Source organism: Corynebacterium sp. J010B-136, assembly GCF_002967075.1.
GTDB lineage: Bacteria > Actinomycetota > Actinomycetes > Mycobacteriales > Mycobacteriaceae > Corynebacterium.
In genome coordinates this window covers 115,344-156,695 of record NZ_PUGE01000007.1, presented here as the reverse complement: position 1 = coordinate 156,695, position 41,352 = coordinate 115,344, and the positions used below count along the sequence as shown (strand labels likewise).

The window sequence follows — 41,352 nt, the reverse complement described above, 5'->3', positions numbered from 1 at the left end:
GCTAAGCCTGCCCGCGCTGATGGTACTGCACCCGGGAGGGTGTGGGAGAGTAAGTTACCGCCGACATAAAACATAAAATAATTAAATACGAAGAGAGGGTTAAGACCACATTGTTGGTCTTAACCCTCTCTTTGTCGTTTTCTATGATTCTCACGATACAGAATACGCTGGTTTGAGGTGGATACAGGTTTGGTAGGCGCTCCGGATAGAACCGCGTACCCACCCGGACGCCTATCATTAACCTTGGTGGCGGCTGTTGAGGATCCAGTTATGTCCTTCTATTAGTCCTTGCCGCCAGCTTAAGTAGTTGTGGCCACCGTTGTATTCGCGTGAAGTGCTTGTTGCGCCGCTTTCCTGGGACAAGACGTTGGCGAGCTCTACATTCTCCTGTGAAAGACGAATATCGTATCTTCCATACTCATGGAATATTGCCCGATGGATTCCATCAGGCGCCTCAATATGTTCTTGCCAAGATTCCAAGAGCCAATATTGTCGGTCTGGCCACCACAAAGCAGCTGACTGCACGATGGCATTGAGAGCGATCTCAGGGTGTATGAGGACGATGCCAGCGGCTGCATAGCCGCCTAGAGAGCCACCTGCAATTATGTAGTCACTCCCGTCCACGGGCCACACCTTGCCTTTCTGCTCGGCAAGGGCCTTTGCCCATGGCAGCACGTAATTCTTAAGTGAACTAGCTATGAGTTCAATATCGCCTAGAAAGTCACCGCGAAGAGATGCTTCTTCGGGGGAAAAATAGACTATTGCAGAGTCGTGCGGCTGGTATAGGTTCAGTAGCGGAACTTCTTCCGCGTAAACCTCCCCGTCAGTTACTAATAGAACGTCTGCAATTTTTTCGTCCGGAGGCAGATAAAGCCAAGCGTTGAGCGTTAGTCCTTTGGCTACTTCCATTTGAGCTTGATGTAGCAGGGGACGAGATTCCGCGACGGAGTATCCAGCAGCTTCGTGATTGCCGGCATCGTACAACGGGTTGAATCGAGCAGTGCGGTTAGTTAGTGTTCCTTCGCGTTTGGTACCGATGCTCAGGATCTCTCCGGATGTCCATGCAGGCTCTGCTGTCTCGCGGAGTCTTCTGTAGGCTTCTCGATCCGCTCCTGGTAGTTTTCCGTTCTCAAGGCAGGTGTTTGGGATGTTAAGGATGCCCACCATGGAAGTCAGACCCTTCGGGATGTCGATAGTGACTACATGCCAGACATCGTCACCGGTGTCTCCTAGCGGGGTGTATTTTTCTAAGGCATAGTGTTCCAAATGTTCCCTATGGAAGTGGGTGAGAACGTCTATGAACAGAATCGGGGTGCTCGTGCTTTTTCTACTTGGGTAGGCGATTGTCAGTTGGACCTGCTCGCTGTCTTCTAGAAGTTCAATGCGGGGAGCTTCGCGAATGCGCAGTAGATCTTCGAGGGTAAAACCTGCGGGTGTCGGTGTTCGCTTCGGTAGTTCAGGTATTTCTAATGTGCTAAATCTGTCGGGTTTGGTCATATATGCATACTCTTTCTGCCGTGTTTCCTTCTAGCCATTCTTATGTAAGGCAAGGCTTACTATACTGGCCATGTTGTCAATTGGCGGTGAGGGTTTACTCACAAGTCGGACACAGCTCATTTGGGGGTCGTACGGCACTGCAAATACCTACAGGGTACGTATACGCATTTGCCCTGGAAGGTGTGATGCCTAGGAGAACGTGCGACCGGTCTTGTCTTTATACAGAAAGTTTGAAAAGGAATACTATGACTTTGGTTCGCAAGCGAAAGGTGATCAACGGTGTTGTCTCGGTGCTGTTGGCGGGGACACTAGCAGGTAGTCTCGCTGCGTGTAGTTCAGAAGGATACAGCACGACCTCTGATGAAGGAGCAAGCGAGAGCAAGGCTGCAACTTCTGATGACGGCGAGTGGCCACGGATAATTGATACCGACAACGGTGAACTGACCCTGGAAGCAAAGCCAGAGCGCATCGTTTCGACTTCTGTGACCTTGACTGGCTCTCTGCTGGCTGTCGATGCACCTGTCATCGCTAGTGGTGCTACCGGTGAAAACGTGGAAGACCTCAGCGATGAAAACGGCTTCTTTATCCAATGGTCTGATGAGGCTAAAGAGCAGGGCGTTGAAAAGCTGTGGGACAACACCTCACCCGATGCAGAGCGGGCAGTAGGGTACGCGCCCGATTTGATCGTAGTAGCGAAGAACTCCGGCGACTCAGCTTTTGATCAGATTGACCGACTGGAACAGATCGCACCAGTCCTCGTCGTTGACTATTCTGGAGCATCTTGGCAAGACGTCACCACAAAGATTGGTGAAGCCACCGGCCAAGAGGAAGAAGCTGAGGAAGTAATCGCTGATTTCGACAACCGCATTGAAGAGGTGCGGGATCAGATTGAGCTTCCCGATGGCACTACCTCATCCTTCATTGTCTTCGGAAATGGTGAAGGCGCAGCAGCGCTTACGCCAGAAGCTCCACAGAATCAGATCCTTTCTCGTTTGGGCTTCGACCTGACTGAGGTACCGGAGGATATCAAGGGTGATACCTCGATGGGTAAGGAACGAGGCGACATCATCAGTCTTGCACTGGAAAACGTTCAAGCAGGTTTGCCTGGTGATAACTGGATTTCGGTTTCCAATAGCAAGGATAAGGAAGAAGAGCTTCGGAGCCAGCCTGCCTTTAGTACCGCTCCTGCAGTAGTCGAGGACCGTTTGTACACCACTCCGCCATCAACCTTCCGGCTAGATTACTTCTCTGCGAATATTTTGCTGGATTCGATTCTTGAGCAGTTTGGCAAATAACTTATTCCCGGAGTTCGCCGTGTAGTCAGAAATATTGCTGGCTAATGCGATGACTCAGATTAAGTACGGAAAAATCCCGACCGTTGAGGTATAGCGAGAGTAAAATCATCTCGCAGTAACCTTTTCGGCGGGATTTTTTATTTATGTCGGCGGGCGGCGGTGTGGTGCACGAGACAGTCCTAAGATTCCAGGATGTGGAATCTGTTTTCAGCGCTTTCGCGGGTAGAATGGCCAGAGTTAATCTGCCATAAGAAGCAATGAAAGAGAATGTGAATGTCAGAGCGTTACAACGAAGGCCGCCGTGAAGAGTCGCGGGGTCGTCGCTCCGACTCGCACGGTTCTAATCGTCGAGACAACCGCCAATCTGGTCGTGGTGACCGTCGTGAGTGGAACAACGAACGCCAGGACCGTCAGGTTCGAGGTGACTGGAAGTCTCGTGGTGAAAATGATCGAGGTCGTCGCAGTGAATCCCGTCCGGGTTCCTCCCGCGGCAACTGGCGTGATGATCGTAATGACCGTGACGAACGTCGTGGTGGAGGAGACCGTCGAGAAGGCGGCCGTCGGGACTGGCAGTCCCGTGGGGAACACGGTGGGGATAACCGTGATAACCGACGTGGCGATCGCCGTGAAGGAGACCGCCGAGATGGCGACCGCCGCGGCGGCCAGCGTCGAGACGGCGAGCGTCGGTACAACGACCGTGGAGATCGCCGCAATGATGAGCGTCGTGGTGACTCCCGCGGTCGTGGACACGCAAACCGTGGAGGCCGTGCCGAGCAAGAGCGCGCTGGTCGCAACTTAGCGCCGCAGCGTTCCGGTTTCCGTGAAGAGCGTATTAATCGCCGCATGGCTGATCCTGACTTGCCTGATGATATCGATATCAATGACTTGGATCCGTTGATCCTGCAGGATCTTCGGGTGCTGTCTAAAGACAATGCCGAAGAAACTGCCAAGCACATGATCATGGCGGCTGAGTGGATGGAAGACGATCCACAGCTTGCTCTTCGTCACGCACGTGCAGCTAAGGACCGTGCTGGTCGTGTTGCAGTTGCCCGTGAGGTCAACGGTATTGCCGCGTACCACGCAGGTGAGTGGAAGGAAGCTCTTGCCGAATTGCGCGCCGCACGCCGTATTTCCGGTGGACCAGGAATGCTTGCAGTGATGGCAGACTGTGAGCGTGGATTGGGTCGCCCTGAAAAGGCTATCGAGCTGGGCCGTAGCGAAGAGGCGCAACAGGTAGACGCCGAAACAGCTATCGAGCTTGCCATCGTGGTCGCTGGTGCACGCCAGGACTTGGGCCAGAATGATTCTGCAGTCGTTACCCTTCAGCGCGCGAACCCGTCCAAGGATGCAAAGGGCATTCCTGCCATGCGTTTGAGCTACGCTTATGCCAATGCCCTGGCTGAAGCGGGCCGCAAGGAAGAAGCCAAGGAATGGTTCGAGCACACCGCAAAGCTCGACGTTGACCAATGGACTGACGCGCATGCGCGTCTAAAGGAGTTCTAAACCTCAATGAGCCTGATCAAACAACACGACGCACTGCTTTTAGACCTAGACGGAACCGTCTGGGAAGGCGGTCGCGCCATTGATGGAGCCGTAGATTTCATCAACAGTTGTGCGCTGCCGAGCATCTATGTCACCAACAATGCTTCTCGTGCGCCTGAGATCGTGGCTGAGAAGCTCTCTGCAATAGCGCTGAAAGCAACCGCAGACGATGTGCTGACTTCCGCGCAAGCTGCAGTGACTTTGGCCGGAGAACATGTTTCCCCTGGGGCGAAAATCCTCGTCATCGGCGCAGATTCATTCCGCGACTTAGTCCGCGACGGGGGCTACACCGTCGTGTCCTCCGCTGACGATCAGCCAGCGGCGGTTTTACAGGGATTCGACCCCTCAGTGGGCTGGGAACAGCTCACCGAAGGAGCGTTGGCTATTCGCCAAGGAGCCGTATACATCGCTTCGAATCTAGATACCTCCTTGCCGACCGAACGTGGATTGGCAGTGGGCAACGGATCTTTAGTTGCCGCTGTACAGACTGCGACCGAAGTGGCACCAGTTTCCGCTGGTAAGCCGGAACCAGCGATGTTCGTTCAGGCAGCACATCGGCTTGGCTCTACTAAGCCTCTTGTTGTTGGTGATCGCCTAGATACAGATATCGCGGGCGGCAACGCGGCGGCGATGACAACCTTCCATGTACTCACGGGAGTCTCTCATGAAATAGCACTGTTGGAGGCTGATGTAGAGCACCGCCCTAATTTCATTGGTGAATCGCTGGCCGATATGGCTCGCGATGGCAATGAATTACGTCCTGGACCGCAAGGCGGGTTTACCGCGCGTGTCGATGGCCTAGATCTGTTAATTGATAACGGTGATGCCGACGCTACATCCATTCAGGCGCTGCGCACAGCCTTGGAAGTCGCGTGGTCGATGGCTAAGCCACCGCGCTATATCCAGCCGGTTTCCGACAAGGCCAAAGAAGTAATCCAAGGCTGGCGCTAATGACTGGTCCAATTCCTCATGACCCGCGGGCGTTACCAATAACGCCCGAAGAGCTAAATCAGTCCATTGAAGAAGTCTTATCGCAACCCGTAGCTGATCTTGCTGCAGAAGCAGAGCAGCTTAATCAAGCTCATGAGCTGCTGCGCGCAGCACTACAGGAGAATTAATGCCACCTCAACGCCGACGACTTGATGCAGAACTCGTTCGCCGTAAAATCGCGCGCTCGCGAGAACATGCCGTTGAGCTCATCAAAGATGGCCGCGTCTTCGTTGGTGGCTTTAAAGCATCTAAGCCAGCCTCTGTAGTAGAACCAGAAGTATCAATTCGAATCGAAGGCGGCGATGATGCTAATTGGGCATCCCGCGGGGCGCATAAACTCCTTGGAGCGCTGAAAGCCTTTGACGTAGAGCTTAAGGGCAAGAAGGTGTTAGATGCTGGGGCATCGACAGGCGGCTTTACTGATGTCTGCCTGCGCGGGGGTGCTGCGGAAGTCTATGCCGTCGATGTCGGATACGGGCAGCTTTTGTGGCGCTTGCAAAATGATGACCGGGTAAAAGTTCGTGACAGAACCAATATTCGTTACTTGACGCTGGACGACACCGAAGGCCCATGCGATGTCATGGTGGGGGATTTGTCCTTCATCTCCTTGAAGTTGACCCTGCCAGCAATGGCACAGGTAATGGCTCCTGGTGCTGTCATGCTGCCGATGGTCAAGCCGCAGTTCGAAGTGGGCAAAGACCGCGTCGGTGCTTCTGGAGTGGTGCGCTCCCCAGAACTGCGCGCGGAAGTAACCCTGGAGGTTGCAGCATTCGCGAAAACTCTGGGACTCAGCTGCCACGGAGTAGTTGCCTCACCACTGCCAGGGCCGAGCGGCAACGTAGAATATTTCCTAAAGCTTGTCAATGACGGCGGTGCCACGCATCCTTCGGAAGAAGAGCTTTTATCAATGATTGAAACTGCAATAAAGGATGGTCCTCAGTGAGTGAATCAGCACAGAGTGCTTCTCCCCGCAGAATTCTTCTCGTTCCCCATACTGGCCGCGCTAGCAATATTCGCGACGCTGAACGTGCAGCAGAACTTCTTGTCGCTGCAGGCATTGAGCTGCGCGTAGTCGCGCGCGAGCCCATTGAGGCTCCATCTATCTTGTCGACATTTCCTTATATGTCGCATGACTTCAAAGCAGCAGAAGGCTGCGAATTAGTCTTAGTACTAGGCGGCGACGGCACCTTCTTGCGCGCAGCAGACCTGGCACGCAAAGTGGGGGCTCCTGTGCTGGGCATCAATCTTGGTCACGTGGGCTTTCTTGCAGAAGGCGAGCGTTCTTCGCTGGAAAACTCTATCCAGAGGGTCATCGATAAGAGCTACCGCGTCGAAGACCGGATGACCATTGACTGCACCGTTATCGATGAGCACGGCGAAGTCATCGGTGAAGACTGGGCGTTGAATGAGGCCAGTATTGAAAACTTAGATCGCTCGGGTGTTCTCGACGCGATTCTGGAAGTCGACCAACGCCCGGTGATGGCTTTTGGTTGCGACGGCGTCTTGGTCTCTACTCCTACTGGCTCAACTGCGTATGCGTTCTCCGCGGGCGGGCCTGTGCTGTGGCCAGAACTTGATGCCATCTTGGTGGTGCCCAATAACGCGCATGCGCTGTTTACCAAACCTTTGGTAGTGTCACCCGATTCCTCAGTTGCGGTGGAATCTGCGTCGTTGACTTCTCCTGCCGTCGTTATTTTGGATGGCTTCCGTGAGATCAGCATGCCTCCGGGTTCCCGTATTGAAGTAACCCGCGGCTCACGGCCTGTGCGCTGGGTGCGCCTAGACGATGAGCCTTTCACGGACCGCTTGGTCACCAAGCTGCATCTACCGATTCAAGGGTGGCGCGGCCCGCACCGCTAAAGGTACAGGTTAAATTGCTGCGACCAGAATTATTTGCCACATTGGCCGTGATTTTCCATCAAAGTGTGGTAAATTTTCGTTAGTGTGTTCTAAAAATCTAGGAGGAGATGCGCGCTGTGTTAGCAGATATCACCATTTCTGATCTTGGCGTGATCTCCTCAGCTTCTGCTGAGCTTTCATCCGGTCTCACCGTCCTTACGGGCGAAACCGGCGCAGGTAAGACGATGGTCGTAACTGGGCTGCGTCTTCTCGGCGGCGGTCGCGCAGATGCCTCCCGTGTACGTGCGGGGGCCAAGCGCGCGGTCGTGGAAGGAACTTTCATCACCGATGAGCTCAGTGCCGAGGATGCGCAGGGTATCGCGGAGATCGTAGATACCGCTGGTGGTGTCGCTGATGAAAATGGTGAGTATGTAGCTGCGCGCACGGTCATGTCGACTGGTCGCTCCAAAGCTCATCTGGGTGGGCGCACCGTCCCGGCCGCAACGTTGAATGAATTTTCGCGCTCGTTGTTAACTGTGCACGGGCAAAACGATCAGCTGCGACTCCTAGCGCCAGACCAACAATTGGCTGCCCTTGACCGATCCTCGAGTACTATTGCGCCGCTGGTGGAAAAGTACCGCTCAAGCTTTGTGCACTGGCGGAGCCTGGCGAAAGATTTAAAGCGGCGTACAGAATCGCGTCGTGAACTCGCCCAAGAAGTTGACCGTTTACAGTTCGCGGTCAATGAGATCTCCCAGTTGGATCCACAACCAGGTGAAGACGAAGAGCTGATCTCCTTGATCAAGCGCCTGCAAGATGTTGATGGCTTGCGGGAAGCTGCCCAAAGTGCGCTGGTAGCTATCGACGGCGTCGAAGGGGATTTTGAAGAATCTAAACCCGCCTCCACGCTGTTGGGCGAAGCTCATGCAGCCTTGCACAGCATCGATGACAGCCAGCTTGGAGAATTGAGCACGCAGTTAGGGGAGATGACCTCACAGCTAGCTGGCATTGCTGGCGAGCTTGGTCAGTTCCTATCAGAGCTGCCAGCTGACCCGGCGCTGTTGGAAAAGAGTTTGCAGCGCCAGCAAGAATTGCGTGGGCTCACGCGTAAATACGCCGGTGATATCGACGGGGTGCTGTCGTGGAAAGCAGATGCCGAAGCCCGGTTGCAGTCGATGGATACGTCCACAGAGGCGATCGAAAAGCTACAAGCGCAGGTGGCAGAAGCACAGACCGACATGGTGGCGAAAGCAGAAAAGCTCACCGCCGCACGTGCCAAGGCAGCCAAGCAGCTGGCCAAAGCCGTCACGGAGGAAATTCACGGTTTGGCCATGCCTAAGGCGCGGTTGGAAGTAGCGGTGCGCCAAGCTAAATATTCGCGCACGGGTGCCGATGAAGTAGAACTGCTGCTCGCAGCTAACGACGCAGCGACGCCCAAGCCATTATCAGTTGCGGCCTCCGGTGGTGAGCTCTCGCGCGTGATGCTGGCATTGGAAGTCATTCTCTCTGCTGGGACTGCTGGAACCACGTTGGTATTCGATGAAGTCGATGCCGGCGTGGGCGGGCGTGCGGCCGTGGAGATTGGCCGCAGGTTGGCGCGTTTGGCGCAGGCCAACCAGGTCATCGTCGTCACCCACTTACCGCAAGTGGCCGCATACGCCGATACCCACTTGCATGTCGCCAAAGATGTCTCTGACACCTCTGTGACTTCAGGGGTTGTCACATTGAGCAAGGAAGAACGCGTCGAGGAATTAGCGCGCATGCTGGCAGGTTTGGATGACACGGCGACAGGCCGTGCGCACGCGAGCGAGCTTCTGTCCAAGGCTCAAGAAGAAGTTGAAGGTTTCAGGGCGTAATTCCGCGCGCCTTCCACACTTTTTAGCTGGCACAGGGAACAATATCCGGCATGAGCCTGTTTTCTCGAACCCAAGAATTGCCTGGTTTGCATGGTGCCTTGCGCGATTGCACGCCTGGGGGCAATGGCATGAAGAAATTCCGCGCCGGCGACATCGCCGTGATTAATGCTGCGAATATTTCCCGCCAAGAAGCACAGGCGCTTATCGATGTCCAACCTGCCGCCGTCGTCAACGTCGCCGAATTTTCCACCGGCACGATCCCTAATTACGGCCCACACATGTTGTTGGACGCGCAGGTTGAGCTTTTAGAAAACGTCGGTGATGAATTCGTCGCTGGATTCCGTGATGGCAAGAAGGCGCGGATAACCACAGACGGTGAGATTTTTGTTGGTGACACCTTATTAGGCCAGGGCAACAAAGTTGAGCGTGCCAAAGCAGAAAAGGATTTCGCTGAAGCGCGCCGCAACTTAGTCGATCACATGGAGGCGTATTTCGGCAACTCCATTGAGTTCATTCACTCTGAGGGGCCTTTGCTTATCGATGGCCTAGGCATTCCCGAAGCCGGCGCCGAGATGCGTGAGCGCAAGGTGCTTGTAGTCTCTCCGAGCGGGGATCATCGTGGCAAGATTAAGGGTTTGAGAAACTTCATTCGGGAATACCACCCAGTGTTGGTTGGCGTGGATTCCGCTGCGGATTCTTTGGTGGAGTTGGGCTATACCCCGGATCTGATCGTCGGTAATCCGCAAGACATCGCGACAGAGACCTTGCGCGGCGGCGCGCGTGTAATCTTGCCTGCGGATCCGGATGGGACGGCAGAAGGACTCGAGCGCATCCAGGATCTTGGCATCGGTGCGATGACTTTCCCGGCTGCAACTGATAGCGCTACGGATTTGGCGCTGCTGCTGGCTGATTATCATGAGGCAGAGATGATCGTGCAGGTCGGTGACTCTTTGGACCTCGATGATATTTTCGCCGCTGAAGCCAATGCAACTCCGGCTGCGATGCTGACCCGTCTCAAAGCTGGCAGCCGTTTGGTTGACTCTTCGGCAATCATCAACTTGTACACGGTAAAGTCCGGCAGTTCTTTGACCTGGCTGTGGGCTGTCTTGGGGATTTTGGTAGCGCTTGCGGCCGTAGTGCTCATTGTCGGCCTAGGCGGTGAGGGCACGTTTACCGATAATCTCATCGATACCTGGAATAACATCGCGCTTACGGTCCAAGGGTGGCTGTAGGACATGGCATTTTCCAAGACTTCGAAAAGCGCGCTGGTTATTACGGGCCTCGGTTTTGGCATGGCTCTGGGCGTGGCGGCAGGTACTTTAGTCATCGCGCCTAACCTCGACGGCGCGCCTTCAGCTGCTGTGTCTGGCGATGACGCCCTGCGCGAAGAACACCGCGAGCTGCTGCAGAAGAATAAGGATCTCACCGCGCAATCTGATTCGGCCGATTCTTTAGTCGCGGGACTTTCTGCTGACGCTATCTCAGGGTCACTCGATGGTCGCGACGTCGCAATTATCGCTACCGGCGATGCCACCGAGCGCGATATCGCTGGGGTGCGCGAGATGCTCAACACTGCCGGCGCCGCAGATTCTGGCACTATTTCCTTGGCCAATGAATTCTTGCACCCAGATAGCGCCGATAAGTTAAAGTCCATCGTCGCTAATGTCTTGCCCGCGGGCGCAGAATTAGATGAAGACGATCTCTCCGCCGGCCGTCACACAGGCCAGGCGCTTGCTGCGGCACTGTTGCGCAATCCCGAGACCACAGAGCCTTTGGCCACTTCCGAAGACCGCGGCGCATTATTGCAGTCATTGCGCGAAGCAGGCCTTATCAACTACGAAGACGGCACTATCTTGCCCGCTCAAGCAGTAGTTGTAGTCATGGGCCGCGGCGGCGGACAGTACTACCATGACAACCTCGTGTCCTTTGCTAATTCCTTAGATGAGGCTGGCAGCTACACCGTTGTCGCGGGGCGTTTGCGAGCGGCGGGTGAAGGCGGAGTCATCGATACGCTGCGTAAAGAATCAGAGATTTCCACCGTCGATTCCATCAACCGCAAATTCGCCCAATTGGCCACGACTTTGGCCGTTGTAGAGCAGCTTGCAGGACAGTCCGGTGCCTATGGCTCAGGCGCTGGCGCCGAAGCTGCAGCACCGCCGCTGCCGCAAGGGGAGTAGAGCATGGCGCACGATTTTAAGGTCCTGTCTTCGCAGTTGCTTTTCGATGCTCCGATTATCGCCGTTCGCAAAGACGAACTCGCGATGCCCAATGAGCAGGTAGCGTACCGCGAAGTCGTGGAACACATGGGTGCAGTCGCCGTGGCTGCAGTCAATAATGCCGGCGAAATTGCGATGGTCCATCAGTACCGGCACGCGGTCAAGCGCCGCTTGTGGGAGCTTCCAGCAGGTTTATTAGACGTAAAAGATGAGTCAGAGCTGGCTGGTGCACAGCGTGAGCTGGTTGAAGAAGCCGGCTTGGAAGCCGCGCAGTGGTCAGTGCTGGCCGATATCGTCACCTCACCCGGCTTCTGCGAAGAAACCGCGCGGGTCTACCTCGCCCAAGAGCTCACTGAAGTCGAACGCCCAGAAGCCTTCGGTGATGAAGAAGCCGACATGGATTTTGCTTGGATAAAGCTCGATGACGCAGTCGCGAAGGTCCTTGCCGGCGAGATTAACAATTCGATTGCTGTGACCGGAATCTTCGCGGCTTGGCAGGTCCTAAACGGTAATGGACAAGCCCGCGACGTAACTGCACCATTTGATTTGCGCCCGACATCGATTGCAACACGTCGCAGTGGTCCAGACCTAAAGAAGATTTAGATGGCCAGCTTTGACGGGGAGAATGTATCTCCGCAGTTAGTTGATATCGCACAAGGCTGGCTCGACCACCTGGCGGTAGAAAAAGGTGCCTCGGCTAATACCGTGAGCAATTACCGGCGTGACCTTCAGCGCTATATCAAGTGGCTTAGTGCTGCTGGTGTGAGCTCCTTGAAAGAGGTCAACGCCCAGCACCTAGAGGCATATGTGGCAGATTTGCGGCGCGGTTTCGAAGGGCAAAAGGCGTTATCGAAGGCATCGACAAGCAGGGCGTTAATCGTTGCCCGAGGCCTGCATAAATTTGCCCTCTTTGAAGGCGTCATCGACGTAGATGTTGCTGCAGAAGTCGCGCCACCGACACCGGCTAAGCATTTACCTGATTCCTTAAGCATTGAGGAAGTCACGCGGCTGATTGACTCTGTGCCCACAGGTGATGTTGCAACGGCCGTGGATATCCGCGACAAAGCTTTGCTGGAAATGCTCTACGGCACGGGAGCGCGCATTTCTGAAGTGCTCGATTTAGCAGTCGATGATGTAGCCGATAGCCCAGAAATCTTAACCGTCACCGGTAAAGGTTCTAAACAACGGCTGGTGCCTCTGGGTTCTCATGCGCGCGGGGCAATTGAAGAATATTTGGTGCGTGCGCGCCCACAATTAAGCCGCGGAAAAACGCCTGCTTTATTTCTGAACACCCTCGGCAAGCCGCTGTCGCGGCAAAGCGCGTGGGCTGTCATCCAGCAGGCCGTGCAGCGTGCCAACCTGACCAAGAAAGTCTCACCGCACACCTTGCGGCATTCTTTTGCCACGCACTTGCTCCAAGGCGGGGCCGATGTGCGTACTGTGCAGGAGTTATTGGGGCACTCTTCAGTAACGACCACGCAGATCTATACACATGTTACTGCGGATTCCCTGCGAGAAGTCTGGAGAGTTGCTCACCCTCGCGCTTAAATCTGGAAATTTGCATGCCAGTTCCAGTACCGTGATTTTCGTGCCTGTGCGCGCATTCCGCGTGCACTAATATTTCTCTTCAATCCTTTGTGTGCTGAGTTTACGCGTTTCACTGTCTTGAATCGCGTGAGTACAGCACCGAATATGGGTTGAATGACGTGTTGTACGTCTTATGAAAGGACGACTGTTTACGTGAACTCTTCACGCAATCATGCCCTGAGCCACACTCTTGCTAGCCGACGCTTTGCCGCATCTATTGCTGCTGCGTGCATTCTTGGACTTGGTGCTACGACCGGCGCTGTTGTGGCCGCACCAGCGGCACACGCCCTGCCAGGTGGCATGTCAGTAGAGGACGCACGCGCGGCAATCTCTGCCCCGATTTCGGTACCAGCGGGTCAGACCACCACGGTCAGCCTGCCTGTGGCTGCAAACGCGTCCTACTCTGGAGATGGCTGGTCAGTGTCCACGTCTGGCAGCACCGTGACCATCACCGCGCCACCAGAGGGCGGACAGATTTCTGTTCCTGTCACCGCCCAAGGCCAGTCCGCGACCATCACATTGGTGGCAGAGGGCGGCGCAAGCGGCGGAAACTCCTCCGGCGGCGGAACTGCTGGTGGCGATACTCCGGTTGGCAGCCACGGCAGTGGCGGCGGCACCGGAGGTGGCGCGACTAACTCAGGTGCTGCCGGTAACGGCAGCACACCTGGTTCTAATGGCGGCGGAAACGCCGATGGTTCTGATGGCGCCGGTGGCGAGGGCACCAATGGCACCGGCGCTTCAGACGATGAGAACACCGGCACTGGTGATGTTTCCGGAAGCCAGAATGCATCCTTGCCAGCCGTCCCGGGGGAAAAGCCGGAACGTCAGGCAGCAGAACAGCTAGATGAATCTACTGCTGAGCGCATTGAATTAGAGTCCACCATTGAAGGCAACACGATTACGGCACAGCTGGGGCTGCGCCAAGCGTTGGATTTCTACAATCAGTTTGGCAACTTGGACCAAGAGCAGTTCACCCTGCGCTATGTTGACGCCGACGGCAACATTATCCAAGACATCAAGCGCGATATTGATGCGGCCAGCCGCACCTTGACCTTGACTTACCCAGAGGGCCAGGCGCCGGATAATCCATTTCACATGCAGCTAGTGCGCAACGATGGCACTGGCATTGAAGTCATTGTCAGCCTGACTGATCCGCACTACCAGCGCGCTGGTGAGGAAGCTCAAAATGCGTCAGCTACGAGCACTTCCAGCGATGATGAAGGCTCAAACCTGTTGGCCAACGGAGTCATTGGCCTGGGCATTGTGATCCTCTTGATCATCATTGGCTTCATCATCCGCAAGGTGAGCAATCGCCGTAAGCAAGATCAGTACGAGTACTAAGCAAGTGGCTAAACAGGATGTAGCAGTAATAGGTTATCGGCATCGAAACCACGCTAGATGGACGATCCGGTGGCAGATTGACACAAGTTAATCTAGCCTGAAGCGTTGACCTACGGGCGACGATGTGCCTTGTAGGATTAACGAGTAAGCTTAGTCGCAGTGTTAAATGACAACCGTGTAATTTCTTTTTATCTTGGTTACAGGTTGAGTGTTGGTAGGGAAGTAGGGAGTAAAACGTGAGCAACGAGGGACTCTTTGACGCAGATGAGCCAAATCTGGGTTTAACCGGTAGGCCGCTGCGTACTATCCCACAGCCACCCGAATTGGAGAAAAACGGTCCTGCGACCGTGATTTCCATGTGTAACCAAAAAGGTGGCGTGGGCAAAACCACCTCTACCATCAACATGGGCGCATGCTTGGCCGACTACGGCCGTAAAGTCCTCCTAGTTGACCTGGATCCGCAAGGTGCGCTGTCTGCTGGTCTGGGTCTTAACCACAATGACATCGAGGACACGATCTATGACGTGATGCTGGATAGTCAGACCTCAATTCATTCCGCCATCGTGCACACCGATGTTCCTGGGCTGGACTTGGTCCCAGCCAATATTGACCTGTCTGCGGCAGAAATTCAGATGGTCAACGAAGTTGGCCGCGAACATACTTTGGCACGTGCGCTACGCCCGGTGATGAAAGACTATGACTTCATCATCATCGACTGCCAGCCTTCCCTAGGTCTGCTGACGGTTAACGCTTTGGCGTGCTCCCACGGGGTCATCATTCCTATGGAGTGCGAGTTCTTCTCACTGCGCGGCCTAGCGCTCTTGACCGATACGGTGGAAAAAGTCGCTGAACGCATCAATTTCGACTTGGAAGTCATCGGCATTTTGGTCACCATGTTTGACCGACGCACCAAGCATGCCCGCGAAGTGATGTCGCGTGTTGTGGAGTACTTCGACGAGAAAGTCTTTGACACCGTTATTACCCGCACGGTTCGTTTCCCCGAAACCTCTGTTGCCGGTGAGCCGATTACTACCTGGGCGCCATCGTCCCAAGCGGCGAAGCAGTACCGCGACTTGGCCGCTGAGGTCATCGAACGCACCAAGGGCTAGACGCGGGCATATATGGCCGAACACGTACAGCAAGAAGCAGTGCAGCCAGAGATTCCTGGCTTTCGCATTGCCTTGGCCAATTTCGAAGGCCCCTTTGACCTGCTGCTGCAACTAATTCACAGCAAGAAGCTAGACATCACTGACGTTGCGCTGTCGGAAGTCACCGATGAATTCGTTGCCTATACGCGCAGTCTTGACCAGTCCGCTGGCCTGGATGAGGTCACAGAGTTTCTCGTCGTCGCAGCAACGCTGCTGGACCTGAAAGCCGCGCGCCTGCTTCCCCGCGGTGAAGTCGATGATCTTGATGATTTGGAACTTCTCGAGTCACGTGACCTGCTCTTTGCCCGGCTTTTGCAATACCGTGCTTACAAACAGGTTGCGGACCAATTTGCCCAGTGGCAGCGCGATGCGCGCAGGGCTTATCCGCGTGCGGTGGGCATGGAAGAGCAATTCGCTGCGCTTTTGCCGCCGGTGAAACTCGGTCACAGCCCAGCAAGTTTCGCCGAGTTGGCTGCGAGCGTATTTCGTCCCAAACCGCCAGAGGAAGTGGGCATTGGCCACATCCACCAGGTGGCAGTATCTGTGCCAGAACAAGCAGGCAAGATCATGGAAGTGCTCAAACTTCTGGGCGCGGAGCAGTGGTTAAGCTTTTCTGCGTTGACCCGGGACTGTACGCTGTCGATGCAGGTGGTCGGACGCTTTCTTGCGCTACTAGAGCTGTATAAAGCACGGGCCGTAGAAACCGAACAAGAAGACCCACTAGGCCAGCTCAATGTCTCATGGACGGGGCTCGATGTGGACCCCGCGGTGGTGGCTGCTGCGAACTGGGATTAAGGAGAAAAGACATGAGCTTGCAGGACACTCCCGCTAATGACATGCCCTTTATCAGTACTTTGCGGTCGCAAATTGAATCGATCTTGTTAGTCATCGACACTCCCGCCAGCGCCGTCGTCATAGCGCGCGCCGTCGATTCGGAGGCGGCAGAAGTTGAGCACGTACTCCGGGAGATTCAAACCGAGCTCGACATCCGCGGCTCCGGCATTGACCTGCGCGAGACTGAAGACGGCTGGCGCTATTTTACTCGCCGCGATAATGCGGATGCCGTGGAGCAATTCTTGCTCGACGGCACACAGACTAAGCTTTCCCGCGCTGCTTTAGAAACCCTCGCCGTGGTGGCTTATCGCCAACCCTGCACACGCGCGCAAGTTGCTGCGGTGCGCGGCGTAAACGTCGATGGCGTCATGCGCACCCTAGCCTTGCGCGGGCTCATCCGCGAAGTGGACGGGGAGGAGTTTGAAGGCCCCGGCATCAGATATGAGACCACGGCTTTGCTCCTGGAATTACTCGGCATTGACTCTTTAGAGCGCCTGCCTGATCTGGCGCCCCTTTTGCCGGACGTGGACATGATTGATGAAGAATTTTAGGGTTTTGCTGTAGGCTTTAGCGCAGGAGTAGACTCCATCACGCGTAATTTAAACAATTTAAGAGAAAAGGACACGACACCGTGACCCCACCCGCTCGCCGCGACGGCACACCGGAAAAGAAAAAGCGCGACAGCGAAATGCTGCTGTCGAACGCCAAGCCGGCCCGTCGCCAAAACGTCAAACGGAATAAGAAAGCTACTGCGCAGTCAGTAGCAAGCGACCTGGGAGCCGATTGGCTCTACGAGGACTCATCGTCCGCACACAATCCCAATGCTCAAGGCGAACGCCTGCAAAAAGTCCTTGCTAAGGCTGGCGTAGCATCGCGTCGTCACGCAGAGGTACTCATTGAAGCCGGCCGCGTCGAAGTCAACGGCGAAGTCATCAAGCGCCAAGGCGTGCGCGTTAACCCAAACGTGGATATCATTCGCGTCGATGGCGTGCGCGTCAACGTCAACGAAGAGCACGAGTACTTCATCTTGAATAAGCCGCGCGGCATGCAGTCCACCATGCAAGATGACATGGGCCGTCCGTGCGTTGGCGATATGGTTGCGGAGAAGACTGCATCCGGCCAGCGCCTGTTCCACGTCGGTCGCCTCGATGCTGACACCGAAGGCCTGCTGATTTTGACCAACGATGGCGAATTGGCCAACCGTTTGATGCACCCGAAGTACGAAGTATCCAAGACCTACCTGGCCACCGTGCTGGGTGAGGCCGACAAGGCACTGATCCGTACGCTCAAAGAAGGCATCGAGCTTGACGATGGCATGGCCAAGGCCGACTTCGTCCAGGTCGTGGACAAGAACCAAGGCATGTCGCTCATTCGCCTGGAGCTGCACGAAGGCCGCAAGCACATCGTTCGCCGCATGCTCAAGGCTGCTGGTTACCCAGTCCAGCGTCTGGTGCGCACCAAGATTCACACCGTGCAGCTAGGTGATATGAAGCCTGGCGGTATCCGCGCGCTCAACTCTTCTGAGCTGACCAGCTTGTACAAAGCGGTGGGGATGTAAATGATTTCAAATATGCCTGATAACGGCCTCATCCTCGCGGTCGACGGTCCTTCCGGAACCGGTAAGTCCACCACTTGCCGTGCATTGGCAAAGCAGTTGGATGCCAAGTACATCGATACCGGCGCTATGTACCGTGTTGCCACGCTTGCGGTTTTGCGCAAGGGGATTGACCCTGCAGATACGCAAGCTGTCATTGCTGCTACGGCAGATCTCCCGCTGACGGTGTCTAATGATCCTGATTCCACCGAAGTTCTCCTGGATGGCGAAGACGTCTCCAAGGAAATTCGGGAAGACGAAGTAACTCGCAATGTTTCTGCCGTTTCTGCTATCCCAGAAGTACGCACGAACTTGGTGAACCTGCAGCGCAAGCTAGCCAGTGAGTCGCATCGTGCGATCGTCGAAGGCCGCGATATCGGCACCGTCGTGCTTGTCGATGCCCCCGCGAAAGCCTTCATGACTGCCTCCGCCGAGGTGCGTGCGCAGCGCCGTTATGACCAAAATATTGCTGCTGGTATCCCAGCAGATTTCGACACGGTTTTAGCCGATGTCATTCGCCGTGATGAAGCTGATTCTTCACGCGCTACCTCGCCGCTGCGTCCAGCGCAGGATGCTGTTGTAGTGGATACCTCTGCGATGAGCCCGGAGGAAGTGCTCAACGCCCTCATTACTATTGTCAAGGAGCCTGCCAATGAGCGATAAGAATTTTGAAGCTAACGGCGACCCTGCTGATCAGGAGCAAGAAACCCAATTTCACTACCCAGCGGGAAAATTCGATGAGGAACTCGTAGAAGCTCCTCACGGCGGTTGGGCCTCCGATGATTTCAACGAGGATGAGTTCGACTACAACTTTGATGAGTCGGAATTCGGCGAAGCACACTACATCGATGACGAGATCCTTGATTCCGGCATCGGCGGTGTCGCTGGCGAAGAACTCTCCGAAGAAGAATGGGCAGAAATCGAGCGCGCCTTCGGCGTAGCTGGCCCTTCGCACACTGAAGAAGAGCTGTGCACCGTGGCTATTGTGGGCCGTCCGAATGTGGGCAAGTCCTCCTTGGTCAACCGTTTCTTAGGTCGCCGCGAAGCGGTTGTAGAAGACCACCCAGGTGTTACCCGTGACCGTATTTCTTATATCGGTGACTGGAATGGTCAGCGCTTTTTCGTCCAGGACACCGGCGGCTGGGACCCGAATGCCAAGGGTATCCACGGTGCGATTGCACGCCAGGCAGAAGTCGCCATGGAAACTGCCGATGTCATCATCTTCGTCGTGGATACCAATGTCGGTATCACAGAGACTGACTCGGTGATGGCGCGTAAGTTGCAGCGCTCCGAGGTGCCAGTGATTTTGGTGGCGAATAAGTTCGACTCGGATTCCATGTACGCCGATATGGCGGAGTTCTACGGGCTCGGCCTCGGCGAGCCATGGCCCGTCTCTGCTCTGCACGGCCGTGGCGGCGCGGACGTTCTCGACGAAGTTCTGAGCCTTTTCCCCGAAAAGCCACGCCACGCTTCCATTACCGCAGGTCCACGTCGCGTAGCTTTGGTGGGCAAGCCTAATGTTGGCAAGTCTTCATTGCTGAATAAGATCACCGGTCAAGAACGCTCTGTGGTTGATAATGTCTCCGGTACCACCGTGGACCCAGTCGACTCTTTGGTGCAGCTGGACAAGCAACTGTGGCGATTCGTTGATACCGCTGGTCTGCGCAAGAAGGTCAAGAATGCGCAGGGGCATGAATACTATGCTTCTTTGCGTACTCGCGGTGTGATTGATGCTGCGGAAGTGTGCGTCATGCTTATCGATGCCTCCCAGGAGATCTCCGAGCAAGACCAGCGCGTGCTGAACATGGTCCTCGAGGCCGGTAAAGCACTGGTGATTGCTTTTAACAAGTGGGATCTGATGGATGAGGATCGCCGCTACTTCCTTGACCGCGAAATTGATCAGCAGCTCGCGCACCTGCCGTGGGTAACGCGGATTAATATTTCTGCGGAAACCGGCCGTGCGTTGCAGCGTCTCGAGCCAGCGATGATCGAAGCGCTAGAAAGCTGGGATCAGCGCGTTTCTACCGGTCAGTTGAATAACTGGATGCGCGATGCAATTGCTGCGAACCCGCCGCCGATGAAAAACAACCGTCTGCCACGCGTGCTCTTTGCTACCCAAGCTGATACGCAGCCGCCGACCATCGTGTTGTTTACCACTGGCTTCTTGGACGCGGGCTACCGTCGTTACCTCGAGCGTAAGTTCCGCGAAAGCTTCGGCTTCCACGGCACGCCTGTGCGTATTGCAGTGCGTGTTCGCGAACGCCGTTCGCAAAAGCGATAAGGCGCTTGCACTTAAGTAAATCGGCTATGGGATTGGGATTCTCATAGCCGGCGCACTTCGTCGTTTCCCTGAAACTAAAAGGGATCGCCGAATTGGCTAACCAGCCCGGTTGGCTAGTTAGCTCTCGCTAGCTGTGGGGATCTCCCTGGTTTTAAATCAGATCCATCGCTCCCATGCTGCTCAAGTCATGCGTGTTGCCCACAAGCTTCCCGCCTGGGGTGTGCAGACGGACCTTGCCGCGGTGGCGTCGCATCCTGCCGCGAGTGGGCTTTCCTCGCTTATTTTTTCTTTTCTGTGACCCGGGATTACCCGGGTCACCGTCGTCGTTGACACCGTTGTGGTACTTACAGAGCATCGTCAGGTTCGACGGCTTTGTATGGCCACCGTGTTTGTGGGCGTCGATATGGTGGACCTGGCACCTATCAGCCGGCACGTTGCAGTCCGGCCAAGGGCAGACCAGATTCTCTGCCATCGCTAGAGTACGCAGCTTGTCGGAAGCGAACCGGGCTTCGTAAAGATTGACCGGGCCTGCGGTGGGGTGAAAGAGTCCGGCATAAAGTTTGTCGCCGAGCGCACCTTCCATCGCGGCGTTGATGAACTCGGCACCGGTCATGGTGGTGCCATCGGAAAGGCCGATGATGACTTCGTCGCCGTTGCCACAAGAGACTTTGGCAAAGTCCTCCAGTCCAATAGCAATGACCGTGCGGTATTCAGGCTTGATAAGCCCGGTGCCGCCTCCCTCGACGAGGTCCCAGAAAGGCTCCAGAAGGGCTTCGGAGCGCGGTTGGTTGTGGTTGGTAATAGTGGCGTCGAGAGTTTTCTCGAGGTCGGTAATTTTTCGTTGGGTATCGGTAATACTAATAGTTCGTAAGCCGTCTACAACGCGACCTAGGCGTACACCGCGCTGTTTGGGTGTGTCGCGGCCTTCTTCCATAACGCGCTTTTTGGCGTAGGCTTCGACTTCTTCGAAGGTGCCCTCAAACGCAATAAGTTCAGCACGCAAGCGCCAGGCGGCACCGCGCTTCTTCAACTTCTTGGCGTGCTTTTCCACCATCTCTAAATACTCAAGGCTTAACCCTCGCTCTTCGGCAAGAGCTACCGATTCGCGTTGCAGCCGCGGTGAATCGGTGGGGCCGAAAAGAACATCGGCAAGCGAGGTGAAACTCTTCGCAGTCTTGCGAGCCATGCCATCGCTTGCCATGTCATACGGCGAGCGTTTAGACATGTCTCTTAAGATGCCTATTGCTTGGCTGGTGAGAGCCATAAATTCTTCGTATTTATCCATGCCTTCGACACTAAAACGCAAACGCAGGCCCGCGCTAGTGCAAGGCCAAAAACCTGTAGATAACTACGTTGACACGTCACGTAACGGTCGAAGTTATCCACAGGCGAGTTGCTTTTCGCAACACCAGCACCAAAGAAGCCGATTATTCCCAGAGGTGTTCGCGGCCCAGTTCGTGCGCGAGGGCTTTATCAATGGTGGAGTAGCGGAAGTGATGCTCGTGGTTGTTGAGCACTTCGGGGATAACGCGCTGATTGGCAAGCGCTAGTTCGCGTGCGCCTTCTTTGCCTAGGAGTAGAGCTGGGCCGAAAGTTGGAATTGGGATGACCGAGGGGCGTTTCATCTCCGTGCCGATAGCGTGCGCAAGTCCCCGGTTAAGCACCGGGTTAGGGCTCACGCCGTTGACCGCGCCGGCGTAGGTTTCATCGAAAATGGCGTGGGTGTAGATATCAGTGAGGTCATCGGCTGCAATCCAGGAGAGCCAAAATTCGCCATCGCCGAACGAACCACCCAGTCCGGTGGAAAAAAGCGCCTTAAATAGCGGCAGGATACCGGAATTTCCAGAGATCACCACGCCAGTGCGGATATTGACCACACGCTTGCCCGCATCTGAGGCTGGGGCAGTGGCTTGTTCCCACTCCACGCAGACATCGGCTAAGAAGCCATCGCCAGGCTCTGAGCCCTCAGTTAGAATCTCTTCGCCGCGATCATTGCCGTAATAGCCAATGGCAGAGGCAGAAACCATGGTGGTCACAGTGTTAGAAGCGGCGACTAATTCTGCGAGCTTGCGGGTCGGGCCGACTCGGGAATCGCGGATATCATTTTTATGCGACTCATTGAACCGGCCAAAGATAGGCTCGCCCGCCAGGTGCACCAGCACGTCGACGCCTTCTAAGAGATCTGGGTCTGGTGCCTGCGGGTTCCATAGTCGCTGGCCAGGCTTGACCTTGCCGCGCACTAGTTGAATAACCTCATGGCCTGCTAGTGAAAGCTGCGCAGATAATGCGCGTCCAACGGCCCCGCGGGAGCCGGTTATCGCGATAGTGAACCTGCGTTGCGCGCCATAAATAGAAGAGCTATCAGCTAAACCGTCAACGTGCCCAATTTCCTTGAGACGATTGATCAAAGCGGTATCTTCAATCAACTGCTGCTGGCGGTAGGCAAACATGGAGTCCAAAACTGCCTTTGGCACACGGGTATCAACCACGTCGGTGACCAAAGTGCCCTCGGGGTGATCTTCAAAGCGATGGTCATGGCGCCAGTTGGCCAACACGCGCATGGGGGCGTTCGTGCACACATCAGTAAATGCATAACCTTTGCGATACCGCGAAAGGTCATGGCGCGAGGTCCACCGCAAGCCGGCAGGAAGTCCCAGGATCGTGGTGCCATCGGAAAGCCTGTCTGCCTGCTGCAGCGGAGTCATTGGCACAAAAGGAGGAAGCAATCGCGACAGTGAACCCACCCGTGTGTGCCATTCCCACACCTGTTCCCGGGATGCTGGAACTACGTGTGATGCAGAAAAACTCATGTAAGGAAACGCTCCTTGGGGGTTTGTTCATCAGACTGACGGCGCCTAATACTTGCTCCTTAGTTTAGCCCCGATACATTTATTAAGTTGTGCGCAACGTGAATTAAGGAGAAATGATTGCGCGGTGGGGGATACCTGAAGGGGGATTCGGGGGAAATAGATACGGTGCGACGGTGCGATAAGTGCTAGTATCTGTGGCAGCTGTAAAACCTACGGTCACCATATTTCTAGTGAACACATCCTTTAAGGACCGCACTGTGAGGCGGGGAAGGAGGTCACGATGAGTGGAACAACTGTACCCAACGACGGGCACGAAGCAGACGATGCGCAGACGAATGTCACGCAGACAGAACTGCTCAGTGCTGGCGACGTTGAACGTACAACCGCACGCATCGCGCACCAGATTATTGAAAAAACAGCATTGGATTCACCCGGTGCTGCGCGAGTAATTTTATTGGGCATCCCTTCAGGTGGCGTGCCCCTTGCACACCGACTAGCAACAAAGATTGCAGAATTTTCCGGTGTGGACATCCCCAGTGGATCCTTAGATATCACGTTGTACCGCGATGATTTGCGCAATAAACCGCACCGCGCCCTGCAACCCACGTCCATCCCAGCCGGTGGCATCGATAATGCCATTGTCGTTTTGGTCGATGACGTCCTCTTTTCCGGCCGCACCATTCGTGCCGCTTTAGACGCGCTCGGCGATATTGGTCGCCCGCAGTCCATTCAATTAGCCGTCTTGGTTGACCGTGGCCACCGCCAGGTTCCGATTCGTGCTGATTATGTAGGAAAGAACGTTCCGACTGCCAGCAATGAAGACATTGATGTCCTTATTAGCGATATTGACGGCCGCGACGCGGTGGTCTTGACCCGCGGCATCACATCCACGCAATAAGGAGACCGAGTGAAACATCTGTTAAGCATCGCCGACCTCGACAAAGACGAGATCATCGGCCTTTTGGATGAAGCAGACACCTTCCGCGATGCGCTGAAGGACAGGGAAGTAAAAAAGCTTCCAACACTACGCGGGCGCACCATCTACACCTTGTTTTATGAAAACTCCACGCGCACGCGTGCCTCATTCGAAACAGCAGGCAAGTGGATGTCCGCGGATGTCATTAATCTCTCGGCATCGTCATCTTCGGTGAAGAAGGGCGAATCGCTGCGTGATACGGCGTTGACGCTGTCTTCTTTGGGGGCGGATTCAATTATCATCCGCCACCCATCGTCAGGCGCGGCGCAACAGGTCGCGAACTGGGTAGCACCTAATGGCGATGGCCCATCCGTGATTAACGCCGGTGACGGTTCACACCAGCACCCAACCCAAGCCTTGTTGGACGCGATGACCATTCGCCAACGCCTTGGAATCTCCGCGGGTGACTTCGCGGGACTGAAGGTAAAGATTGTCGGCGATTGTCTGCATTCACGCGTGGTGCGTTCCAACGTTGATTTGCTCACCGCGCTGGGGGCGGAAGTAACGCTCGTTGCTCCACCGACGCTTTTGCCTTTCGGCGTGGAGACCTGGCCGGTGAAGACTTCGGTGAATTTCGATGCAGAGATCGCAGAAGCCGATGTCGTGATGATGCTGCGCGTGCAGCAAGAGCGCATGAACGGCGGTTTCTTCCCGTCGCACCGTGAGTACGCAACACTCTTCGGGCTGTCTAAGCAGCGCGCGGCCTTGATGAAAAAAGATGCCATCATCATGCACCCAGGACCTATGTTGCGCGGTATGGAAATCAACTACGCCGTCGCGGACCTGGACCAAACCGCTATCTTGCAGCAGGTTAACAACGGTGTGCACTTGCGCATGGCGGTGCTGTTTACTCTTATCGCCAATAGCGGGTTTGCCGAAGAGCACGCCCAAGGCGCTTAAAGCCGGTATCTAGAAACAACGAGGAGAAAAACCTGTGACCAATTATCCAGAAACCGGCCGAAAAGCACCCGCCGCAGCCGAAACAACTTTGCTCACCAACGTGCGCCCCTACGGCGAAGGTGAGCCAGTTGAAGTATTAATCGAAAACGGCCAGATTGCGGCGATCGGTGCTGATGCAGGCGCAGGCAAAAGCATCGATAAGACCATCGACGGGGCAGGGCAGGTCTTGCTCCCAGGGCTTGTTGATATGCACGTGCACCTGCGCGAACCAGGCCGCGAAGATACTGAAACCATCGAAACCGGCTCCAAGGCCGCAGCTAAAGGTGGCTTCACGGCGGTCTTTACCATGGCCAACACCATGCCGGTCATGGACCAGCCCGTCATCGCAGAGTCGGTGTGGGCAAAAGCTCAGGGCTTAGGGCTTTGCGATGTCCACCCGGTCGGCTCCATCACCAAGGGACTAGCGGGCAAAGACCTCACAGAATTCGGCATGATGGCACGCTCGGATGCCAAAGTGCGCATGTTCTCTGATGACGGCAAGTGCGTTGCTGACCCGCAATTGATGCGCCGCGCTTTGGAATATGCCAAGGGCTTGGACGTGCTTATTGCGCAGCACGCTGAAGAGCCACGTCTGACCGAAGGTGCTGTTGCACACGAGGGCGCGACCGCTGCGCAGCTGGGATTGCGCGGCTGGCCACGCGTGGCAGAAGAGTCCATCGTCGCTCGTGATGCACTTTTGGCACGTGACTACGGCAACCGCGTGCACATTTGCCATGCATCGACAACCGGCACCGTGGAATTGCTCAAGTGGGCAAAGTCCCAGGACATCCCACTGAGTGCTGAGGTGACCCCGCACCACTTGCTGCTTACCGATGACAAGTTGCGCACCTACGACGGTGTCTTCCGCGTAAACCCACCGCTGCGTGAAGAGCACGACACCCTGGCTTTGCGCCAGGCGTTGCTCGACGGAGTAATCGATGTTGTCGCCACTGACCACGCACCGCATGGCTCAGAAGATAAGTGTGTGGAATTTGACCACGCGAAGCCCGGAATGTTGGGGCTGGAAAGCTCGCTCGCGGTCATCGTCAAGCTCTTTGTCGAACCAGGCCTTGCGGACTGGCGCTTTATTGCGCGTGTGATGAGTGAAAAGCCCGCGGAGATAACCCGCCTGCCGGACCACGGCCGTCCGATTGCAGTAGGCGAGCCGGCGAATCTCACGCTGGTCGACCCTGAAGCGCGCTGGGTATCGGATAAGACCCAGCTTGAATCTAAGAGTGAAAATAACCCCTATGAAGGTATCGAGTTCGGGGCACGCGTTACGCACACCTTGTTGCGTGGGCATCTCACCTATGAACTTGATGCGCAAGACAATTAAAAAGCTCTGAATATCTCTGTGAAATTTTCCTCGAGATTATGCAAAACAGAGTGGTGGCAGAAATCCTGATTTCGACACCACACTGGATAGACTCAAGAGCAAACGTAGTAATATAATGCAAAGCAGTGAATTTTTTACACTCAATTTGAAAGGCACACTCCTGTGACGAACACTTCACAACCTGCCATCCTGGTGCTCGCAGACGGCCGCAGCTTCCGTGGCTTAGGCTTCGGCGCAACTGGCACCACCTTGGGTGAAGCGGTATTTACCACCGCAATGACCGGTTACCAAGAGACCATGACTGACCCTTCCTACCACCGCCAGATCGTGGTTACTACCGCACCACACATCGGCAACACTGGTTGGAACGATGAAGATAATGAATCCAACGGCGGCAACATCTGGGTTGCAGGGCTTGTTATTCGCAACCTGTCTCACCGCGTATCCAACTGGCGCTCTGAACGCAGCTTGGAAGAAGAGATGGTTGCGCAGGGAATCGTCGGCATTCAAGGCGTAGACACCCGCACCTTGGTGCGCCACCTGCGCAACGAAGGTTCGATTGCAGCAGGCATCTTCTCCGGGGATGCCGCCAAGCGCCCAGTTGAAGAACTGGTTGAAGAAGTGAAAGCCCAGGACTCGATGGCTGGCGCTGACCTGTCGGCAGAAGTGTCGACCGATGAGGTCTACACCATCCCAGTTGAAGGGGAGAAGAAGTTCACCGTCGTGGCTTATGACATGGGCATTAAGCTTTCGACCCCGCGCCACTTTGCGCAGCGCGGAATCGAGACCATCGTGGTTCCTTCTGGCACCTCCTTCGCTGACATCCAGCAGTACAACCCAGACGGCGTCTTTGTCTCCAACGGTCCTGGTGACCCAGCAACCGCAGACGGCGCCGTAGCGTTTATCCGCGAGGTGCTGGCGGCCAAGATTCCATTCTTCGGCATTTGCTTCGGCAACCAGCTGCTTGGTCGCGCACTGGGTCTGGAAACCTACAAGATGAAGTTCGGTCACCGCGGCATCAACGTGCCTGTCAAAAACCACCTCAGCGGCAAGATTGATATCACTTCCCAAAACCACGGCTTTGCTCTAGCGATGCCAACGGAGAAGCCAGGTGAAGAGTTCTCCACCGACTTCGGCCCAGCGCATGTCACCCACACCTGTTTGAACGACGGCACCGTCGAGGGCGTTGCTTTGAGCAACGGCATGGCGTACTCCGTGCAGTACCACCCAGAATCTGCCGCAGGTCCACATGATGCGAACCCACTGTTCGATCAGTTCATTGACCTGATGACCAACAACGCTTCCACCACTAAGTAATTCCGACCAGGAAAGGTAAGAAAAGAAACCATGCCAAAGCGCAACGATATTAACCACGTCCTGGTCATCGGCTCCGGCCCGATTGTCATCGGCCAGGCCTGTGAATTCGACTACTCCGGCACCCAAGCTTGCCGCGTTCTCAAAGAAGAGGGACTGCGGGTAACGCTGATTAACTCCAACCCGGCCACCATCATGACCGACCCGGAGTTTGCTGACCACACCTACGTGGAGCCCATTGAGCCAGAGTTCATCGAGCAAATCCTGATTAAAGAGCGCGAAGAAGGACACCCCATCGACGCTGTCTTGGCAACCTTGGGTGGCCAGACCGCGCTGAATGCCGCAATCCAGTTGGACCGCGCCGGCATTTTGAAAAAGCACAACATCGAACTCATCGGTGCTGACATCGACGCTATCGAGCGCGGTGAAGACCGCCAGAAGTTCAAGGACATCGTCGAATCCATTGGCGGCGAATCTGCACGTTCTGCAGTCTGCCACAACATGGAAGAAGTACACGCCACCGTTGCAGAGCTCGGCCTGCCGGTAGTTGTTCGTCCTTCCTTTACCATGGGTGGCCTCGGCTCCGGTTTGGCCTACACCAATGAAGACCTCGAGCGTATCGCTGGTGGCGGACTTGCTGCATCCCCAGAAGCTAACGTCTTGATTGAAGAATCCATCCTGGGCTGGAAAGAATACGAGCTCGAGCTCATGCGCGACGGTGATGACAACGTGGTTGTTATCGCTTCCATCGAAAACGTCGACGCACTTGGCGTACACACTGGTGACTCCGTGACCGTGGCACCGGCGTTGACTCTGACCGACCGCGAATACCAGGCAATGCGCGATTTGGGCATCGACATCATCCGCGAAGTCGGTGTGGACACCGGCGGCTGTAACATCCAGTTCGCTGTACACCCAGAAAACGGCCGCATCATCGTCATTGAAATGAACCCACGTGTATCGCGTTCTTCGGCGCTGGCATCCAAGGCGACGGGCTTTCCCATCGCTAAGCTAGCTGCGAAGCTCGCCATCGGCTACACCTTGGATGAAGTCACCAACGACATCACCGGTGTTACCCCTGCGGCTTTCGAGCCCACCTTGGACTATGTCATCGTCAAGGCTCCACGCTTTGCCTTTGAGAAGTTTGTCGGGGCTGATGACACCTTGACCACCACCATGAAGTCCGTGGGTGAGGCCATGGGTATTGGCCGCAACTACATCGCAGGTCTGAACAAGGTCATGCGTTCTTTGGAAACCAAGCAAGAAGGTTTCTGGACCAAGGACGATGAATACTTCGCTGCAGAGCGTGCCAATGACCTCAACGCTGTATTGGATGACCTGCGTCGCCCAACCGAAGGCCGTCTCTACGATGTCGAGCTTGCCCTGCGCCTGGGCGGCACCATCGAGCAGCTGCACGAAGCATCCCAGATTGACCCTTGGTTCCTGGCTGAACTGCAGGCTTTGGTTGACTTCCGCACCAAGCTGATTGAAGCACCAGTCCTGGATGAAGACCTCCTGCGCGAAGCTAAGTACATGGGCCTATCTGATAAGCAGATTGCTGCGCTGCGTACCGAATTCGCTGGTGAAGACGGCGTGCGCGCACTGCGTTGGTCCTTAGGTATTCGCCCGGTCTACAAGACCGTCGATACCTGCGCAGGCGAGTTTGAAGCCCAAACTCCTTATCACTACTCGGCGTATGAGCTCGACCCAGCCGCTGAATCTGAGGTTGAAGCCCAAACCGAGCGCGAAAAGGTCATCATCTTAGGCTCTGGCCCGAACCGCATTGGCCAGGGCATCGAGTTCGACTACTCCTGTGTGCACGCCGCACTTGAGCTGTCGGATAAGGGCTACGAGACCGTTATGGTCAACTGCAACCCTGAGACCGTGTCCACCGACTACGACACCGCAGACCGTTTGTACTTCGAGCCCCTGACCTTCGAAGACGTCATGGAAATCTACCACGCAGAAGCTGAATCCGGCACCGTTGCTGGCGTCATCGTTCAGCTCGGTGGACAGACCCCACTGGGCCTGGCACAGCGTTTGGCTGATGCGGGTGTCCCAGTAGTTGGTACCAGCCCTGAAGCCATCAACCTGGCTGAAGACCGCGGCGAATTCGGCAAGGTCTTGGCCAAGGCAGAGCTACCTGCCCCAGAGTTTGGCACCGCGCACTCTTATGAAGAAGCACGCGGTGTGGCCCAGGAGATTGGCTACCCAGTGCTGGTACGTCCTTCCTACGTTCTGGGCGGACGTGGCATGGAAATTGTCTACGATGAGGCAGCGTTAGAGTCCTACATCGAGCGCGCAACCGAGCTCAACAGTGAGCACCCTGTCCTTGTGGACCGCTTCTTGGATGGCGCAATCGAAATCGACGTCGACGCACTGTGCGATGGCACTGATGTCTACCTCGGCGGCGTGATGGAGCACATCGAGGAAGCCGGCATTCACTCCGGTGACTCCTCATGCTCCCTGCCACCGATGACCTTGGGACCTGAGGATATCGAGAAGGTTCGCGTTGCTACCAAGGCATTGGCTGCTGGTATTGGCGTTAAGGGCTTGATGAACGTGCAGTACGGTCTCAAAGACAATCAGCTCTATGTCATCGAGGCAAACCCACGTGCATCGCGCACCGTGCCATTTGTTTCCAAGGCCACCGGCGTGGCACTGGCTAAGGCAGCATCGCGCATCATGCTGGGCGCTACCATTGCTGAGCTGAAGGAAGAAGGCATGTTGCCATCGTCCTACGACGGCGGCTCCCTGCCTCTGGAACACCCAATTGCGGTAAAAGAAGCAGTCTTGCCATTCAACCGCTTCCGCAGCGCAGATGGTTCCATGCTCGATACCGTCTTGAGTCCTGAGATGAAGTCCACCGGTGAGGTCATGGGCTTGGCCGATAACTTTGGTGCGGCCTACTACAAGGCTCTTATCGCAGGCTTTATGAAGATGCCGAAGGAAGGCTCCATCTTTGTCTCGGTGGCTAACCGCGACAAGCGCAACCTGAGCTTCCCAATTCAGCGTCTGTCCGATATGGGATACAAGATCTTCGCCACCACTGGTACGGCGTCGGTTCTGCGTCGCAATGGCATCGAATGCGAGACCGTGAAGAAGTCATCTGAGATTCGTAACGGTGCTGAAGGCCGCTCGGTAGTGGACTTGATTTTGGACCGTGAGATTGACCTGGTTATCAACACACCAGATTCCACCTCCGGTGCGCGTTTCGATGGCTACGAGATTCGCAGCGCAGCTTTGGAAGTAGATGTCCCACAGATCACCACCGTGCAAGGCGTCACCGCCGGCGTACAGGCCCTGGAAGCACTGCGCAAGGGTGATTTCAAGGTTCGTGCGCTGCAGGAGCTACAGCATGCCCCAGTCAACTAATACCCAGCCAGTAGGCTTTGGCGAGCGCCTTGTTGCCGCAGGGCAGGTGCGTGGCCGGTTGTGCGTAGGCATTGACCCGCATCCTTACCTACTTCAGCAGTGGGGCTTAGAGGACACGATTGATGGTCTGCGCCGCTTTAGCGAGGCCTGTGTGGAAGCCTTTGCGGATACCGCTGCTTTGGTGAAACCACAGGTGGCCTTTTATGAGCGCTTTGGCTCCCAAGGCTTCGCCGTCTTAGAGGACACGCTGCAATATCTACGCGAGGCAGGGTGCTTGACTGTTGCTGATGCAAAACGTGGCGATATTGGCTCCACCATGGCTGGCTATGCCGATGCTTGGTTAGGGGAGAGCTCTCCGTTGCGTGCCGATGCTGTCACGGTCTCGCCGTACTTGGGCGTAGCAGCGCTGCAGTCTGTCTTTGACTTGGCGGCCAAGACCGGCCGTGGCGTATTCGTCCTGGCTGCTACCTCGAATTCTGAGGCAGTGCAGCTGCAGAATTTCCGCGATGACTCTCACACTGTGGCGCAGCACGTGGTCGATACTTGTGCAGCATTTAATAGCGAGTATGCGGGGTCTTCGGCACAGGGTGATGGCGCCAACCAGCACCCTGTGGGCGATATTGGCGTGGTGGTGGGCGCTACTTTGGACACGCCACCGTATTTGTCCAAGCTCAACGGGCCAGTGCTTCTGCCTGGCGTGGGTGCGCAGGGTGCAACGGCTGCCGATGTCGCAAAGATTACGCAGGCGGCGCCCCAGCTGGGCTTTCCGAATGTCTCGCGTGCCATCTTGAACGCTGGACCGCAGGTTGCCGACCTTCAAAAGGCCGTGCTAGAGACCTCGCGTGAGTATTTTGACGGCGGGTTGGTCTAGCCGAAGTTAGAACAAACGTTGTTTATGCTGGCAGTTTCCTAAGAACTACCGAGCGGATTTTTCGTGGGACTTTTCCCGATAATTCCGCAGGTTTTTCGTAGGAACGCCAGCATATGGCGTATTTTGGGCTAATTTTGCCGCTGAATTTACACGCAGGCACTTGAGCTGGTAGTTTGATCTTCGTAGTGCGGTGACGTGCTAAAATAGACGTTTAAATCTGTTGCGTTATCTACCTTGATAACGTTGCGGTGCTAGGATTGCCTGAAGTCGGAGCACAACGAGAACCATAATCTAAGTTAGGCTTTCGAGTTCCGGTAATTTTTGTACTGGATTAAATTAATCAACCAATGAATCGGAGGAAACCCGTGGCCCTTCCAAAACTGACTGATGAGCAACGCAAGCAGGCTCTCGCCAAGGCCGCTGAGGCTCGCAAGGCTCGCGCAGAACTGAAGGCATCCCTCAAGCGTGGTGACACCACTTTGAAGGACGTCCTCGAGAAGGCAGAGACCGATGAGATCATCGGTAAGACCAAGGTTTCAGCACTGCTAGAAGCTCTTCCAAAGGTTGGCAAGGTTAAAGCACGCGAGATCATGGAAGACCTCGAGATTGCTCAGACCCGCCGTCTGCGTGGCTTGGGTGACCGTCAGCGTCGTGCCCTTCTGGAGCGTTTCGGCTTTTCCGAGTAATCGTCGATGAACAGCGCTAATCACCGCGGACGCCTTGTCGTGCTGGCAGGGCCTTCCGCTGTTGGTAAATCCACGGTGGTCTCGCGCTTGCGTCACGGTGTAGACAGGCTGTACTTCAGCGTGTCTATGACTACACGCGCCCCTCGTCCAGGTGAACAGGATGGGGTGGACTACTTCTTTGTTAGTCCAGAAGAATTCCAGCGCCGCATTGACGCCGGTGAGATGCTCGAGTGGGCAGATATCCACGGGGGTCTACAACGATCTGGAACACCCGCAGCACCTGTGAAGGAGGCCCTAGAGGACTCCCGGCCGGTGTTGGTTGAGGTGGATTTGGAAGGCGCGCGCAACGTCAAGAAAGCACTTCCTGAGGCAGAGTTGGTATTTTTAGCTCCGCCATCGTGGGAAGTGTTAGTTGACCGTCTCACTGGTCGTGGCACCGAACCTCAAGAGGTTATTGAGCGTCGACTTGATACCGCCCGTGAAGAGCTTGCGTGTCAGTCTGAGTTCGACCGCGTGATTGTCAATGACAACCTGGATGACGCAGTTGCGGCCATCACTGCTATCCTGCAAGGATAGAGATAATCAAACATTTATAGCCAACTTCTAGAAAAGGTGCATGTGACCAACGTGACCACCCCTGCTAATTCTGAGATCAAACCAGAACCGGTGTACGATACGCCGATTGGTATTACCTCTCCACCAATTGATGAACTGTTGGAGAAGGTTTCCTCGAAGTACGCACTCGTGATCTTCGCAGCTAAGCGCGCGCGTCAGATCAACAGCTACTACCAAGAGCAGGACGAAGGCGTATTCGAATTTGTCGGCCCACTGGTAACACCAGAACAAGGCGAAAAGCCACTGTCTATCGCATTGCGCGAGATTGAGGCTGGCTTGCTCGAGCACGAAGAAGGACTCGACTCCTAATTCTTATCTTCTAAGAAGATAAGCCGTCTTTTAAAACCCCTGACCCACTAACTTCAGGTGCATCACCGCATGCACTCTGGGGCTCCTAGTGGGGCAGGGGTTCGCTCTTTGTCGGTACTATTGCTGATTATGAGTGAAACTGCGAACCCAGCTGGACAAACCCCTTCCGTAGCCTCGAAGCATCCGCGCAATATTGTCGTGGGGGTTTCAGGAGGCATTGCCGCCTATAAGGCAGCGCATCTGGTGCGCAACCTGAAAGAACATGGTGATAATGTGCGGGTGGTGCCCACCGAGGCAGCATTGAACTTCGTGGGTGCGGCTACCTTTGAAGCGTTATCCGGGCACCCAGTATCCACCACGGTTTTTGACGCGGTGGATGAAGTGCAGCACGTTAATATCGGCCAGCATGCTGATGCAGTGGTGGTTGCGCCTGCCACCGCCGATGTTATCGCACGCATTGCGGCAGGGCGGGCTGATGACTTGCTCACCGCCACCGTTTTAGTTGCCACCTGTCCTGTTATTGTCGTGCCAGCCATGCACACTGAGATGTGGTTTAACCCCGCAACCCGGGACAATGTTGCTACTTTGCGCCGGCGCGGGATCACAGTGATGGAACCAGCACATGGGCGCTTGACCGGAAAAGATACTGGCCCAGGGCGTCTACCAGAGCCAGAGCAGATCGCGGAACTGGTGCGGACGCGGTTGGCTGGGATTGATATCAATTACGACTGGCAAGGTCTGAAGGTTTTGATTTCCGCGGGTGGTACGCAGGAAGAATTGGACCCGGTGCGTTTTATTGGCAATCGCTCTTCAGGCAGGCAAGGATTCGCCCTGGCAGAAATTGCGGCACAGCGCGGCGCGGACGTCACCATTGTCGCCGGCAATACCGTAGATCTGCAGACTCCTTCGGGCGCGGAGATCGTCAATATTGTCTCCACCCAGGAACTCAAAGCGGAAATGGACTCACGCGCCCGCGATGCGGATATCGTCATCATGTCGGCAGCCGTATCTGACTATCGCCCAGCATCCGTTGCGTCTTCCAAGATGAAAAAGGGCACCAATGATGATGCCTTGTCCACGCTGCACATGACTGAAAATCCGGACATCTTGAAAGGCCTCGTAGCAGCACGCGAGCAGGGCGAGATTCCGCAGGAAACCACAATCGTGGGCTTTGCAGCAGAAACCGGGGATGAAAAATCCTCGCCATTGGAACTGGCACAAGCGAAATTCCAGCGCAAGGGCTGCGATGTACTTATGGCCAATGATGTCTCTGAAGGCAAAGTCTTTGGCAACGTCAACAATGAGGGCTGGATTTTAACCGAAGAGCTGGAGCCACGCACGGTTGCCCACGGCACTAAGCAAGTAGTGGCCGCGCAGATTTTGGATGTCGTGAATGAAATTCGCCATGAAGCAGGGGCGTAGCTTGCCGCTCTAGACCACTTAGTCTACGATTGGCAGACGCATAATAATTCTATTTCCGGTGCCGGTTTAACTGAAGTAAGACACCGAATATCCTAACGCAAGAAGGAACCAGTGACTGCAACTCCTGAGGCTTCAAAGCGCCTATTTACCAGTGAATCTGTAACCGAAGGTCACCCAGATAAAATCTGCGACGCGATCTCAGATACCGTTTTAGACGCACTTATCGCCAAAGACCCGAACGCACGCGTGGCCGTGGAAACTTTGGTGACCACAGGTCAGGTCCACGTGGTGGGTGAGGTCAGCACCACCGGCTACGTAGAAATCCCGACGCTGGTGCGCAACACCCTGCGTGAAATCGGCTTTACCTCTTCCGATGTGGGCTTTGATGGCAACACCTGTGGTGTGAGCATCTCTATCGGTGAGCAGTCACAGGAAATCGGTGACGGTGTGACCACCTCTACCGAGGCACGCAATGGCGGCGAGTTTGATGAGCACGATATTGCGGGTGCTGGCGACCAGGGCTTGATGTTTGGCTACGCCACCAACGAGACCGAAGAGTACATGCCTTTGCCGATTGCAGTGGCACACCGTTTGTCCCGTCGCCTGACCCAGGTTCGCAAGAGCGAAATCGTCCCACACCTGCGCCCAGACGGCAAGACTCAGGTCACCTTCGCCTACGACGGCGATACTCCAGTTGCATTAGACACCGTGGTGATTTCCACCCAGCACGATCCAGATATCACTCAGAACTGGTTGGCTGCGCAGCTGCGTGAGCACGTAGTGGAGTGGGTTATCAAGGATGCTGGATTAGAAGAGTTTTATAACGAGGACACCACCTTGTTGGTCAACCCGTCGGGATCGTTTATCCTGGGCGGTCCTATGGGGGATGCGGGTCTTACTGGCCGCAAGATTATTGTTGATACCTACGGCGGCATGGCTCGTCACGGCGGCGGAGCTTTCTCCGGTAAGGATCCTTCAAAGGTTGACCGCTCAGCAGCGTACGCAATGCGCTGGGTTGCCAAGACCATCGTCGCGGCAGGGCTGGCGGACCGCGCAGAAGTGCAGGTGGCTTACGCCATCGGTCGCGCGAAGCCAGTTGGTTTGTACGTTGAGACTTTCGGCACCGCTAAGCACGGGCTTGACGATGCCGCTATTCAGGCTGGCGTCACCAAGGTCTTTGACCTGCGCCCAGCAGCAATTATCAAGGACTTGGACTTGCTGCGTCCGATTTATCGTCAAACGGCTGCTTATGGTCACTTTGGTCGCACCGACCTGGCTCTTCCGTGGGAGTCTTTGGAACGTGTCGACGCACTTCGTGAAGCAGTAGGTCTTTCAGTAGAATAAGCGCTTATGCTTAAGAAGATACCCGCCACCACTAAACCGGTTGTGCGGGTATTGCCGTTATTAGGGGTCTCGCACCTGGATCGGCTGTTCGATTATCAGATTGCAGAAGAAGATTCCGAGGCAGCACAGCCAGGGGTGCGGGTACGCATTAGGTTCAATGGCAGACTTGTCGATGCCCTCCTGATCCAACGCTTAAGCGAATCCGACTTTGAGGGCCGTTTAGCTTTCATTGACCGGGTGATTTCCCCGTTTCCTGTGTATCCACCACAATTGGCGAGCTTGGTGGACGCGCTTGCTAATCGTTATGGTGGCACCCGTTCAGATATCATCCGCTTTGCCATTCCACCACGGCATGCCAAGGCCGAAGAAGCGGACCTGGAAACGACGTTTGAAGAATTAGGTGAGATCGCAGAACCTGACTTGTCTTCTTGGTCGGCGTATCAATTTGGCGAGTCTTTTGTAGATTTTGTTCTAGAAGGCAACACTGCACGCGCCGCATGGCAGGTAGCACCTGGCGATGATTGGGCAGCGGCCATTGCAGCACTTGGCACCAAAGTCGCCAAAAGCGGACGCGGGGTACTCGTGGTGGTACCTGATCAGAGCGATGTCGATGTAGTTGAGGCCGCTTTTCGTAAATACGTCTCCGCAAAGCAAGCGACGGTCTTGAATGTCTCCCAAGGTCCACAGGCACGCTACCGGCGCTACCTTGCGGTTCTAGTAGGCCAAGCACGCATTGTGATTGGTACGAAATCTGCAGCGTTTGCACCGGTAAAAGACCTAGGTTTGGCGGTCATTTTTAATGACGGCGATGACAATCTCGTCGAACGCAGCGCTCCCTATGTCCACAGCCGCGAAGTGCTCACCACACGCAGTGCCCAGGAAAATGCATCCTTGTTGATCGTTGGCCATTCGCGCACTGCAGAAACTCAATTGCTGGTCAGCTCCGGCTGGGCGCATGACCTTGTCGCAGCGGCATCCACCTTGCGCACACGCATGCCGTCGATGGTCGCTGTGGGCCCCTATGGACTGAATTTTTCACGCAACCTCGCCTCCGGTACCACATCTTTTGATGGGCGCGCTTACCAAGCGGTAAAAAGTGCGCTTGACCGTGGGGAACCGGTGCTGGTGCAGTCCCCACGCAAAGGCTATGTGCCGACCTTGGCGTGTGCTAAGTGCTTTACCCGCGCGCGTTGCCGGCACTGCAACGGCCCATTGTCGCTGCCACATTCGCATGAACAGGCAGCAACGCCATCATGTGCGTGGTGTGGCAAATTGGAAACTCGCTTCAAATGTAGCGAATGCGGTTCAAATCGCCTGCGTGCGGTCGTCATGGGTTCAGAACGCACCGCGGAAGAACTCGGACGTATCTTTCCCAATACCCGCATTATTGTCTCGGGCGGCAATAAGGTAGTTGAGACAGTACCCATGGCGCCAGCTTTAGTCGTGGCGACCCCGGGCGCGGAGCCCCGTGTTGAGAATGTTGGTGAGACCGAGTCCTACTATGGTGCTGCTTTATTGCTGGGGGCAGGAGCCTTGCTCAATCGCCAGGACTTACGTGCTGGCGAAGATGCCCTGGCTAAGTGGCTGGCCGCGGCAACGATGGTGGCACCGTCGTCGAAAGGCGGGAGCGTTGTGATCTCGGCGAATGCGGGGGTGCCGATTATCGACGCATTTTTGGGATGGGATGTTGTCGGCTTTGCGAAGATGGAACTTGCTGCGCGCCGCGAAGTACGTTTCCCGCCGGCAGTGCACATGGCTGCAATTGATGGCGCCAATGCAGCCTTAGATGACTTTCTGGAAGCGGCGAAATTGCCCGAGCACGCTGAAATCCTAGGACCTGTGCCTTTACCGGAGAATCTATCCTTGCCGGGAGAATACGACACCAAGCGCTTCGGTCCTGCCCAAAGGCTGCTAATCCGAACACCTTTGGGGCCAAGATCGGAACTGGGGAAAGCGCTTCGTGCCGCTAATTCGAATCGGAGTGCACGTAAAGATGATCTACCGCTGCGTATCCAAGTTGACCCGATCAATATTGGCTAGGCTGATGCGACTTGAGCTAAGGAGATTCACTATTGTGGGAGGCTAAGCGATACCGAGTCTGAGAAAGTGCGAAGAACCTTGACCATTAGAGAAATCCGGCTATACGGCGACCCAGTATTGACCACCCGCGCTAGTGAAATCACCGAGTTTGATGAAGCTCTAGAAGATTTAGCTGAAGACATGCTGGAAACCATGGATGCGGCTGGGGGAGTAGGCCTTGCCGCCAACCAGATTGGCTTGTTAAAGCGCATCTTCGTCTACGACTGCTCCCATACTGAATCCGGCATGCGCGGGGCGATTATCAACCCGGTGTGGAAAGAAATCGGGGAAGAAACCCAAACGGGAATCGAAGGATGCCTATCCATCCCAGATATTTCCACTCCCACAACGCGTTTTGAAACCGTGTCCGTCAGTGGCCAAGATGTCCACGGCAATCCGATAAGCATGGTGGTCTCCGGATTGATGGCGCGATGCGTGCAGCATGAAACTGACCATTTGGATGGCGTGCTATTTCTTTCCCGCCTAGAAGCCGATGAGCGTAAGCAAGCGATGTCGCAAATTCGCAATTCCGACTGGTTTAACAAGTAGAAAGCGACCCAGAGATAATGAAGCTAGTATTTGCTGGCACCCCGGAACCTGCTGTTCCTACTTTAAAAGCGCTGATTGCCTCGGGACATGAGGTGGTTGCCGTTATTACTCGCCCAGATGCGCGCAAGGGACGCGGGCGCAAAATGGTGCCCAGCCCTGTCAAAGAAGTAGCTCTTGAGCACGGCATCGAGGTCTTAACGCCGTCCACGCTTAAAGCCGGCACGGAAGATGGCGACGGCATCCGTGCGCGTCTGACAGAGCTTGCTCCCGATGCCATCCCCGTTGTGGCGTACGGCAACTTGGTGCCAAAGGACCTGCTCGATGTAGCCCGACACGGCTGGGTTAATTTGCACTTTTCACTGCTGCCAGCATGGCGCGGTGCAGCCCCTGTGCAGGCAGCAATCAATGCTGGCGATGACATCACTGGCGCAACTACTTTTCTGATTGAAGAAGGCTTAGACACCGGTCCTGTCTTAGGCACGACGACTGAGACTATTCAAACTGTTGATACTGCCGGCGCATTATTAGAGCGCCTCTCACAGTCCGGTGCGCAGCTGATGGTCGCGACGATGGATGGGCTGGAATCAGGCACGTTGGTGGCACAGCCCCAGCAGGGCGAGCCAACTTATGCTCCGAAAATCACGACTGAGGATGCACGTGTTTCGTGGACCCAGCCTGACTTTGCCGTCGGCCGCCACATCCGCGCGCACTCACCTTTCCCAGGGGCGTGGACAATGCACGGGGAAGACCGCATCAAAATTGGCAAAGTCAGCCCGCTGCATGCTGCTGCGCAAGAACTCGGCGAATTGCCGCATCTTGAACCCGGCCAGCTACACATCACGAAGAAGGCTGTCTACATTGGCACGGCTTCAACTCCTGTGCGCATCGATGAGCTGCAGCCAGTGGGTAAGAAGATGATGAACGCGGCTGACTGGGGACGCGGTCAGGGAGCTAAGAATAACTCCGAAGATAACGACATTGACGGCGAGGTATTTTTCGCATGAGTGGTGGATTTCGCTCCCGGTCCAAATCCGGCGATAGCTCAGAAGCACGCACACCCCAAGGTGGCAAGAAACCCCAAAGTAAACCGCAGAGCAAACCCTCCGGTGAACGGGTCAAGTACGACCGCCACGAACGCACAGGCGGCGCCCGAGCAGGCGGTAGCCGAACGGGTGGAAGCCGAGCGGGCGGGGCCCGTGGCACCAACCGCAATCGCGAGCGCCAGACAGTAGATATTGTGCGCAACGCTGGCTCGGTTGGAGTCGACCTGCCGCGCGCAGTGGTCTATGAAACGCTGCTGCGCGTGCACCGCGATGATGCCTTTGCCAACTTAACCCTGCCCAAGGCACTACGCGTTAATAAACTCGATGGCCGGGATGCAGCCTTTGCTACGGAATTAACCTATGGCACCTTGCGTGCGGAAGGTGTGGTCGACGCGGTCATCGCCAAGCACTCCTCGCGCGGGTTAGACACCCTTGCCCTGGAGGTACTGGATGCACTGCGCTTGGGAACCTACCAACTGCTGTATACCCGTGTTGAACAGCACGCGGCAGTCGATACTACCGTGCGTCTTGTGCAAGCAGCAGGGCACGAAAAAGCTAAAGGCTTTGTCAACGGAATTATGCGTTCCATTACGCGCGCGAACCCGCAGTCCTTGCTGGAACAGCTAACTCCTGACGGCGAGATTGCCGCGATTGCTTTTCGCCATGCGCACCCCGAGTGGATTGCGCAGTCCTTCTCCCGCGTTGTGGGGCTAGGGGAACTGGAAGCGGCATTGGAAGGCGACTCGCAGCGTCCTATCGTGCACTTAGTTGCTCGCCCCGGTGAGATTACGGCCGAGGAACTTGCGCTGATGACTGGCTCTGAAGAAGGCAAGTATTCGCCTTATGCCGTCTACATGGAATCCGGTGATCCTGGAGAGCTAGAGCCTGTGCAACAGGGGCTTGCCGCAGTGCAAGATGAGGGTTCGCAGCTTATCGCGCGTGCTGTTGTCGAAGCGCCCATCGATGGCGAGGATCAAGGTCGTTGGCTTGATTTATGCGCCGGCCCTGGTGGAAAAGCGGCCCTGATGGGCTCGCTTGCGCGCATGGATGGCGCCACCGTGGATGCTGTGGAAGTCTCTTCGCATCGCGCGCAGCTGGTGGAAAAGACGGTGGGCGATTTGCCGGTCCGGGTCCACGTTGCTGATGGTCGCAAGCCAGGACTTGAGCCAGGTTTTGATCGCATTTTAGTCGATGCCCCGTGTTCCGGCCTGGGCGCTTTGCGCCGTCGTCCAGAGGCGCGCTGGCGTAAATCCGAGTCTGATATTGCCGAGCTCACGCAGCTCCAATTCGAATTGCTGGAATCCGCTGTAGGCCTGCTTCGACCAGGAGGGGTAATTGTGTACTCCACCTGTTCGCCAGATCTGCGCGAGACCCGCAGCATCGTCGACCGCGCGGTGGCGGAGCTAGACATCGTGGAAGACAACGCTCATGACTTGATTCCTGACATGGGAGATGTAGGCGAGCATAAGTCTGTGCAAATGTGGCCGCACCGCCATGGCACGGATGCAATGTTCTTCGCTGTGTTGCGCAAAAAGTCCTAAGATGGGCAGCATGACTTCTAGCTCTTTTAGTGCTCCAATTATCGCGCCTTCGATCTTGGCTGCGGATTTCACACGCTTAGGTGAAGAGGTGAAGTCCGTGGCTAATGCCGAATGGATTCACGT

At 55.6% G+C, this 41,352-nt stretch carries 37 protein-coding genes (1 of these 37 cut by a window edge); 34 read left to right on the top strand and 3 right to left on the bottom strand.

The genetic code is table 11. The annotated features are described in order from the left end of the window. Positions 1–237: 237 nt before the first annotated feature. The gene (locus tag C5Y44_RS11435; RefSeq protein WP_105325044.1) at positions 238–1,497 is read right to left on the bottom strand and encodes an esterase family protein; all 1,260 of its coding nucleotides are present in this window, start codon (positions 1,495–1,497) and stop codon (positions 238–240) included. 245 nt (positions 1,498–1,742) lie between these two features. Here C5Y44_RS11435 and fepB point away from each other — a divergent pair, with 245 nt between their 5' ends. From fepB to der, 18 genes are all read left to right on the top strand, one after another. Further along, entirely contained in the window at positions 1,743–2,792 is a 1,050-nt protein-coding gene (gene fepB, locus C5Y44_RS11430; protein ID WP_105325043.1) for a Fe2+-enterobactin ABC transporter substrate-binding protein, read from the top strand. A gap of 273 nt (positions 2,793–3,065) precedes the next feature. Continuing rightward, a complete protein-coding gene (locus C5Y44_RS11425) occupies positions 3,066–4,295 on the top strand; it encodes a lipopolysaccharide assembly protein LapB (RefSeq protein WP_105325042.1) in 1,230 nt (409 codons plus the stop codon). A gap of 6 nt (positions 4,296–4,301) precedes the next feature. Next, a complete protein-coding gene (locus C5Y44_RS11420) occupies positions 4,302–5,285 on the top strand; it encodes an HAD-IIA family hydrolase (RefSeq protein WP_105325041.1) in 984 nt (327 codons plus the stop codon). After that, positions 5,285–5,452: a hypothetical protein gene (locus C5Y44_RS13390; protein WP_168970107.1), complete on the top strand. Its 168-nt coding sequence runs from the start codon at positions 5,285–5,287 to the stop codon at positions 5,450–5,452. The genes C5Y44_RS11420 and C5Y44_RS13390 overlap by 1 nt, the downstream gene beginning before the upstream one ends. Next, positions 5,452–6,267 (top strand): TlyA family RNA methyltransferase, encoded by an 816-nt coding sequence (locus C5Y44_RS11415; RefSeq protein ID WP_105325040.1) that lies wholly within the window; start codon positions 5,452–5,454, stop codon positions 6,265–6,267. Before C5Y44_RS13390 ends, C5Y44_RS11415 begins: the two co-directional genes overlap by 1 nt. Further along, positions 6,264–7,184, top strand: coding sequence for an NAD kinase (locus C5Y44_RS11410; protein WP_066839708.1), 921 nt, complete (start codon positions 6,264–6,266; stop codon positions 7,182–7,184). The genes C5Y44_RS11415 and C5Y44_RS11410 overlap by 4 nt, the downstream gene beginning before the upstream one ends. A 116-nt stretch (positions 7,185–7,300) precedes the next feature. Continuing rightward, positions 7,301–9,019, top strand: a complete 1,719-nt coding sequence (gene recN, locus C5Y44_RS11405) for a DNA repair protein RecN (RefSeq protein ID WP_105325056.1) — start codon at positions 7,301–7,303, stop codon at positions 9,017–9,019. 50 nt (positions 9,020–9,069) lie between these two features. Then, positions 9,070–10,251, top strand: a complete 1,182-nt coding sequence (gene steA / locus C5Y44_RS11400) for a putative cytokinetic ring protein SteA (protein WP_105325039.1) — start codon at positions 9,070–9,072, stop codon at positions 10,249–10,251. A 3-nt stretch (positions 10,252–10,254) separates the two neighbouring features. After that, the gene (locus C5Y44_RS11395) at positions 10,255–11,196 is read left to right on the top strand and encodes a copper transporter (RefSeq protein ID WP_105325038.1); all 942 of its coding nucleotides are present in this window, start codon (positions 10,255–10,257) and stop codon (positions 11,194–11,196) included. A 3-nt stretch (positions 11,197–11,199) separates the two neighbouring features. Beyond that, entirely contained in the window at positions 11,200–11,838 is a 639-nt protein-coding gene (locus C5Y44_RS11390) for an NUDIX domain-containing protein (protein WP_105325037.1), read from the top strand. Continuing rightward, positions 11,839–12,783: a site-specific tyrosine recombinase XerD gene (xerD, locus tag C5Y44_RS11385; RefSeq protein ID WP_105325036.1), complete on the top strand. Its 945-nt coding sequence runs from the start codon at positions 11,839–11,841 to the stop codon at positions 12,781–12,783. A 192-nt stretch (positions 12,784–12,975) separates the two neighbouring features. Next, positions 12,976–14,163, top strand: a complete 1,188-nt coding sequence (locus C5Y44_RS11380) for a hypothetical protein (RefSeq protein ID WP_233189964.1) — start codon at positions 12,976–12,978, stop codon at positions 14,161–14,163. A 236-nt stretch (positions 14,164–14,399) separates the two neighbouring features. Beyond that, positions 14,400–15,272: a ParA family protein gene (locus tag C5Y44_RS11375; RefSeq protein ID WP_066794194.1), complete on the top strand. Its 873-nt coding sequence runs from the start codon at positions 14,400–14,402 to the stop codon at positions 15,270–15,272. A 12-nt stretch (positions 15,273–15,284) separates the two neighbouring features. After that, positions 15,285–16,106: a ScpA family protein gene (locus C5Y44_RS11370; RefSeq protein ID WP_105325035.1), complete on the top strand. Its 822-nt coding sequence runs from the start codon at positions 15,285–15,287 to the stop codon at positions 16,104–16,106. An 11-nt stretch (positions 16,107–16,117) separates the two neighbouring features. Further along, the gene (scpB, locus tag C5Y44_RS11365; protein ID WP_105325034.1) at positions 16,118–16,696 is read left to right on the top strand and encodes an SMC-Scp complex subunit ScpB; all 579 of its coding nucleotides are present in this window, start codon (positions 16,118–16,120) and stop codon (positions 16,694–16,696) included. Positions 16,697–16,776: 80 nt separating this feature from the next. Next, a complete protein-coding gene (locus C5Y44_RS11360) occupies positions 16,777–17,703 on the top strand; it encodes a pseudouridine synthase (RefSeq protein WP_066839720.1) in 927 nt (308 codons plus the stop codon). Continuing rightward, positions 17,704–18,402 carry a (d)CMP kinase gene (gene cmk / locus C5Y44_RS11355; protein ID WP_105325033.1) on the top strand — a complete coding sequence of 233 codons (699 nt, stop codon included), beginning with the start codon at positions 17,704–17,706 and terminating at the stop codon, positions 18,400–18,402. Continuing rightward, positions 18,392–20,020 (top strand): ribosome biogenesis GTPase Der, encoded by a 1,629-nt coding sequence (der, locus tag C5Y44_RS11350; protein ID WP_105325032.1) that lies wholly within the window; start codon positions 18,392–18,394, stop codon positions 20,018–20,020. Before cmk ends, der begins: the two co-directional genes overlap by 11 nt. A 151-nt stretch (positions 20,021–20,171) precedes the next feature. On the opposite strand, the gene C5Y44_RS11345 is transcribed toward der, so the two are convergent. Then, entirely contained in the window at positions 20,172–21,305 is a 1,134-nt protein-coding gene (locus tag C5Y44_RS11345) for an HNH endonuclease signature motif containing protein (protein ID WP_105325031.1), read from the bottom strand. Between the two features lie 142 nt (positions 21,306–21,447). Then, positions 21,448–22,830: a TIGR01777 family oxidoreductase gene (locus tag C5Y44_RS11340; RefSeq protein WP_105325030.1), complete on the bottom strand. Its 1,383-nt coding sequence runs from the start codon at positions 22,828–22,830 to the stop codon at positions 21,448–21,450. Between the two features lie 280 nt (positions 22,831–23,110). Here C5Y44_RS11340 and pyrR point away from each other — a divergent pair, with 280 nt between their 5' ends. The 16 genes from pyrR to rpe form a co-directional block, all read left to right on the top strand. Then, positions 23,111–23,728, top strand: coding sequence for a bifunctional pyr operon transcriptional regulator/uracil phosphoribosyltransferase PyrR (gene pyrR, locus C5Y44_RS11335; RefSeq protein WP_105325029.1), 618 nt, complete (start codon positions 23,111–23,113; stop codon positions 23,726–23,728). A gap of 9 nt (positions 23,729–23,737) precedes the next feature. Beyond that, on the top strand, positions 23,738–24,706 hold the full coding sequence (locus tag C5Y44_RS11330; protein WP_105325028.1) for an aspartate carbamoyltransferase catalytic subunit: 969 nt from the start codon (positions 23,738–23,740) through the stop codon (positions 24,704–24,706). 34 nt (positions 24,707–24,740) lie between these two features. Continuing rightward, complete coding sequence (locus C5Y44_RS11325; protein ID WP_105325027.1) at positions 24,741–26,081, top strand: dihydroorotase; 1,341 nt, start codon at positions 24,741–24,743, stop codon at positions 26,079–26,081. Between the two features lie 162 nt (positions 26,082–26,243). Further along, positions 26,244–27,398, top strand: a complete 1,155-nt coding sequence (carA, locus tag C5Y44_RS11320; protein WP_105325026.1) for a glutamine-hydrolyzing carbamoyl-phosphate synthase small subunit — start codon at positions 26,244–26,246, stop codon at positions 27,396–27,398. 30 nt (positions 27,399–27,428) lie between these two features. Further along, entirely contained in the window at positions 27,429–30,770 is a 3,342-nt protein-coding gene (gene carB / locus C5Y44_RS11315) for a carbamoyl-phosphate synthase large subunit (protein WP_105325025.1), read from the top strand. Then, positions 30,754–31,641: an orotidine-5'-phosphate decarboxylase gene (pyrF, locus tag C5Y44_RS11310; RefSeq protein ID WP_105325024.1), complete on the top strand. Its 888-nt coding sequence runs from the start codon at positions 30,754–30,756 to the stop codon at positions 31,639–31,641. Before carB ends, pyrF begins: the two co-directional genes overlap by 17 nt. 365 nt (positions 31,642–32,006) lie before the next feature. Beyond that, complete coding sequence (gene mihF, locus C5Y44_RS11305) at positions 32,007–32,327, top strand: integration host factor, actinobacterial type (RefSeq protein ID WP_025387580.1); 321 nt, start codon at positions 32,007–32,009, stop codon at positions 32,325–32,327. A 6-nt stretch (positions 32,328–32,333) separates the two neighbouring features. Further along, complete coding sequence (gene gmk, locus C5Y44_RS11300; protein WP_066839742.1) at positions 32,334–32,903, top strand: guanylate kinase; 570 nt, start codon at positions 32,334–32,336, stop codon at positions 32,901–32,903. A gap of 42 nt (positions 32,904–32,945) precedes the next feature. Further along, the gene (rpoZ, locus tag C5Y44_RS11295; protein ID WP_066794155.1) at positions 32,946–33,251 is read left to right on the top strand and encodes a DNA-directed RNA polymerase subunit omega; all 306 of its coding nucleotides are present in this window, start codon (positions 32,946–32,948) and stop codon (positions 33,249–33,251) included. 129 nt (positions 33,252–33,380) lie between these two features. Continuing rightward, entirely contained in the window at positions 33,381–34,673 is a 1,293-nt protein-coding gene (gene coaBC / locus C5Y44_RS11290; protein ID WP_105325023.1) for a bifunctional phosphopantothenoylcysteine decarboxylase/phosphopantothenate--cysteine ligase CoaBC, read from the top strand. A 111-nt stretch (positions 34,674–34,784) separates the two neighbouring features. Further along, positions 34,785–36,017, top strand: a complete 1,233-nt coding sequence (gene metK / locus C5Y44_RS11285; protein WP_105325022.1) for a methionine adenosyltransferase — start codon at positions 34,785–34,787, stop codon at positions 36,015–36,017. Positions 36,018–36,023: 6 nt separating this feature from the next. Beyond that, entirely contained in the window at positions 36,024–38,057 is a 2,034-nt protein-coding gene (locus C5Y44_RS11280) for a primosomal protein N' (protein WP_105325021.1), read from the top strand. Between the two features lie 78 nt (positions 38,058–38,135). Continuing rightward, positions 38,136–38,645 carry a peptide deformylase gene (def, locus tag C5Y44_RS11275; RefSeq protein WP_105325020.1) on the top strand — a complete coding sequence of 170 codons (510 nt, stop codon included), beginning with the start codon at positions 38,136–38,138 and terminating at the stop codon, positions 38,643–38,645. A 17-nt stretch (positions 38,646–38,662) separates the two neighbouring features. Continuing rightward, positions 38,663–39,649, top strand: a complete 987-nt coding sequence (gene fmt, locus C5Y44_RS11270; protein WP_105325019.1) for a methionyl-tRNA formyltransferase — start codon at positions 38,663–38,665, stop codon at positions 39,647–39,649. Continuing rightward, a complete protein-coding gene (locus tag C5Y44_RS11265) occupies positions 39,646–41,229 on the top strand; it encodes an RsmB/NOP family class I SAM-dependent RNA methyltransferase (protein WP_105325018.1) in 1,584 nt (527 codons plus the stop codon). Before fmt ends, C5Y44_RS11265 begins: the two co-directional genes overlap by 4 nt. Before the next feature lie 10 nt (positions 41,230–41,239). Then, positions 41,240–41,352, top strand: the 5' portion of a protein-coding gene (gene rpe, locus C5Y44_RS11260) for a ribulose-phosphate 3-epimerase (protein ID WP_105325054.1). The gene runs 568 nt beyond the window's last position; only the first 113 of its 681 coding nucleotides appear in the window; it begins with the start codon at positions 41,240–41,242; its stop codon lies off the right edge, out of view.

Coding starts and splice junctions, on each gene's coding strand:
- C5Y44_RS11435 (WP_105325044.1), bottom strand. CDS start 1,497: ATGACCAAACCCGACAGATTTAGCACATTAGAAATACCTGAACTACCG.
- fepB (WP_105325043.1), top strand. CDS start 1,743: ATGACTTTGGTTCGCAAGCGAAAGGTGATCAACGGTGTTGTCTCGGTG.
- C5Y44_RS11425 (WP_105325042.1), top strand. CDS start 3,066: ATGTCAGAGCGTTACAACGAAGGCCGCCGTGAAGAGTCGCGGGGTCGT.
- C5Y44_RS11420 (WP_105325041.1), top strand. CDS start 4,302: ATGAGCCTGATCAAACAACACGACGCACTGCTTTTAGACCTAGACGGA.
- C5Y44_RS13390 (WP_168970107.1), top strand. CDS start 5,285: ATGACTGGTCCAATTCCTCATGACCCGCGGGCGTTACCAATAACGCCC.
- C5Y44_RS11415 (WP_105325040.1), top strand. CDS start 5,452: ATGCCACCTCAACGCCGACGACTTGATGCAGAACTCGTTCGCCGTAAA.
- steA (WP_105325039.1), top strand. CDS start 9,070: ATGAGCCTGTTTTCTCGAACCCAAGAATTGCCTGGTTTGCATGGTGCC.
- C5Y44_RS11395 (WP_105325038.1), top strand. CDS start 10,255: ATGGCATTTTCCAAGACTTCGAAAAGCGCGCTGGTTATTACGGGCCTC.
- C5Y44_RS11390 (WP_105325037.1), top strand. CDS start 11,200: ATGGCGCACGATTTTAAGGTCCTGTCTTCGCAGTTGCTTTTCGATGCT.
- xerD (WP_105325036.1), top strand. CDS start 11,839: ATGGCCAGCTTTGACGGGGAGAATGTATCTCCGCAGTTAGTTGATATC.
- C5Y44_RS11370 (WP_105325035.1), top strand. CDS start 15,285: ATGGCCGAACACGTACAGCAAGAAGCAGTGCAGCCAGAGATTCCTGGC.
- scpB (WP_105325034.1), top strand. CDS start 16,118: ATGAGCTTGCAGGACACTCCCGCTAATGACATGCCCTTTATCAGTACT.
- cmk (WP_105325033.1), top strand. CDS start 17,704: ATGATTTCAAATATGCCTGATAACGGCCTCATCCTCGCGGTCGACGGT.
- der (WP_105325032.1), top strand. CDS start 18,392: ATGAGCGATAAGAATTTTGAAGCTAACGGCGACCCTGCTGATCAGGAG.
- C5Y44_RS11345 (WP_105325031.1), bottom strand. CDS start 21,305: ATGGATAAATACGAAGAATTTATGGCTCTCACCAGCCAAGCAATAGGC.
- C5Y44_RS11340 (WP_105325030.1), bottom strand. CDS start 22,830: ATGAGTTTTTCTGCATCACACGTAGTTCCAGCATCCCGGGAACAGGTG.
- pyrR (WP_105325029.1), top strand. CDS start 23,111: ATGAGTGGAACAACTGTACCCAACGACGGGCACGAAGCAGACGATGCG.
- carB (WP_105325025.1), top strand. CDS start 27,429: ATGCCAAAGCGCAACGATATTAACCACGTCCTGGTCATCGGCTCCGGC.
- pyrF (WP_105325024.1), top strand. CDS start 30,754: ATGCCCCAGTCAACTAATACCCAGCCAGTAGGCTTTGGCGAGCGCCTT.
- gmk (WP_066839742.1), top strand. CDS start 32,334: ATGAACAGCGCTAATCACCGCGGACGCCTTGTCGTGCTGGCAGGGCCT.
- coaBC (WP_105325023.1), top strand. CDS start 33,381: ATGAGTGAAACTGCGAACCCAGCTGGACAAACCCCTTCCGTAGCCTCG.
- C5Y44_RS11280 (WP_105325021.1), top strand. CDS start 36,024: ATGCTTAAGAAGATACCCGCCACCACTAAACCGGTTGTGCGGGTATTG.
- fmt (WP_105325019.1), top strand. CDS start 38,663: ATGAAGCTAGTATTTGCTGGCACCCCGGAACCTGCTGTTCCTACTTTA.
- C5Y44_RS11265 (WP_105325018.1), top strand. CDS start 39,646: ATGAGTGGTGGATTTCGCTCCCGGTCCAAATCCGGCGATAGCTCAGAA.